Annotated in this window: 55 protein-coding genes and 2 tRNA genes (2 of these 57 only partly in view); 47 read left to right on the top strand and 10 right to left on the bottom strand. The window is 68.5% G+C overall.

From position 1 onward, the window contains the following. The 14 genes from mraY to ACIPV2_RS07320 form a co-directional block, all read left to right on the top strand. On the top strand, window positions 1-59 hold the 3' end of the coding sequence (gene mraY, locus ACIPV2_RS07385; RefSeq protein ID WP_101186887.1) for a phospho-N-acetylmuramoyl-pentapeptide-transferase. Its footprint begins 1,042 nt before the window's first position; the window shows 59 of its 1,101 coding nt (coding positions 1,043-1,101); its start codon lies beyond the left edge, outside the window; the stop codon is at window positions 57-59. After that, window positions 56-1,558, top strand: coding sequence for a UDP-N-acetylmuramoyl-L-alanine--D-glutamate ligase (murD, locus tag ACIPV2_RS07380; protein WP_400839766.1), 1,503 nt, complete (start codon window positions 56-58; stop codon window positions 1,556-1,558). The genes mraY and murD overlap by 4 nt, the downstream gene beginning before the upstream one ends. Window positions 1,559-1,571: 13 nt before the next feature. After that, the gene (gene ftsW / locus ACIPV2_RS07375) at window positions 1,572-2,798 is read left to right on the top strand and encodes a putative lipid II flippase FtsW (RefSeq protein ID WP_400839764.1); all 1,227 of its coding nucleotides are present in this window, start codon (window positions 1,572-1,574) and stop codon (window positions 2,796-2,798) included. Then, entirely contained in the window at window positions 2,795-3,868 is a 1,074-nt protein-coding gene (locus ACIPV2_RS07370; protein ID WP_400839762.1) for a UDP-N-acetylglucosamine--N-acetylmuramyl-(pentapeptide) pyrophosphoryl-undecaprenol N-acetylglucosamine transferase, read from the top strand. Before ftsW ends, ACIPV2_RS07370 begins: the two co-directional genes overlap by 4 nt. A gap of 12 nt (window positions 3,869-3,880) precedes the next feature. Beyond that, window positions 3,881-5,281 carry a UDP-N-acetylmuramate--L-alanine ligase gene (gene murC / locus ACIPV2_RS07365; protein WP_400839760.1) on the top strand — a complete coding sequence of 467 codons (1,401 nt, stop codon included), beginning with the start codon at window positions 3,881-3,883 and terminating at the stop codon, window positions 5,279-5,281. Window position 5,282: 1 nt separating this feature from the next. After that, complete coding sequence (locus tag ACIPV2_RS07360) at window positions 5,283-6,314, top strand: FtsQ-type POTRA domain-containing protein (RefSeq protein WP_400839758.1); 1,032 nt, start codon at window positions 5,283-5,285, stop codon at window positions 6,312-6,314. A gap of 153 nt (window positions 6,315-6,467) precedes the next feature. Next, window positions 6,468-7,610 carry a cell division protein FtsZ gene (gene ftsZ, locus ACIPV2_RS07355; protein WP_101186881.1) on the top strand — a complete coding sequence of 381 codons (1,143 nt, stop codon included), beginning with the start codon at window positions 6,468-6,470 and terminating at the stop codon, window positions 7,608-7,610. After that, window positions 7,607-8,284, top strand: a complete 678-nt coding sequence (locus tag ACIPV2_RS07350; RefSeq protein ID WP_400839756.1) for a YggS family pyridoxal phosphate-dependent enzyme — start codon at window positions 7,607-7,609, stop codon at window positions 8,282-8,284. The genes ftsZ and ACIPV2_RS07350 overlap by 4 nt, the downstream gene beginning before the upstream one ends. 43 nt (window positions 8,285-8,327) lie before the next feature. Then, window positions 8,328-8,801 (top strand): cell division protein SepF, encoded by a 474-nt coding sequence (locus tag ACIPV2_RS07345; RefSeq protein ID WP_101186879.1) that lies wholly within the window; start codon window positions 8,328-8,330, stop codon window positions 8,799-8,801. 3 nt (window positions 8,802-8,804) lie between these two features. Beyond that, a complete protein-coding gene (locus ACIPV2_RS07340) occupies window positions 8,805-9,104 on the top strand; it encodes a YggT family protein (RefSeq protein WP_101186878.1) in 300 nt (99 codons plus the stop codon). 143 nt (window positions 9,105-9,247) lie between these two features. Next, window positions 9,248-9,811, top strand: a complete 564-nt coding sequence (locus ACIPV2_RS07335) for a DivIVA domain-containing protein (RefSeq protein ID WP_101186877.1) — start codon at window positions 9,248-9,250, stop codon at window positions 9,809-9,811. Window positions 9,812-9,854: 43 nt separating this feature from the next. Beyond that, on the top strand, window positions 9,855-10,397 hold the full coding sequence (gene lspA, locus ACIPV2_RS07330; protein ID WP_400839753.1) for a signal peptidase II: 543 nt from the start codon (window positions 9,855-9,857) through the stop codon (window positions 10,395-10,397). A 2-nt stretch (window positions 10,398-10,399) separates the two neighbouring features. After that, window positions 10,400-11,332, top strand: coding sequence for an RluA family pseudouridine synthase (locus ACIPV2_RS07325; protein ID WP_400839751.1), 933 nt, complete (start codon window positions 10,400-10,402; stop codon window positions 11,330-11,332). Window positions 11,333-11,379: 47 nt separating this feature from the next. Further along, window positions 11,380-11,955, top strand: coding sequence for a GNAT family N-acetyltransferase (locus tag ACIPV2_RS07320; protein WP_400839749.1), 576 nt, complete (start codon window positions 11,380-11,382; stop codon window positions 11,953-11,955). On the opposite strand, the gene ACIPV2_RS07315 is transcribed toward ACIPV2_RS07320, so the two are convergent. Beyond that, a complete protein-coding gene (locus ACIPV2_RS07315; RefSeq protein ID WP_400839747.1) occupies window positions 11,945-12,427 on the bottom strand; it encodes an NUDIX hydrolase in 483 nt (160 codons plus the stop codon). The two genes, ACIPV2_RS07320 and ACIPV2_RS07315, sit on opposite strands and share 11 nt — an antisense overlap. A gap of 140 nt (window positions 12,428-12,567) precedes the next feature. Here ACIPV2_RS07315 and dnaE point away from each other — a divergent pair, with 140 nt between their 5' ends. From dnaE to ACIPV2_RS07290, 5 genes are all read left to right on the top strand, one after another. After that, window positions 12,568-16,086, top strand: a complete 3,519-nt coding sequence (dnaE, locus tag ACIPV2_RS07310) for a DNA polymerase III subunit alpha (RefSeq protein WP_400839745.1) — start codon at window positions 12,568-12,570, stop codon at window positions 16,084-16,086. Window positions 16,087-16,179: 93 nt separating this feature from the next. After that, on the top strand, window positions 16,180-17,691 hold the full coding sequence (locus tag ACIPV2_RS07305; protein WP_400839743.1) for a hypothetical protein: 1,512 nt from the start codon (window positions 16,180-16,182) through the stop codon (window positions 17,689-17,691). 4 nt (window positions 17,692-17,695) lie between these two features. Continuing rightward, window positions 17,696-19,009 carry a histidinol dehydrogenase gene (hisD, locus tag ACIPV2_RS07300; RefSeq protein ID WP_400839741.1) on the top strand — a complete coding sequence of 438 codons (1,314 nt, stop codon included), beginning with the start codon at window positions 17,696-17,698 and terminating at the stop codon, window positions 19,007-19,009. A gap of 30 nt (window positions 19,010-19,039) precedes the next feature. Beyond that, complete coding sequence (nrdR, locus tag ACIPV2_RS07295; protein WP_271637351.1) at window positions 19,040-19,516, top strand: transcriptional regulator NrdR; 477 nt, start codon at window positions 19,040-19,042, stop codon at window positions 19,514-19,516. A 12-nt stretch (window positions 19,517-19,528) separates the two neighbouring features. Beyond that, window positions 19,529-20,548 (top strand): quinone-dependent dihydroorotate dehydrogenase, encoded by a 1,020-nt coding sequence (locus ACIPV2_RS07290; RefSeq protein ID WP_400839957.1) that lies wholly within the window; start codon window positions 19,529-19,531, stop codon window positions 20,546-20,548. Window positions 20,549-20,640: 92 nt separating this feature from the next. Here the strand turns inward: ACIPV2_RS07290 and ACIPV2_RS07285 are convergent, their stop codons facing one another. Continuing rightward, window positions 20,641-21,201, bottom strand: coding sequence for a DUF3043 domain-containing protein (locus tag ACIPV2_RS07285; protein WP_400839738.1), 561 nt, complete (start codon window positions 21,199-21,201; stop codon window positions 20,641-20,643). A gap of 44 nt (window positions 21,202-21,245) precedes the next feature. Between ACIPV2_RS07285 and ACIPV2_RS07280 the strand changes: the two genes are divergently transcribed. The 5 genes from ACIPV2_RS07280 to ACIPV2_RS07260 all read left to right on the top strand — a co-directional run bounded on the left by ACIPV2_RS07280 (window position 21,246) and on the right by ACIPV2_RS07260 (window position 26,273). Next, window positions 21,246-22,661, top strand: coding sequence for a dipeptidase (locus ACIPV2_RS07280; protein WP_400839736.1), 1,416 nt, complete (start codon window positions 21,246-21,248; stop codon window positions 22,659-22,661). 106 nt (window positions 22,662-22,767) lie between these two features. Next, window positions 22,768-23,136 carry an iron-sulfur cluster insertion protein ErpA gene (erpA, locus tag ACIPV2_RS07275; RefSeq protein WP_400839734.1) on the top strand — a complete coding sequence of 123 codons (369 nt, stop codon included), beginning with the start codon at window positions 22,768-22,770 and terminating at the stop codon, window positions 23,134-23,136. A gap of 88 nt (window positions 23,137-23,224) precedes the next feature. Beyond that, on the top strand, window positions 23,225-24,118 hold the full coding sequence (coxB, locus tag ACIPV2_RS07270) for a cytochrome c oxidase subunit II (RefSeq protein WP_400839732.1): 894 nt from the start codon (window positions 23,225-23,227) through the stop codon (window positions 24,116-24,118). Window positions 24,119-24,122: 4 nt separating this feature from the next. Beyond that, the gene (gene ctaD / locus ACIPV2_RS07265; RefSeq protein ID WP_101186863.1) at window positions 24,123-25,847 is read left to right on the top strand and encodes a cytochrome c oxidase subunit I; all 1,725 of its coding nucleotides are present in this window, start codon (window positions 24,123-24,125) and stop codon (window positions 25,845-25,847) included. A gap of 3 nt (window positions 25,848-25,850) precedes the next feature. Then, window positions 25,851-26,273, top strand: a complete 423-nt coding sequence (locus ACIPV2_RS07260) for a cytochrome c oxidase subunit 4 (protein WP_400839730.1) — start codon at window positions 25,851-25,853, stop codon at window positions 26,271-26,273. A 100-nt stretch (window positions 26,274-26,373) separates the two neighbouring features. Here the strand turns inward: ACIPV2_RS07260 and ACIPV2_RS07255 are convergent, their stop codons facing one another. The 5 genes from ACIPV2_RS07255 to ACIPV2_RS07235 form a co-directional block, all read right to left on the bottom strand. Next, complete coding sequence (locus ACIPV2_RS07255) at window positions 26,374-26,793, bottom strand: rhodanese-like domain-containing protein (RefSeq protein WP_400839728.1); 420 nt, start codon at window positions 26,791-26,793, stop codon at window positions 26,374-26,376. A 163-nt stretch (window positions 26,794-26,956) separates the two neighbouring features. Further along, the gene (locus ACIPV2_RS07250; protein WP_400839726.1) at window positions 26,957-28,765 is read right to left on the bottom strand and encodes a cytochrome bc complex cytochrome b subunit; all 1,809 of its coding nucleotides are present in this window, start codon (window positions 28,763-28,765) and stop codon (window positions 26,957-26,959) included. Next, the gene (locus tag ACIPV2_RS07245) at window positions 28,762-29,841 is read right to left on the bottom strand and encodes a ubiquinol-cytochrome c reductase iron-sulfur subunit (protein ID WP_101186859.1); all 1,080 of its coding nucleotides are present in this window, start codon (window positions 29,839-29,841) and stop codon (window positions 28,762-28,764) included. The genes ACIPV2_RS07250 and ACIPV2_RS07245 overlap by 4 nt, the downstream gene beginning before the upstream one ends. 36 nt (window positions 29,842-29,877) lie before the next feature. After that, window positions 29,878-30,711 carry a cytochrome c gene (locus tag ACIPV2_RS07240; RefSeq protein WP_101186858.1) on the bottom strand — a complete coding sequence of 278 codons (834 nt, stop codon included), beginning with the start codon at window positions 30,709-30,711 and terminating at the stop codon, window positions 29,878-29,880. A gap of 20 nt (window positions 30,712-30,731) precedes the next feature. Next, window positions 30,732-31,289 carry a heme-copper oxidase subunit III gene (locus ACIPV2_RS07235; protein ID WP_400839955.1) on the bottom strand — a complete coding sequence of 186 codons (558 nt, stop codon included), beginning with the start codon at window positions 31,287-31,289 and terminating at the stop codon, window positions 30,732-30,734. 286 nt (window positions 31,290-31,575) lie between these two features. Between ACIPV2_RS07235 and trpD the strand changes: the two genes are divergently transcribed. Then, window positions 31,576-32,640, top strand: a complete 1,065-nt coding sequence (trpD, locus tag ACIPV2_RS07230) for an anthranilate phosphoribosyltransferase (RefSeq protein ID WP_400839723.1) — start codon at window positions 31,576-31,578, stop codon at window positions 32,638-32,640. A gap of 17 nt (window positions 32,641-32,657) precedes the next feature. Then, a complete protein-coding gene (locus ACIPV2_RS07225; protein ID WP_400839721.1) occupies window positions 32,658-33,647 on the top strand; it encodes a PHP domain-containing protein in 990 nt (329 codons plus the stop codon). Here ACIPV2_RS07225 and ACIPV2_RS07220 read toward each other — a convergent pair whose 3' ends face one another. Then, entirely contained in the window at window positions 33,648-34,580 is a 933-nt protein-coding gene (locus tag ACIPV2_RS07220; protein ID WP_400839719.1) for a 5'-3' exonuclease H3TH domain-containing protein, read from the bottom strand. Between the two features lie 187 nt (window positions 34,581-34,767). On the opposite strand from ACIPV2_RS07220, the gene rpsA reads away from it, so the two are divergent. The 3 genes from rpsA to uvrB all read left to right on the top strand — a co-directional run bounded on the left by rpsA (window position 34,768) and on the right by uvrB (window position 39,043). Next, entirely contained in the window at window positions 34,768-36,222 is a 1,455-nt protein-coding gene (gene rpsA / locus ACIPV2_RS07215) for a 30S ribosomal protein S1 (RefSeq protein ID WP_101186853.1), read from the top strand. 93 nt (window positions 36,223-36,315) lie between these two features. After that, window positions 36,316-36,918 (top strand): dephospho-CoA kinase, encoded by a 603-nt coding sequence (gene coaE, locus ACIPV2_RS07210; RefSeq protein WP_400839717.1) that lies wholly within the window; start codon window positions 36,316-36,318, stop codon window positions 36,916-36,918. 58 nt (window positions 36,919-36,976) lie between these two features. Then, on the top strand, window positions 36,977-39,043 hold the full coding sequence (uvrB, locus tag ACIPV2_RS07205; RefSeq protein ID WP_400839715.1) for an excinuclease ABC subunit UvrB: 2,067 nt from the start codon (window positions 36,977-36,979) through the stop codon (window positions 39,041-39,043). A 30-nt stretch (window positions 39,044-39,073) separates the two neighbouring features. Here the strand turns inward: uvrB and ACIPV2_RS07200 are convergent, their stop codons facing one another. Continuing rightward, window positions 39,074-39,316: a hypothetical protein gene (locus ACIPV2_RS07200; RefSeq protein WP_400839713.1), complete on the bottom strand. Its 243-nt coding sequence runs from the start codon at window positions 39,314-39,316 to the stop codon at window positions 39,074-39,076. A 42-nt stretch (window positions 39,317-39,358) separates the two neighbouring features. On the opposite strand from ACIPV2_RS07200, the gene ACIPV2_RS07195 reads away from it, so the two are divergent. From ACIPV2_RS07195 to ACIPV2_RS07120, 16 genes are all read left to right on the top strand, one after another. Then, window positions 39,359-39,802 (top strand): MarR family winged helix-turn-helix transcriptional regulator, encoded by a 444-nt coding sequence (locus tag ACIPV2_RS07195; protein WP_400839711.1) that lies wholly within the window; start codon window positions 39,359-39,361, stop codon window positions 39,800-39,802. A 54-nt stretch (window positions 39,803-39,856) separates the two neighbouring features. After that, window positions 39,857-40,594 carry a DUF4129 domain-containing protein gene (locus ACIPV2_RS07190; RefSeq protein ID WP_400839709.1) on the top strand — a complete coding sequence of 246 codons (738 nt, stop codon included), beginning with the start codon at window positions 39,857-39,859 and terminating at the stop codon, window positions 40,592-40,594. Continuing rightward, window positions 40,591-41,142: a hypothetical protein gene (locus ACIPV2_RS07185; RefSeq protein WP_400839707.1), complete on the top strand. Its 552-nt coding sequence runs from the start codon at window positions 40,591-40,593 to the stop codon at window positions 41,140-41,142. Before ACIPV2_RS07190 ends, ACIPV2_RS07185 begins: the two co-directional genes overlap by 4 nt. Next, window positions 41,139-42,104, top strand: a complete 966-nt coding sequence (locus ACIPV2_RS07180; protein ID WP_400839705.1) for an AAA family ATPase — start codon at window positions 41,139-41,141, stop codon at window positions 42,102-42,104. Before ACIPV2_RS07185 ends, ACIPV2_RS07180 begins: the two co-directional genes overlap by 4 nt. 61 nt (window positions 42,105-42,165) lie before the next feature. After that, window positions 42,166-43,386 (top strand): DUF58 domain-containing protein, encoded by a 1,221-nt coding sequence (locus tag ACIPV2_RS07175; protein ID WP_400839703.1) that lies wholly within the window; start codon window positions 42,166-42,168, stop codon window positions 43,384-43,386. Then, window positions 43,383-43,964: a hypothetical protein gene (locus tag ACIPV2_RS07170; RefSeq protein ID WP_400839701.1), complete on the top strand. Its 582-nt coding sequence runs from the start codon at window positions 43,383-43,385 to the stop codon at window positions 43,962-43,964. The genes ACIPV2_RS07175 and ACIPV2_RS07170 overlap by 4 nt, the downstream gene beginning before the upstream one ends. Before the next feature lie 3 nt (window positions 43,965-43,967). Then, window positions 43,968-46,856: an excinuclease ABC subunit UvrA gene (gene uvrA, locus ACIPV2_RS07165; protein WP_101186843.1), complete on the top strand. Its 2,889-nt coding sequence runs from the start codon at window positions 43,968-43,970 to the stop codon at window positions 46,854-46,856. Continuing rightward, window positions 46,856-48,742, top strand: a complete 1,887-nt coding sequence (gene uvrC / locus ACIPV2_RS07160; RefSeq protein ID WP_400839699.1) for an excinuclease ABC subunit UvrC — start codon at window positions 46,856-46,858, stop codon at window positions 48,740-48,742. The genes uvrA and uvrC overlap by 1 nt, the downstream gene beginning before the upstream one ends. A 24-nt stretch (window positions 48,743-48,766) precedes the next feature. Then, on the top strand, window positions 48,767-49,639 hold the full coding sequence (gene rapZ / locus ACIPV2_RS07155; protein WP_400839697.1) for an RNase adapter RapZ: 873 nt from the start codon (window positions 48,767-48,769) through the stop codon (window positions 49,637-49,639). 114 nt (window positions 49,640-49,753) lie between these two features. Next, window positions 49,754-50,746 carry a DNA-binding protein WhiA gene (gene whiA / locus ACIPV2_RS07150; protein ID WP_101186840.1) on the top strand — a complete coding sequence of 331 codons (993 nt, stop codon included), beginning with the start codon at window positions 49,754-49,756 and terminating at the stop codon, window positions 50,744-50,746. A 159-nt stretch (window positions 50,747-50,905) separates the two neighbouring features. Further along, window positions 50,906-51,532, top strand: coding sequence for a superoxide dismutase (locus ACIPV2_RS07145; protein WP_400839694.1), 627 nt, complete (start codon window positions 50,906-50,908; stop codon window positions 51,530-51,532). A 100-nt stretch (window positions 51,533-51,632) separates the two neighbouring features. Continuing rightward, a complete protein-coding gene (gene gap / locus ACIPV2_RS07140) occupies window positions 51,633-52,643 on the top strand; it encodes a type I glyceraldehyde-3-phosphate dehydrogenase (protein WP_400839692.1) in 1,011 nt (336 codons plus the stop codon). Between the two features lie 3 nt (window positions 52,644-52,646). Further along, entirely contained in the window at window positions 52,647-53,861 is a 1,215-nt protein-coding gene (locus ACIPV2_RS07135; protein WP_400839690.1) for a phosphoglycerate kinase, read from the top strand. Then, window positions 53,852-54,664, top strand: coding sequence for a triose-phosphate isomerase (gene tpiA / locus ACIPV2_RS07130; RefSeq protein WP_400839688.1), 813 nt, complete (start codon window positions 53,852-53,854; stop codon window positions 54,662-54,664). Before ACIPV2_RS07135 ends, tpiA begins: the two co-directional genes overlap by 10 nt. An 80-nt stretch (window positions 54,665-54,744) precedes the next feature. After that, a complete protein-coding gene (gene secG, locus ACIPV2_RS07125; protein ID WP_101186835.1) occupies window positions 54,745-54,993 on the top strand; it encodes a preprotein translocase subunit SecG in 249 nt (82 codons plus the stop codon). Then, window positions 54,993-55,349, top strand: a complete 357-nt coding sequence (locus tag ACIPV2_RS07120) for an RNA polymerase-binding protein RbpA (protein WP_101186834.1) — start codon at window positions 54,993-54,995, stop codon at window positions 55,347-55,349. The genes secG and ACIPV2_RS07120 overlap by 1 nt, the downstream gene beginning before the upstream one ends. Before the next feature lie 118 nt (window positions 55,350-55,467). On the opposite strand, the gene ACIPV2_RS07115 is transcribed toward ACIPV2_RS07120, so the two are convergent. Continuing rightward, a tRNA-Gly gene (locus ACIPV2_RS07115) sits at window positions 55,468-55,538 on the bottom strand. A gap of 130 nt (window positions 55,539-55,668) precedes the next feature. On the opposite strand from ACIPV2_RS07115, the gene ACIPV2_RS07110 reads away from it, so the two are divergent. Both ACIPV2_RS07110 and tig read left to right on the top strand, forming a co-directional pair. Continuing rightward, window positions 55,669-55,745, top strand: a tRNA-Pro gene (locus ACIPV2_RS07110). Between the two features lie 58 nt (window positions 55,746-55,803). After that, window positions 55,804-56,881 carry the 5' portion of a trigger factor gene (gene tig / locus ACIPV2_RS07105; protein WP_400839685.1) on the top strand. Its footprint extends 419 nt past the window's final position, so only the first 1,078 of its 1,497 coding nucleotides appear in the window; it begins with the start codon at window positions 55,804-55,806; its stop codon lies beyond the right edge, outside the window.

Below are 56,881 nucleotides of genomic sequence, written 5' to 3'. Positions count from 1 at the left end.
GACTGCTCGCGGTGTCGGCCGTCGGCCTCTTCTACGTCGACTGGCTGATCCAGGCATGACCGCGCCACTCGACTCGCTCACCAGCTGGCACGCCGACTGGTCCGGGCTGCGCGTCGCTGTGCTCGGGCTGTCGGTGACGGGCTTCTCGGCCGCCGACACGCTCACCGAGCTCGGCGCCGACGTCCTCGTGCTCACCGAGAGCGCGTCGGAGGAGTACGCCCGCCTGGTCCCCGTGATCGGCGCACGCCTCGAACTCGGCTCGCTGTCGGAGGTGCCGAGCGCGCTCAGCGATTTCGCCCCCGATGTCGTCGTCGCCTCTCCCGGCTTCGCCCCCTCGCATCCCGTGATCCGCTGGACTCAGCAGAACGGCATCGCGCTCTGGGGCGACGTAGAGCTGGCCTGGCGCGTTCGCGACAAGGTCACGCGCGCCGACGGAACGCCGGCCGAGTGGATGCTCATCACCGGCACCAACGGCAAGACCACGACCACGCAGCTCACCGCGACGCTGCTGCAGGCCGGCGGTCTGCGCGCCGCGCCGTGCGGCAACATCGGCATCCCGGTGCTCGACGCCGTGCGCGATCCAGGCGGCTTCGACGTGCTCGTGGTCGAGCTGTCGAGCCACCAGCTCTGGTACATCGGGCAGTCCGCGGTGGCCGGGCAGCTCGTGCCGCACGCCTCCGTCTGTCTCAACCTCGCCGACGACCACCTCGTCTGGCACGGCAGCGCCGATGCGTACCGCCAGGCGAAGTCCTTCGTCTACCGGCACACGAAGGTCGCGTGCATCTACAACAAGGCCGATGCGGCGACCCTGCGCATGGTCGAGGAGGCCGACGTCACCGAGGGCGCCAGAGCGATCGGCTTCGACCTCGGCACACCCGGCCCCAGCGACCTGGGCGTCGTCGACGGCATCCTCGTCGATCGCGCCTTCCATGACGACCGTCGCAACAGCGCGCTCGAGCTCACGACCGTGGCCGAGCTGCGCACCGCCGGGCTCGACGCGCCGCACATCGTGCAGAACGTCCTCGCCGCGGCGGCCCTGGCGCGGTCCCTCGACATCGCCCCCGCGGCGATCCATGAGGCCCTGCAGGGCTTCGCCCTGGACGCCCACCGCATCCAGATGATCGCCGAGCATCGCGGCATCCGCTGGATCGACGACTCGAAGGCGACCAATCCGCACGCGGCGGCGTCATCCCTGCGTGCGCACCCCGGCGCCGTGTGGATCGTCGGCGGTGATCTCAAGGGCGTCGATCTCGCAGGAATCGTCGCCGATGTCGGCCGCACGGCTGCCGCGGCGATCGTCATCGGCGTGGAACGCGCGCCGGTCCTCGCGGCATTCGAGCGACACGCATCGCAGGTGCCCGTCTTCGAGGTCGTCCCCGGCGAGACTGGGGATGTCATGGATCGCGTCGTGGAACTGGCGGCGGGGATCATCGACGGCGAGGGGACGGTGCTGCTGGCCCCTGCCGCGGCATCCTTCGACCAGTTCTCGAGCTACGCGGACCGAGGAGAGCGCTTCGCACACGCGGTGCGCGCATGGATCGACAGATCCGGATCGTAGACGGAGAGGGCGGATGACGCAGACGACCAGCCCTCCGGGCGCAGGCGACCGCGGTCTCGCCGCCCGTGTCTCGCTCGGCAGGCTGTTCACGCCGCCGACCACCGAGTTCGTGCTCATCGCATCGACGGCGCTCGTGCTCACCGTCTTCGGATGGGTCATGGTGCTCTCGGCCACCAGTGCGCGACCCGATCCCTGGGAAGGCGCGCTCAAGCAGGGGATCTTCGCCGTGCTCGGCATCCCGCTGATGCTGCTCATCAGCAGGATGCCCGTCACGTTCCTCGGACGCATCGCCTGGCCGGCCCTGATCGGGGCCACCGCGCTGCAGCTGCTCGTGTTCGTCCCTGGCCTTCGCGTGTCGTCATACGGCAACACGAACTGGGTGAACATCGCGGGGTTCCAGCTGCAGCCCTCCGAGTTCCTGAAGCTCGCCCTCGCCCTGTGGATCGCGTTCGTCCTGCTGCGCAAGCGCGCACGCCTGGGCATCTGGCACCACGTGTTCATCCCGGTCGTCCCGGTCTCGATCATGGCCATCGGCACCGTGATCGGCGGTGACGACCTCGGCACCGCGATGGTCCTCGTGCTGATCGTGCTGGGCGCCCTGTTCTTCGCCGGGGTCAAGCTCCGGCTGTTCATCCTCCCTCTCATCGGCGGCATCGTGGCGGTGCTCGGCTACGCCCTCACGAGCGATAACCGGATGAAGCGCATCCTCTCGGCGTTCAACCCCGAGTCCTGCGACCCGACGAGGGAGTGCTACCAGGCGGTGCACGGCATGTGGGGGATGGCCAACGGCGGCATCTTCGGCGTGGGTCTGGGCAATTCGCAGGAGAAGTACGGCTGGCTGCCCGCCGCGGAGAACGACTACATCTTCGCCATCGTCGGCGAGGAGCTCGGCCTGATCGGCTGCGTTCTGGTGCTCGCTCTGTTCGCGGTGTTCGCGGTCGGAGTCTTCCGCATCGTGCGTCGCTCCACCGATCCTTTCGCGCGGGTCGCCGCCGGCGGGATCGGGGTGTGGATCCTGGGGCAGGCGCTCATCAACATCGGAGTCGTGCTGCGAGTGTTCCCGGTGATGGGCGTGCCCCTGCCGTTCATGTCGCAGGGCGGCAGCGCGCTGATCTCGGTGCTCGCTGCATGCGGCGTGCTTCTCGCCTTCGCACGCACGCTGCCGGCCACGAGCGGCACTGATCCCGCTCAGCCGACTCGCGGACGGGTGGCGACGGCGCAGGGTATGGTCGCGAGGTGAATTCCTACCTCCTCGCCGGCGGCGGCACCGCCGGCCACGTCAATCCGCTGCTCGCCGTCGCCGACCTGCTCCGCGAGCGGGCGGACGGCGACGTGCTGGTGCTCGGCACGAAGGAGGGACTGGAGGCGCGTCTCGTCCCGGAACGTGGCTACGAGCTGCTCATCGTCGACAAGGTGCCTTTCCCGCGCCGCCCTGACGGTGCGGCGGTGGTCTTCCCGGCCCGCTTCCAGCGCGCGGTGTCGCAGGTGCGGCAGCACATCCGCCGCCACCGCATCGACGTGGTCGTCGGCTTCGGCGGCTACGCTTCCGCCCCCGCCTACGTCGCGGCCCGGCGTGAGCGCGTCCCCTTCGTGGTGCACGAGGCGAACGCCAGACCGGGCCTGGCGAATGTGCTCGGTGCCCGCACCGCGGCCGCCGTCGGCGTCGCCTTCGCGGGCACGCCGCTCAAGCGCGGCGAGGTCGTCGGGATGCCCCTGCGCCGCGAGATCGTGGATCTGGATCGCGAGGCGACGCGCGCCGAGGCGGCGGCGCACTTCGGCCTCGACGCCGACCGCCCCGTCCTGCTGGTCTTCGGCGGATCGCTGGGGGCGCTGCGACTCAACGAGGCGATCGCCGGCTCATGGGCGGATGTGCTCGCGGCAGGCTGGCAGCTGCTGCACGCCACCGGTGAGCGCAGCGACCTCGCCGACCCGAACGTGGCGGGCTACGCCATGCGCCGCTACATCGACCGCATGGATCTCGCCTTCGCGCTGGCCGACCTGATCGTCTCGCGCTCGGGCTCGGCCACCGTCAGCGAGGTCAGCGCGCTGGGCATCCCGGCCGTCTACGTGCCGTACTCCGTCGGCAACGGCGAGCAGCGTCTTAACGCGGCATCCGCCGTCGAGGCGGGAGCAGCGGTGCTTCTCGACGACGCGAGCTTCGACGGCGATGTCGTGCGCGAGAAGATCATCCCGCTGCTCGGCGACCGTGCGCGCATCGATGCGATGGCGGCGGCAGCCGAGCGCATCGGCTCTCGCACGGGCACCGAGGACCTCATCGCGCTGATCGATCGCGCACTCGCCGAAAAGTAGACTGGAAGCGACATGATCAGACCCGACCTCTCCCTTCCGATCCCCGAGACCATCACCTCCGCGCACTTCATCGGCATCGGCGGATCCGGTATGAGCGGCCTCGCGAAGATGTTCCTCGATGCGGGCATCCGCGTCTCCGGCAGCGACCGTGCTGACAGCGCCAGCCTGCGCGCACTCGCGGCCGCCGGCGCGACCGTGCACGTCGGGCACGACGCCGCTCATCTCGGCGATGCCGACACGGTGATCCACACCGGAGCGATCTGGCCCGAGAACCCCGAGTTCGTCACCGCCAAGCACCGGGGCCTGCACGTGATCCACCGCTCGCAGGCGCTGCACTGGCTGATCGGCGGCCGCCGCCTCGTCTCCGTCGCGGGAGCACACGGCAAGACCAGCTCGACCGGCATGCTCGTGACGGCCCTCCAGGCGCTGGGGGCCGATCCCAGCTTCGTCAACGGCGGCGTGATCGAGCAGCTCGGCGTGTCGAGCGGAACCGGAGCCGACGCGCTGTTCGTGATCGAGGCCGATGAGTCCGACGGCACCTTCCTGCTGTACGACACGTCGATCGCGCTGATCACGAACGTCGATCCCGATCACCTGGACTTCTTCGGGTCTGAGCAGGCGTTCTACGACGCCTTCGTCCGCTTCGGCGATGCGGCCAGCGAGGCCGTGGTGATCTCGAGCGACGATCCGGGAGCGCAGCGGGTGCGGGCCGGTCTCAGTCACCGCACGGTCATCACGTTCGGGCGCGCGGCCGACGCCGACCTGCGCATCGACGACATCGTCACGACCGGGGGAGCGTCGGCGACCCTGATCCACGGCGGAGAATCGGCGCGGATGCAGTTGGCCGTCCCCGGTGCGCACAACGCGATCAACGCGGGCGGCATCGTCGCCGTGCTCCTCACGCTCGGCTACGGTCTGACCGCGGCCGTGCGTGCGGTGGAGGGCTTCGCCGGAACCGTGCGCCGGCTCGAGCTGCACGGCGAGGCCCGCGGAGTGCACGTGTACGACGACTACTCGCACCATCCGACCGAGGTGCGCGCGGCGCTCGAGGCGATGCGCGGGGTCGCCGGTTCCGGGCGCCTGATCGCGATCCAGCAGCCGCACACCTACTCGCGCACGCAGCACATGTTCCGGGAGTTCGCCGCGGTGCTGGAGGAGCTCGCCGATCACACCGTGATGCTGGACGTCTACGGCGCGCGGGAGGATCCCGTGCCAGGGGTCACCGGAGAGCTGGTCAGCGGCGCATTCGCGGATCAGGCGAACGTGCACTACGTGCCGGACTGGCAGGAGGCGGCTGACTACACGGCCCGCATCGCCCGCGAGGGCGACTGCGTCGTGACGCTGGGCTGCGGAAACGTCTACCAGATCATCCCGCAGGTGCTCGACTCGCTGCGCCGCCCCGTCGAGGACTGAGATGCGGCGCCCGGCACCGCTTCCCGCATCGCCCGAGGAGCCGACTCCGGACGTCGGCTCGGACGGCACGTCGCCCGAACCCCGTCGTCGCCCGCTGCTGCGCTTCGGCGCGACGGGGGAGCGGGATATCGCGGGGCGTGGGGCTGGAGCACCGGATGCCGACGCCGCGGATGCCGAGAGTCCGGATGCTGCAGGTTCGACTGCCGCGGGTCCTGGCGTGGACGGATACTCCGTCACCGCCGTGATCCCGGAGGAGGACCGGGACGCGGCGCGCACCGCGGTGCGCAGCAGCGAGGTGTGGCGCGCCGCGCGCGCCCGCCGGAAGGCGCTGCGCGCGGAGATCCGGCGCTTCACCCACCGCTCCCGCCGGCGACGTCTTGCCGTGTGGGGATCGACCGGCGCCCTCGTCGCGCTCGTTCTCGGCAGCGTGATCGCCGCGTACAGTCCGCTGTTCGCCGTGGAGAAGATCACCGTCGCCGGCGCGACGAGCATCGACCCCGCCGCCGTGCAGGAGTCGCTGTCGGACCAGATCGGAGCTCCGCTCGCCCTCGTCGACGCCGCCCGCGTCAAGTCCGCGCTGGCGGAGTTCCCGATCATCGAGTCCTACGCTCTGGAGGTCCGGCCACCGCGCGAGCTGCTGGTGCGCGTCGTGGAGCGCACGCCGGTGGGCGCGATCCGCGACGGCGACGCCTACTCGGTGGTCGACGCGGCGGGCGTGGTGCTCTCGTCGAGCGCGGAGCGGCCGGAGCGAGCGCCGGAACTCGACATCACCGGCGGTCTCGCCTCCGCTGCCTTCCACAGTGCGGGCCTGGTCATGAGGTCGCTTCCCGCCGACCTGCGCGCCACCGTGACGCAGGTGCGCGCGACATCCGGCGACGACGTGACGCTCACCCTCGCCGACGGCAAGACCGTGGTGTGGGGAAGCGAGAAGGACTCGGCGCGCAAAGCCGCCGTGCTGGTGCGCCTGATCGCCGCCGCGCCCCAGTCCAGCACCTTCGACGTGTCGTCTCCCACCGTTCCCGTCGTCGGCTGAGAGCAGATCGCGGCGACACGCCGTGTCGGTGCACGCGCACGTCGATGTTGCGCATACCGTCGTTGACGAGAACGCAATACCGGGAAACAGTTTAACCCTCTCGTTGAGGTTTAAGGTTTATCCCTCGTCAGGCTCGAATAACGGAGGCCGGCCATGAGCCAGAACCAGAACTACCTCGCCGTGATCAAGGTCGTCGGCGTCGGCGGTGGCGGCGTCAACGCCGTCAACCGCATGATCGAGCTCGGACTCCGCGGAGTCGAGTTCATCGCCGTCAACACCGACGCCCAGGCGCTGCTGATGAGCGACGCCGACGTCAAGCTCGACGTGGGACGTGAGCTCACTCGCGGCCTCGGCGCAGGAGCGGACCCCGAGGTGGGGCGTCGTGCTGCTGAAGACCACGCCGAGGAGATCGAGCAGGCCCTCACGGGTGCTGACATGGTGTTCGTCACCGCCGGAGAGGGCGGCGGCACCGGCACGGGCGGCGCGCCCGTCGTCGCACGGATCGCGAAGTCCATCGGCGCGCTCACCATCGGCGTCGTGACCAAGCCGTTCTCGTTCGAGGGCCGTCGCCGTCAGAGCCAGGCCGAGGCCGGCGTCGCCAAGCTGAAGGAAGAGGTCGACACCCTCATCGTGGTGCCGAACGACCGACTTCTCGAGATCAGCGATCGCGGCATCTCGATGATCGAGGCCTTCGCCACCGCAGACCAGGTTCTGCTCGCCGGTGTGCAGGGCATCACCGACCTCATCACGACCCCCGGACTCATCAACCTCGACTTCGCCGACGTGAAGTCGGTGATGCAGGGCGCGGGCTCCGCGCTCATGGGCATCGGATCCGCGCGCGGCGCCGACCGTGCCATCAAGGCCGCCGAGCTGGCGGTCGAGTCGCCGCTGCTCGAGGCATCCATCGAGGGCGCCCATGGCGTACTGCTGTCGATCCAGGGTGGGTCGAACCTCGGCATCTTCGAGATCCACGATGCGGCCGACCTCGTCAAGGAGGCCGCGCACCCGGAGGCGAACATCATCTTCGGAACGGTCATCGACGACACTCTCGGCGACGAGGTGCGCGTGACGGTGATCGCGGCCGGCTTCGACGGCGGCGAGCCCGCGCCGCGGCTGGAGCCGATGGTCGTCGAGCGCCCGGCCGCGAACCCGCTGCCCGAGGTGCGCCTGGACGAGAAGGTCGCCGAGGAGCGTCCGGAGCCGGTCAAGCCGGCTGTGGCGCCCGCCCCGGTGGCATCCAGCATCGAGCCGGCGTTCTCGGACGACGACATCGACATCCCCGAGTTCCTCAAGTGACGCTCAGCGCGCGGCTGTCGGCGATAGACGAGCGCATCGCCGACGCCGCGCGCCGGGCAGGCCGGGATCCGGGTGAGATCACCCGGATCGTGGTGACGAAGTTCCACCCCGCCTCCCTGGTGCGCGAGCTGCACGAGCTCGGCGTGACTGACGTCGGCGAGAACCGCCAGCAGGAGATGACAGCGAAGCGCGCCGCCCTCGAGAAACTGGACGTGCGCTGGCACTTCATCGGCCAGGCGCAGACGAACAAAGCCGCTTCGATCCGCCGTGATGCGGACGTGGTGCACTCCGTCGACCGGGCGAAGCTCGCCGACGCGCTGCATCGAGCAGATGCCGACGGTCACCCGCTGGATGTGCTTGTGCAGGTCAACCTCACCGAGGACGCCGCTCGAGGCGGCAGCGCGGTGAGCGAAGCCGAAAGCCTTGCGGAGCATGTGCTGGCGCTGCCCTCGCTGCGACTGCGCGGCGTCATGGCGGTCGCTCCGCTCGACGAGGAGCCGTCTCGCGCCTTCGCCCGACTGCGCGACGTCGCCGATCGCATCCGCGCGCTCGCCCCCGAAGCCGCCTGGATCTCAGCCGGGATGACCGGAGATTTCGAAGCGGCGATCGATGCCGGTGCGACACACCTGCGGATCGGTTCCGCAATCACAGGACCGCGCCCCGACCGGGGTTAGCCTTTCAACCAGACCAGCCCGAACGTTCGAACCGGAGGACACGATGGGTAACCCGCTGAAGAAGACCATGGTGTATCTCGGCCTCGCCGACGAGGAAGAGGTCTACGAGGAGGAAGCCGTGCAGACGCCGGCCCGAGCTTCACGTGAGAAGCACGAGGTGGCCGAGCGCGACGAGACCGCACCCGCGCCTGTCACGCCGTTGCGTCGCCCCACGGCTGTGCGTCAGCCGGCCGCAGGCACGGTCAACGAGATCCTCACCGTTCACCCCAAGCAGTACCGCGACGCGCAGATCATCGCGGAGAACTTCCGCGAGGGCGTGCCGGTGATCATCAACCTGTCGCAGATGAGCGACGCCGACGCGCGCCGTCTCATCGACTTCGCCAGCGGGCTCTCGCTCGGCCTGTACGGACGCATCGAGCGAGTCACGAGCAAGGTCTTCCTGCTCTCGCCCGAGAACATCGCCGTGTCAGGACAGGGTGGCCTCGCGCAGGCGGAGTCCGCCTCGTTCGACTCCTGATCCGTGGGAGCGATCCTCAGCATCGTCGGCGGCATCGCCGAGCTGGTGCTGACGCTGTACGTGCTCGTGCTGATCGCGAGACTGGTGCTCGAGTACATCCCGCTGTTCAACCGGTCCTGGCGTCCGAAAGGCGCCGGCCTGGTCGCCGCGGAGATCGTCTTCACCGTGACCGATCCGCCGATCCGCTTCTTCCGCAGGCTGGTCCCGCCGCTGCGCATCGGCTCGATCGCGCTCGATTTCGGCTTCATGCTGACCATGCTCAGCGTGTTCATCGTCATGGCGCTGATCCGCGCGCTGACCTGAGCACCCGAGCGCGCGCGCATCGCGCCGCTCAGGCTGGGGGGCTATGCTTGGCTCCCAGACGCGCGCCCCGGGTACGCGTCGACTGAACCACATCGCCGGCTCTCAGCGACTGGCAACCGAACTCATCGAAAGAGGAGCCACCCATGGCACTTACCCCGGATGACGTCGTCCACAAGGAGTTCCAGCACGTCCGATTCAAGGACGGCTTCGACCCCGAAGAGGTCGACGACTACCTCGACGAGATCGTCGTTGAATGGCGCAAGACCATCGAGGAGAACAACGAGCTGAAGGCGAAGCTCGCGGCGTTCGAGTCCGGCGAGAACGCCTCGGCTCCCGTGGCCGCGCCGACGCCGGCTCCCGCTCCTGCCGCCGAAGGCTCGCCCGTCGGAACCTCCGCCGGCATCATCGAGCTCGCGCAGCGTCTGCACGACGAGCACGTCGCCGAGGGTGAAGCCAAGCGCAAGCAGCTCATCGAAGAGGCCGAGACCGAGGTCGCGCGCATCCGCACCGAGGCCGAGGCGAAGCAGCGCGAGGAGTCGGCACGACTCGAGCGCGAGCGCAACCTGCTCGAGGGTCGGATCACCGAGCTCCGCGAGTTCGAGCGCGACTACCGCGGCAAGCTGCGCGCCATGATCGAGGGTCAGCTCCGCGACCTCGACCAGAAGTCCTCGACGGACTCGACGCCCGTCTCCGCCATCGGCCTGTAGGTCACTCTTGGCGGGACGTCCCCTTCGTCGGTCGGCGGCCGGCATGATCGTCGCTTCTCTCGCGGCGATCGTGCTGGCCGCCGATCAGTTCGTGAAGCACCTCACCATCGAGAATCTCCCCCCGCACGAGGCCGTTCCGGTGCTGGGCGAGTTCCTGCAGCTGTACTACATCCGCAACTCCGGTGCCGCCTTCTCGATCGGTGAGGAGGTCACGTGGATCTTCACGATCGCCATGGCCGTCGTCGCCGGCGTCATCGTGTGGAAGGCGACGAGCGTGAAGTCGCGACTGTGGGCCACCGTCCTCGGTCTGCTGCTCGGCGGCGTGCTCGGGAATCTCACGGACCGGCTGCTGCGTGAACCAGGTTTCGCCGTCGGTCATGTCGTCGACATGATCTCGATGCCCTGGATGATCCCCGCCATCTTCAACGTCGCCGACATCTTCATCGTCTCCGGCATGATCTCCGTTGCCGTGCTCGTCGTCTTCGGGCTGCGTCTCGACGGCACGCGGGAGCGGGATCACGCGAGCGTCGCCGAAGACGCCCCAGCCGACGGGCACGAGGGCGCCGCTGCGTCCACGGGAGCCTGATCGTGCAGTCCCGCAGCCTTCCCGTCCCCGACGGGCTCGACGGCCAGCGTGTGGATGCGGCGCTGGCGAAGATGCTGGGCTTCTCACGCACCTTCGCGGCCGAGGTCGCCGAAGCGGGCGGCGTCACACTCGACGGCGCCACGCTCGGAAAATCTGATCGCCTGCGCGCCGGCGGCTGGCTCGACGTGAGCTGGTCGCCGAAGGAGGAGCCGAGGATCGAGCCGATCCCGGTGCCCGAACTGGGCATCGTCTACGACGACGACGACATCGTGGTGGTCGACAAGCCGACCGGGGTGGCCGCCCATCCATCCCTCGGCTGGGAAGGGCCGACGGTCGTCGGCGCCCTCGCCGCCGCGGGCTTCCGTGTCGCGACCAGCGGAGCGCCCGAGCGGCAGGGTGTCGTCCATCGCCTGGATGTGGGCACCAGCGGCCTCATGGTCGTGGCGAAGGCCGAGAGCGCGTACACCGCTCTCAAGCGCGCCTTCAAGGAGCGCACGGTGGAGAAGATCTATCACGCGGTCGTGCAGGGGCATCCTGATCCGCTGGCGGGCACCATCGATGCGCCGATCGGCCGCCATCCGAACCACAGCTGGAAGTTCGCCGTCGTCTCCGACGGCAAGCCGTCGGTCACCCATTACGAGACGCTCGAGGCGTTCCCCGGTGCCTCCCTGCTCGAGATCCATCTCGAGACGGGCCGCACGCATCAGATCCGCGTGCACATGGCCGCGCACCGGCATCCCTGCGTCGGCGATCCGCTCTACGGCGCCGACCCGACGCTGTCGGCGAGACTCGGCCTCGCCAGGCAGTGGCTGCACGCGCATCAGCTCGGCTTCACCCATCCCGGAACCGGTCAGTGGGTGCAGTTCGAGTCACCGTACCCCGCGGACTTCCGCCACGCGCTCGAGGTGCTGGATCCGGGACGCGAGACGGACTGAGATCCGTCGCCGGCGCCGATGTCGGCGCCGTGCGTCATACTGCGCGGGTGAGCATCCTGGTGAGACCTGCGACGCGCTTCGACGACGTCGCCACGCTGGTCGGGCCGAAGAACCCGGCATCCAATGTCTGCTTCTGCCTCAGCTACCGCATCGGGAACAAGGAGAACGTGGCGCTGCGGGGCGAGGCTCGGGCGAACCGCGTGCGCGAGCTCTGCGACCTCGATCCGCCGCCCGGAGTGATCGCCTACCTGGATGAGGACCCCGTCGGCTGGGCAGCGGTGCATCCGCGACGCGACACGAGCTTCGCGCGCAACAGGCTGATCCCGCACATGGACTACCGCGACGTGTGGTCGCTGTGGTGCTTCCGCGTGCGGCCCGGCTATCGCAAGCAGGGCATCATGCACGCCCTCGCAGCCGGCGCCGTCGAGCACGCGCGCGAGTGCGGCGCCCCGGCGATCGAGGGGTATCCGGTCGACAACCGCGGAGAGAAGGTGAACCAGACCATGATGTACGTCGGTACCCGCGCTCTGTTCGAGAGTGCGGGATTCCACAAGGCCGCCGACACCGGCTCCGTGCTCGACGGGTTCCCGCGTGTGCTGATGCGACTCGAGCTCAGCGCCTGACGCGCCCGCCGCGGAAGGTCGCCGGGTCGTCCTCAGCCATGGCCAGGGCGATCCTCCGGACATGCGCATCGTCGACGTCGCCCATCGCCGCCAGGTCGTAGAAGCCCACCTCGGTCAGCTCCCCGTCGGCGGGATGCGGGTCGCCCGACACCCAGGTGCAGCGGAAGACGAGGTCGAGGTAGTCGACCTGGTCGCCGTTGTCGTAGGTCACCCGGGGCATCTGCTGCACGAGCGCGAGGCGGTCCACCGACACGACGACGCCCGCCTCCTCCATGCACTCGCGGGCCGCGGCATCCGCCGGCTCCTCGCCCGGCTCGACGATTCCCGAGATGGCCTGCCATGAGCCGTTGTCAGCGCGCTTGCCGAGCAGCACCTTCTCATCGCGGAAGACGACCGCCGTGGCGCCGACCAGCGACAGGGGTGCGGTGCCGATGTGCTCACGCAGAGCCAGGACGAACTCAGGAGTGGCCATGGGCACCAGGGTATCCGGGGCGGTGCGAGAATCTCGTGAACCGTCCCGCCGGTCGATTCCGCCCCGTGATTCTGCAGCGGATTCCCGCGGCGGTCCCGGCGCCGGCATCCGGTGTCGGGGCCGCCTCGTAGACTCGAATCATGGCCTCCGATTCCTTCGTGCACCTGCATGTCCACAGCGAGTACTCCATGCTGGACGGCGCGGCGAAGATCAACTCGATGACGCAGGCGGCGGCCGATTACGGGATGCCGGCGATCGCCGTCACCGACCACGGCAACACCTTCGCGGCCTTCGAGTTCTACAACGCCGCGAACGCCGCGGGAGTCAAGCCGATCATCGGACTCGAGGCGTACGTGACGCCGGGAACGCACCGCAGCGACAAGTCGCGGGTGGCGTGGGGCACGGCGGATCAGAAGAGCGACGACGTCTCCGGATCCGGCGCGTACACCCACACCACGCTGTGGAGCGAGACCACCGCCGGCATGCACAACCTGTTCCGGCTGAGCTCGCTCTCGAGCATCGAGGGCTACTACTTCAAGCCCCGCATGGACCGCGAGCTGCTGCAGACCTACGGCAAGGGCCTCATCGCGACCACCGGATGCCCGTCGGGCGAGATCCAGACCCGCCTGCGGCTCGGGCAGTACGACGCGGCACGGGCGGCCGCCGCCGAGTTCCAGGACATCTTCGGCAAGGAGAACTACTTCGCCGAGATCATGGATCACGGCCTGTCCATCGAGCGACGCGTGATCAGCGATCTGCTGCGGCTGTCGAAAGACCTGAACATCCCGCTGGTCGCGACGAACGACTCGCACTACACGCACCAGCACGAGGCCGATGCGCACGAGGCGCTGCTGTGCGTGCAGTCCGGCTCGACGATGGACGACCCGAACCGGTTCAAGTTCGACGGGGACGGCTACTACATCAAGACGGCGCAGGAGATGCGCCAGATGTTCCGCGACCACCCCGAGGCGTGCGACAACACGCTGCTGATCGCGGAGCGCTGCCAGGTCGAGTTCGACACCAAGGCGAACTACATGCCGCGGTTCCCGGTGCCGGACGGCGAGACCGAGGACAGCTGGCTGGTCAAGGAGGTCGAGAAGGGCCTGCACTACCGGTACCCGAACGGCATCCCCGACAGGGTCCGCAAGCAGGCCGAGTACGAAACCGGCATCATCCTGCAGATGGGCTTCCCGGGGTACTTCCTCGTCGTCGCCGACTTCATCAACTGGGCCAAGGATCATGGCATCCGCGTCGGACCCGGCCGCGGTTCCGGAGCCGGATCGATGGTCGCGTACGCGATGAAGATCACGGATCTCGACCCGCTCGAGCACGGACTCATCTTCGAGCGCTTCCTCAACCCCGACCGCGTCTCGATGCCCGACTTCGATGTCGACTTCGACGACCGTCGCCGCGGCGAGGTGATCGAGTACGTGACGCAGAAGTACGGGTCGGAGCGAGTCGCCCAGATCGTCACCTACGGCACGATCAAGTCCAAGCAGGCGCTGAAGGACGCGGGCCGCGTGCTCGGCTACCCGTTCAGCATGGGCGACCGCCTCACCAAGGCCATGCCGCCCGCCGTGATGGGCAAGGACATGCCACTCAGCGGCATGTACGACAGCGCTCACCCGCGCTACAAGGAGGCGAGCGAGTTCCGGGCGCTGATCGACACCGACACGGATGCGAAGCGCGTCTTCGACCGCGCGCTGGGGCTGGAGGGGTTGAAGCGGCAGTGGGGCGTGCACGCGGCAGGCGTGATCATGTCTTCGCACCCGCTGATCGACATCATCCCGATCATGAAGCGCGAGCAGGACGGCCAGATCGTCACGCAGTTCGACTACCCGTCCTGCGAATCGCTCGGCCTGATCAAGATGGACTTCCTCGGGCTGCGCAACCTCACGATCATCTCGGACGCCCTCGACAACATCCGGCTGAACAGGGGAGAGGAGCTCGACCTCGAGCACCTCGGTCTCGAGGACCGCGCTGTCTACGACCTGCTCGCCCGCGGTGACACGCTCGGCGTCTTCCAGCTCGACAGCCCGCCGCTGCGATCGCTGATGCGGCTGATGAAGCCCGACAACTTCGCCGACATCTCGGCGCTCATCGCGCTGTACCGACCAGGCCCGATGGGTGCGAACTCGCACACCAACTACGCCCTGCGCAAGAACGGCCTGCAGGAGATCACGCCCATCCACCCCGAGCTGGAGGAGCCGCTGGCTGACATCCTGCAGGAGTCCTACGGTCTGATCATCTACCAGGAGCAGGTCATGGCCATCGCGCAGAAGGTCGCCGGGTTCAGCCTCGGCCAGGCCGACATCCTGCGTCGCGCGATGGGAAAGAAGAAGAAGTCCGAACTCGACAAGCAGTACGAGGGCTTCTCGGACGGGATGAAGGAGCGCGGCTTCGGCGAGGGCGCCGTGAAGGCGCTGTGGGACATCCTGCTGCCGTTCTCGGACTACGCCTTCAACAAAGCGCACTCGGCCGCGTACGGTCTGGTGTCGTACTGGACCGCGTATCTCAAGGCCCAGTACCCGGCTGAGTACATGGCGGCTCTGCTCACGAGCGTGGGCGACTCCAAGGACAAGATGGCGCTCTACCTCAATGAGTGCCGGCGCATGGGCATCCGGGTGCTGCCGCCGGACGTGTCGGAGTCGATCAATTTCTTCGCGGCCGTGGGCGAGGACATCCGCTTCGGCCTCGGCGCGGTGCGCAACGTCGGCAGCAACGTCGTCGACGGGATCGTCGCCTCGCGCAAGGACGGCTCGTTCACCTCCTTCCACGACTTCCTCGGCAAGGTGCCGCTGCACGTGTCGAACAAGCGAACGGTCGAGTCGCTGATCAAGGCCGGTGCGTTCGACTCGATGGGCGACACCCGCCGTGCGCTGATGGAGATCCATGAAGACGCGGTGGAGGCCGCCGTCGACCGCAAGCGGAACGAGGCGCAGGGCGCGATCGGCTTCGACTTCGACAGCCTCTACGACGACATGGAGGAGGCGGCTCCCGCGAAGGTGCCCGACCGCCCCGAGTGGATCAAGAAGGACAAGCTGGCGTTCGAGCGCGAAATGCTCGGCCTGTACGTCTCCGACCATCCGCTCGCCGGCCTCGAGGTGCCGCTCGCCAAGCACGCCTCGATCTCGATCAACGATCTGCTCACCTCGGAGGATCTGCAGGACGGCGACCAGGTCACCGTCGCCGGGCTCGTGACCAGCGTGCAGCACCGGGTGGCGAAGGCCAGCGGCAACCCGTACGGCATGATCACCGTCGAGGACTTCAACGGCGAGGTGACGATCATGTTCATGGGCAAGACGTACACCGAGTTCCAGCACACCCTGCAGCAGGACGCCATCCTCGCCGTGCGGGGGCGCGTCTCCCGCCGTGATGACGGACTCAACCTGCATGCGCAGTCGGCGTTCGCCCCCGACGTCGGATCGTTCGACGCCGCGGGCCCTCTCGCGCTGCTGGTCGCCGAGCAGCGAGCGACCGAACGCGTCATGAACGACCTGGCCGACGTGCTGCGCCGGCATGCCGGCGAGACGGAGGTGCTGCTGCGCGTGCACCGCGGCAGCGCCGCGAAGGTGTTCGAGGTGCCGATGCCTGTGAAGGTGTCCGCCGACCTGTTCGGCGACCTCAAGTCGCTGCTGGGTCCCGCCTGCCTGGGCTGAGCGCGCAGCGCCGACACGGCGCATCGAACTCCCGGGTGCGGTGAGTAGGATCATGACTCGCGTGGCCACCCACCACGAACGAAAGGACCCTCGATGAGCTTCGACAGGCCCAGCAGCGACCACGACGACGCCTCGGCAGACGAGGCCCGCCTGCGCGCCGATGCCCGCACGGAGGCCGGCATGGACCCCGACGACATCGATCCGGACGACGACGGCGTGCTCTACGAAGACCAGGTCCAGCCGGAGTACGGCATCCTCGGTTTCACACTCCGCGAGCTCATCATCATCGGTGCCTGGTTGGTGGGCTTCGTCGTCTCGTTCTTCCCGATCGGCCCGATCGGCGACACCGTCTGGACATCAGGAATCCACTGGATCCTGATGATGGGAGCGCCGACCGTCGCCGTCTTCCTCATCGTGCTGCGCCGGCTCTCGCCGGACGGGATCAGGCGTGTGGGGTCGCTCGGGATCGATCAGTTCGCCTCGGTCACGGCTGCGGTCGCCGCCGTCTCCTGGGCCCAGGTGCTGTGGCAGCAGATCGCCGCCACCATCGAGACCGGTGTTCTGCTCATCGGCTGGGTCGCCGTGGTGGGCCAGCTGGCCACGCTCGTGCTCGTCGCAGCCACGGTGTTCGCGCCCCTGCTGCCGCGGCTGCGCGAGGACTTCCACGGTCGCCTCGAGACACTCGCGCACCGCAATGCGAATCCCGTCCGCCCGGTCATCTCACGTCCGCGCGCGGAGCGTGAGTTCGCCCCGCCGCCCGCGGATTCGGCCGCCGCAGCGGCACCGGTCGAGCACGTCGACCCCGCAGCACAGCCCGCAGCGGGCGAGCCGCGCGTGGAGACCGCACTGACGATGGTCATTCCGGGCGCGACTCCGGTTCCGGATGCCCGCGACCGGGCATCCGCATCCGACCACGGCTCCGCTCCGGATGCCTGGGACGCGGAATCGGCGTCGACCGAGGCCGCGACGATCCAGCCGAGTGCGGCCCCGGCCGAGCCCGGATTCGCCGAGTCCGATGTGGTCTCGCCCGAGCCCGACTTCACCTCGCCCGAGCCCGAGGCGGTCTCGCCGGAGCCCGAGGTGGTCTCGCCGGAGCCGGAAGAGGCGGCGGCCGCGCCCGAGCCTGCCGCGCACGAGCCTGAGCCCCTCCCGACCTCCGAGCCGGCCGCAGTAGAGCCGGAGCCCGTCGCCGACGACCGCGACGACGACACCGAGGTGCTGTACAACACCGCAGCCGTCGAAGCGCTGCAGAGCATCTTCGCCGACGAAGCTCGCGACCCGGGCCGGCCCGTCGAGCACAACACCGCACCCGACGGCATGGCGGGCACCGCGGAAACCGAACCCGACGATGCCGACGAGCAGTCCCTGCGGCGCGGCCGCGGTGAGCAGGCTGTCGAGTCCGACCACTTCGGTCAGCCCGAGCCGTTCTGGGTCCTCGCGCCGACAGAGCGCGATGTGCTCGACGAGCGCGGACGGCCGCTGTTCCGCATCGGGCCGACCGCGTGGGCGCTGGCCCTCGAGGACCGGGGCGGAGCGTTCGTCGTGCGACACGAGGACGGCCGGATCGGCTACCTCCACGACATCTCCGACATCACGAAAGGCTGAGTGCGTGCGCACCATCGATCTCCGAGGGCAGACGCTGTCTCCCTCCGCCATGCTCGCGGTCGTGCCCCGCGCCACCCAGGCGCGCGCCGAGGCGCTCGAGGCCGCCGCAGCGATCGTCGAAGCCGTGCGCACCTCCGGCGAGGCCGCCCTACGCGAGCAGGCCGAGCGCTTCGACGGCGTGAGCGATCACGCCATCCGCGTCCCCGCTGAGCACGTTGCCGAAGCCGCAGCCTCCGTCGACCCCGACGTCCGCTCCGCTCTCGAGGCAGCCATCGAACGCGTCCGCCAGGGTTCCGCAGCGCAGGTTCCTGCTTCGCAGACCACCGAGATCGGACCCGGCGCGAAGATCACTCAGCGGTGGCAGCCCGTCATACGTGCGGGCGTCTACATCCCCGGCGGCAAGGCGCCCCTGGCATCCAGCGTCGTGATGAACGTCGTGCCCGCACAGGTAGCCGGCGTCACCTCGATCGCCCTCGCATCCCCGCCGCAGGCGGCGCACGGCGGACGGGTGCACCCCACGATCCTCGCGGCCGCCGACCTCCTTGGCGTCGACGAGATCTACGCGATCGGCGGTGCCGGCGCGATCGGCGCGCTCGCCCACGGCGTCGCCGACCTCGGCCTCGATCCGGTCGATGTCGTATCGGGCCCGGGCAACAACTACGTCGCCTCCGCGAAGCGGATCGTAGCCGGCGTCGTCGGCACCGATTCCGAGGCCGGCGCGACCGAGATCCTCATCGTCGCTGATGCGGCGGCTGACGCCGCGCTCATCGCCGCAGACCTGATCAGCCAGGCGGAGCACGACGAGCAGGCATCCGCCGTGCTGGTGACCGACTCCGTCGAGCTCGCCGAACACGTCGCCTCCGCGGTGGCCGAGCTGGCGGCCACCACCACGCACGCCGCGCGCGTCGCCGAGGCCCTCGCGGGACCGCAGTCGGCCATCGTGCTCGTGGACGACCGCGCGATGGCGGAGGCGTTCAGCAACGCCTACGCGCCGGAGCACCTCGAACTGCACCTCGCGGATGCGGCCGCCGCAGCTGAGCGCTTCACCAGCGCCGGCGCGGTGTTCGTCGGCGACCAGACGCCTGTCAGCCTCGGCGATTACATGGCCGGCAGCAATCACGTGCTGCCCACCGGCGGACAGGCGCGCTACGCGGCCGGACTCGGGGCCTACACGTTCCTGCGTCCGCAGCAGGTCATCGAATACGACCACGCTGCCCTCGCCGAGGTCAGGGCCGGAGTGGTCGCACTCGCGAACGCCGAGATCCTGCCCGCGCACGGAGACGCCGTCGAGGCGCGCTTCGCCGACACGTCCCGGTGAGCCGAGGCCGAGCGAGTAGGCTGACCGATCATGCACTGCCCCTTCTGCCGGCATCCCGACTCCCGCGTCATCGACTCCCGCACCAGCGACGACGGCCTGTCGATCCGTCGCCGACGCCAGTGCCCGGAGTGCGGTGGACGATTCTCGACGACCGAGACCGCGAGCCTCATGGTCATCAAGCGCTCCGGCGTCATGGAGGCGTTCAGCCGCGACAAGGTGATCTCGGGGGTGCGCAAGGCGTGTCAGGGTCGGCCGGTCACCGAGGCGAACCTCGCGCTCCTCGCCCAGAAGGTCGAGGAGGCCGTGCGGCAGACCGGTGTCTCGCAGCTCGACACCAATGAGATCGGTCTCGCAATCCTCGGCCCGCTGCGCGAGCTCGACGAGGTCGCTTATCTGCGTTTCGCCAGTGTCTATCAGGCGTTCGACTCGCTCGACGACTTCGAGCGCGCGATCGGCGACCTGCGCGCCGACCACGCGACGGCGGAAGCGGAATCAGACGACCGGTAACCTTGGGCAGTGATGTACTCACTGCTCTTCCGCCACGTCCTCGCGCGCTTCGACCCCGAGTTCGCGCACCACGCCGCGATGGCGGTCATCCGCGTGCTCGGCCTCCCGCCGTTCTCGTGGGCGGCGCGCGCGCTGACGGCGCCGGGTCCGCAGCAGCAGGTGCGCGCGCTCGGCCTGGTCTTCCCCTCGCCCTTCGGCGTCGCCGCCGGCTTCGACAAGAACGCCGTCGGCGTGCGGGGTCTGGATGCTCTGGGCTTCGGGCACATCGAGATCGGCACGGTCACCGCGATCGCGCAGGAGGGCAACCCGAAGCCGCGCCTGTTCCGTCTCATCGACGACCGGGCGGTCATCAACCGCATGGGCTTCAACAACGAGGGGGCGGATGCCGCTGCCCGCCGGCTCACCGCGCTGCGCCGGCGTGCTCCTCGCGCCGTGATCGGCGTGAACATCGGCAAGAGCCGCGTGGTCGCCGTCGAGGACGCAGTCGGCGACTACGTCACCTCCGCCACGCGGCTCGCGCCGCTCGCCGACTACCTGGCCGTGAACGTCTCATCGCCGAACACCCCCGGTCTTCGAGGACTGCAGGCAGTGGAGACGCTCGCGCCGCTGCTGCGCGCCGTGAAGCAGGCTGCCGGCGAGACCCCGCTGCTCGTGAAGATCGCCCCCGACCTGCCGGATGACGAGATCTCGGCCATCGCCCGCATGGCGGTCGAGGAGGGGCTCGCCGGGATCATCGCCCACAACACCACCATCTCGCGTGAGGGGCTGGTCACAGACCCCGCGGTCGTCGAGGCGGCGGGCGCCGGCGGACTCTCCGGCGCGCCGCTGAAGCAGCGCTCGCTCGAGGTGCTCGCGGTCGTCAGGGCTGCGGTGCCCGATGACTTCTGCGTGATCGCCGTCGGCGGAGTGGAGACGGCAGACGACGTGCAGCGGCGACTGGATGCCGGTGCCACCCTCGTGCAGGGCTACACCGCGTTCCTGTACCGCGGACCGCTGTGGGCCAGGCAGATCAACAGAGGCCTGCGCCGCTGAGCGGCACAGGCCTCGGGACGACGGCTGAATCCTGAGCTTGTCGAACTGGGTCCCTGAGCTTGTCGAACTGGGTCCCTGAGCTTGTCGAAGGGTCAGTCGGGGTACTGACCGCGGCTGACCTGGGGCTTCGGCAGACGCATGAAGCGCATCTGCAGCGACCGCATCGCCGCATACCAGCCGAGCCCGCGTTCGCGACGCTCGAGGCCAAACTTCGCCGCGACCTTCTTCTTCACCCGCATGCTCAGCAGCACCATGTCGCCGACCGCGAGCAGCATGTAGCCCCACAGTCCGACCATCGCCCACAGCTGAATCGCGGGGATGTCGACCAGGCTGAGCACGATCACCAGCAGCATCGCGGCCATCAGCCACTCTGAGATGTGCCATCCGGCGTCCACGTAGTCGCGCACCCAGCGGCGCTGCGGGCCACGGTCGCGGGCGGGGAGGTACTTGTCCTCGCCGTTCTCCATGCCGATGCGCGCCCGCTGCCGGCGCGCCTGCAGGTCGGCCTTCGCCGCAGCGCGGGCCTCCTTGGTGTTCGCGACCAGGGGGCGGCGGTTGGCCGCTTCGCGCTCGGCGCGGGTGGGGGTGGCGCGACCCTTGCCCACGGCGGGCGTCTCGGGGGCGTCGTCGGCGGCGGGAGTGGGGTTGGGCACGTTCGACCTCAGTTCGGAATCGGGTTCGCCTTAAGATTACTCGCATGACATCCCCTGCATCGCCCGCCTCATCCGCCGCGGAGACCGCGCTCCTCGAGGCGGTGGCCCTCGGCATCCCCTCCGCTCTGGCCGATCTGGGCGCGCTGGTGCGCATCCCCGGCATCGCCTGGCCGGCGTTCGACCAGACCCAGCTGGAGCGTTCGGCGGAGGCCGTCGCCGAGCTCGCACGGGCCACCGGCGTCTTCGACGACGTGCGCGTGCTTCGAGCCCACGTCGACGACACCGACGAACTCGGTCAGCCCGCGGTGCTCGCGACGCGCGCGGCGCGCAACGGGCGCCCGACGATCCTGCTCTACGCGCATCACGATGTGCAGCCTCCCGGTGCCGACGAGCTGTGGGAGACCCCGCCGTTCGAGCCGACCGTGCGCGACGGACGCCTGTACGGCCGGGGCGCTGCGGATGACAAGGCGGGCATCATGGCGCACATCGCAGCTCTCCGCGCCGTCGCCGAGACGCTCGGCGGCGATCTCGACCTCGGGGTCTCGCTGTTCATCGAGGGGGAGGAGGAGTACGGCTCCCGCTCCTTCGCCCGCTTCCTGCGCGACAACGCCGACGCCCTGCGCGCCGACGCGATCGTCGTGGCGGACTCGGGCAACCTCGACTCCCGTACGCCGGGGCTCACGGTGTCGCTGCGCGGCAACGCCCGTTTCACGCTCACCGTGCGCACTCTCGAGCACGCCTCCCACTCCGGCATGTTCGGGGGAGCGGTTCCGGATGCCATGATGGCCGCCGTCACGCTCCTCGCCACGCTGTGGGATGCCGACGGCGCGGTCGCCGTGGACGGCATGACCAGCAGAGACGGGCAGACTCCGGAGTACACGGAGGAGACCCTTCGGGACGAAGCCGGCCTCCTCGGCGGTGTCAGCCCGATCGGACGCGACGACATCTACGGTCGGATCTGGAACAAGCCGTCCATCACCATCACCGGCATGGACGTGACCAGCGTCGCCGCGGCATCCAACACCCTCCTGCCCGAGGTGAGCCTCGTCATCAGCGCCCGCGTCGCGCCGGGCCAGAGCGCGACCGATGCCTACGCGGCGCTCGAACGGCACCTGCGCGAGCATGCCCCGTTCGGCGCAGAGCTGACCTTCTCGGACATCGACCTCGGGGACGGCTTCCTCGTCGACACGTCGGGCTGGGCCGTCGAGCTCACGCGTGCGGCGATGGGCGACGGCTACGGCGTCGACGCCGTCGACCTCGGCGTGGGCGGATCCATCCCCTTCGTCGCCGACCTCGTGCGGGAGTTCCCCGGCGCCCAGATCCTCGTGACAGGTGTCGAGGATCCGCACTCCCGTGCGCACAGCCCCAACGAGTCCCTGCACCTCGAGACCTTCCGCAATGCCGTGCGCACCGAAGCGCTGCTGCTCGCCAGGATGAACGAGCGCACAGCCGGCTCTTGAACCGGCGGGCTGCCCGCGGGTGCCGGATGATCGGCCCTGCGGGCATCGGCGGCGGTAGAATCGTGCACGAGCAGCGAGACCGCGCTGCCCGTTGCAAGGAGTTGACATGAGCGACACCACCCTGACCTCACAGCCCACCGACGCCCCCGCCCACGGCGTCGCACTGACCGATGCCGCAGCCCTCAAGGTGAAGAGCCTGCTCGAGCAGGAGGGCCGCGACGACCTGCGCCTGCGCGTGGCCGTGCAGCCCGGCGGATGCTCGGGTCTGATCTACCAGCTGTACTTCGACGAGCGCTACCTCGAGGGCGACGAGACCGTCGACTTCGACGGGGTCGAGGTCATCATCGACAACATGAGCGTCCCGTACCTGGACGGCGCGTCGATCGACTTCAAGGACACCATCTCGGAGCAGGGCTTCACGATCGACAACCCCAACGCCGCCGGCAGCTGCGCCTGCGGCGACAGCTTCCACTGAGGCGTGCCACCTGCGTGGTTGGCATGAATCGCGTGTGAGGTTGCCCTAGACTTGAATCTGCTCCTGTCCGAGATCTGAAAGGTGCATCGTGCCCTCGAAACGCCGCCTTCGTTGGGCCGCGCTCCCGCTGGGAGCAGCGGCAGCTGTGGCCCTGGCGGGATGTACTCCCACCGAACTCAATGGATTCCTTCCGGGCTTCGTCGAAGACGGCACCCCTGCCACCAACCAGACCGAGACGGTCTCCGGTCTCTGGGTCACCTCCTGGGTGGTTCTGCTGGCCGTCGGCGTGATCACCTGGGCCCTGATGGGCTGGGCTCTCGTCATGTACCGCCGTCGCACCGGTCAGACCGGTCTTCCGGTGCAGCTGCGCTACAACATGCCGATCGAGATCCTGTACACGGTGATCCCGCTGATCCTCGTGCTCGGGATGTTCTTCTTCACCGCACGCGATCAGGCCGACATCGAGACGCAGTGGGATGAGCCCGACGTCGAGATCACGGCGATCGCCAAGCAGTGGGCCTGGGACTTCCAGTACGGCGCCGAAGACGACGATGACGCCGTGTGGACCATGGGAGTGCAGGCCGACCCGGACGAGCTGGGCGACATCGAGCGCGAGAAGCTTCCGACGCTCGTGCTGCCCGTCGACAAGAAGGTCACGATCGACCTCCAGTCGCGTGATGTGATCCACTCCTTCTGGATCATCGACTTCCTGTACAAGAAGGACATGTACATCGGCAAGGACAACTCGTGGTCCTTCATCCCCACGCGCGTCGGCGAGTACGACGGCAAGTGCGCCGAGCTCTGCGGTGAGTACCACTCGATGATGCTCTTCAACGTGAAGGTCGTCGAGCAGGACGAGTACGACGCGTACCTCGAGACTCTGCGAGAGCAGGGCAACACGGGCGACATCACCGACGCCTACGACCGACTCAGCAATCTCCCCGGGAACGGCGAAAGCACGCATCCCGAGGAAGAGGAGTAAAGCCATGACCACCACAGCTGAACCCACGACAGCGCCGGGCGCCCGCCCGACCACGCTGCCGCCGCGTCAGGCATCCCTGCTCACCTCCTCCCGCGTGGAGCAGAAGGGCAACATCATCGTCAAGTGGATGACCTCCACCGACCACAAGACGATCGGGTACATGTACCTGATCGCGTCGGTGCTGTTCTTCCTCCTCGGCGGCGTGATGGCGCTGATCATCCGTGCCGAGCTCTTCTCGCCCGGCATGCAGATCGTGCCCACCAAGGAGCAGTACAACCAGCTGTTCACGATGCACGGCACGATCATGCTGCTGATGTTCGCGACGCCGCTGTTCGCCGGCTTCGCCAACGCGATCCTGCCCCTGCAGCTCGGCGCGCCCGATGTCGCGTTCCCGCGGCTGAACGCGTTCGCCTTCTGGCTGTTCACGTTCGGCTCGGTGATGGCGATCGCCGGCTTCCTCACCCCGCAGGGCGCGGCGTCGTTCGGATGGTTCGCCTACCAGCCGCTCGCCAACTCGTCGTTCTCGCCCGGTGTGGGCGGAAACCTCTGGATGCTCGGCCTCGGCATGTCCGGTTTCGGCACCATCCTCGGCGCTGTGAACTTCATCACGACGATCATCACGATGCGTGCGCCTGGCATGACCATGTGGCGCATGCCGATCTTCTCGTGGAACACGCTGATCACCAGCCTGCTGATCCTGATGGCGTTCCCCGTGCTCGCCGCAGCGATCCTCGCCGCTGCCGCCGACCGCGTGCTCGGCTCGCACATCTACGACGTCGCGAACGGCGGCGTGCTGCTGTGGCAGCACCTGTTCTGGTTCTTCGGACACCCCGAGGTCTACATCATCGCGCTGCCGTTCTTCGGCATCGTCTCCGAGATCTTCCCGGTCTTCAGCCGCAAGCCGATCTTCGGATACAAGACTCTGGTGTACGCGACCATCGCGATCGCCTCGCTCTCTGTCGCCGTGTGGGCTCACCACATGTACGTGACCGGCGGTGTGCTGCTGCCGTTCTTCGCCCTGATGACGATGCTCATCGCGGTCCCGACGGGTGTGAAGATCTTCAACTGGATCGGCACCATGTGGCGCGGCTCGATCACCTTCGAGACCCCGATGGTCTTCGCCCTCGGCTTCCTCGTCTCGTTCGTGTTCGGCGGTCTGACAGGTGTGATCCTCGCGGCCCCGCCGCTGGACTTCCACCTGAGCGACTCGTACTTCGTCGTCGCCCACTTCCACTATGTGGTGTTCGGCACCGTGGTGTTCGCGATGTTCGCGGGCTTCTACTTCTGGTGGCCGAAGTGGACCGGTCGCATGCTCAACGAGCGCCTGGGCTACATCCACTTCTGGATGCTGTTCATCGGCTTCCACATGACGTTCCTCGTGCAGCACTGGCTGGGCGTCGACGGCATGCCCCGCCGCTACGCGGACTACTCCGCATACGACAACTGGGAGTGGGGCAACCAGGTCTCCACGATCGGTGCCATCATCCTCGGCGCCTCGATGCTGCCCTTCTTCCTCAACGTGTGGATCACCGCTCGCAAGGCTCCGAAGGTCACCGTCGACGACCCGTGGGGCTACGGCGCATCGCTCGAGTGGGCGACCTCCTGCCCGCCCCCGCGTCACAACTTCACGTCGATCCCGCGCATCCGCAGTGAGCGTCCGGCGTTCGACCTGAACCACCCCGAGGCCGCAGAGCACCCGGTGGGCGTCGCAGCAGGAGAGGTCAAGTAGGTCATGCGCAGCAATGTCGTCCTCTGGTGGATCATCGCGGTCTTCTTCACCCTCGCGTCCGCCATCTACACCGTCTGGAACCTCGTCGATCCCTTCCACGGGTACGTGGAATGGGTCGGCACGGTGGCCCTGCTCTTCGTGGCATTCATGGGAGCCATGATCGCCATCTACCTGCAGCGCACCTACAAGGCGCAGGGTGGCGAACTGCCCGAAGACGTCCTGACTGCGGACATCGATGACGGTGACCCCGAGCTCGGTGAGTTCTCGCCCTGGTCGTGGTGGCCGCTGGTTCTCGCCGGCTCCGCCGCCGTGTTCCTGCTCGGCCTCGCGGTCGGTCACTTCCTCCTGCCGGTCGGCGTGGCGATCTTCCTCGTCGCGATCGTCGGCTGGGTGTACGAGTACTACCGCGGACACTTCGCGCGCTGACGCGTCGACAGACCTGAAGGCCCCCTGGATACGTCCAGGGGGCCTTCGTCGTCTGGCGACGCGATGGTGAAAGACCGCGGGCCCGGTGGTGTCCCTCGCGTCAGGACCGGGTGCGGATGCGGGGCACGCCCGTCAGCGGGTCGACGGTGCGGCGGTGGATGCCGTCGTGATCCTCGACCGGATATCCCTCGCGCACCCAGTACTCGAATCCTCCGATCATCTCGCGTACGGAGTAGCCGAGCGCGGCGAACTCCAGAGCACCCTTGGCGCCGGCATTGCAGCCCGGGCTCCAGCAGTACACGAAGACGGAGGCATCTGAGGGGATCTCGACCGGCGCGCGCTCGGCGATCTCGCTGTAGTGCATGTGCACGGCCCCTGGCACGCGGCCCTGAGCCCACGCCTCGTCCGAGCGCACGTCGACGACGACGAGCTCTGACCCCGCCTTCTGCGCGGCGTACACGTCGCTGGCATCCGTCTCGTACTGCAGTTTGGCGGCGAAGAACTCGTGTCGGTCGATCATGGTGTCAGGGTACTCCGCGTCACGCGGCTCACCGGCGTCTATGACCGAACCGAACGGGGTTCCGTCCTCTCGCCGTCGACAGGCGACCTTGCCGGTGACGGCCACGCAGACGACTGAGGGCCCGTCCGAATCGGACGGGCCCTCAGTCGTGGGGGAGTGCGGCTTACTCGCCGTCCTCCGACTTCTTCTTGCGCGGCTTGGCCGGCTCCTTGGCGATCACCGAGCTCGGGGTGTTCGGCGTCTCACCGACGTGCGGGTCGGCCGCGGCGATCTGGTCGTCCGAGGTGACACCTGCACGCTCGTGAGCACCGGCGACCTCGGCCGCCTCGATCTCCGCGTCGTGCGCGAGCGTGTGCTGCTGGTGCGCATCGGCGGCCGCGATCTCGGCCTGGGTGAGGGGCTGCAGGCGGTCCTCGTAGAACCAGCGCGAGATCGAGCTGCGCAGGTTCTCGTGCCACGGGATGCGACCCTTCGCATTCGGACGCACGACGAGAGGCTCATAGCTGGTGTAGTCGATGAGCTTCCAGCGGTCGTACACGTCGACCGGCTGGTGCACCTCGATGAACTCGCCACCGGGGAGGCGGACGATACGGCCCGACTCGTAGCCGTGCAGCACGATCTCGCGATCCTTCTTCTGCAGCGCGATGCAGATGCGCTTGGTCACGAAGTAGCCGAGGATCGGTCCGACGAACAGCAGCGCCTGCAGGGCGTGGATGACGCCCTCCATCGTGAGCATGAAGTGCGTGGCCATGAGGTCGGACGAAGCCGCCGCCCACAGCACCGCGTAGAAGATCATGCCGGCGACGCCGATCGCGGTGCGGGTCGGGGCGTTGCGGGGACGGTCGGCGATGTGGTGCTCGCGCTTGTCGCCCGTGATCCACGCTTCGAGGAAGGGGTAGATCGCCACGACGACGATGAACAGACCGAGGATCAGCACCGGGATCACGATGCCGAGCGACAGCGTGAAGTTGCCGAGCATCACATCGAGGTGCGGCGGAGCCAGACGCAGGGCGCCGTCGGCGAAGCCGATGTACCAGTCGGGCTGCGTACCGGCCGAGATCGGGGACGGGTCATAGGGGCCGTAGTCCCAGAACGGAAGGATCTGGAAGAACGAGGCGATCAGCACGATCACGCCGAAGACGATGAAGAAGAAGCCGCCCATCTTCGACATGTACACCGGCATCATCGGGTAGCCGACGACGTTGTCGTTCGTGCGGCCGGGGCCGGCGAACTGGGTGTGCTTGTTGATCACCATCAGCATCAGGTGCAGCACGATGAAAGCGATCACCAGCAGCGGCAGCAGCAGGATGTGCATCGTGTACAGACGACCGACGATGTCATCGCCCGGGAACTCGCCTCCGAAGATGAGGAACGAGGTCCAGGTGCCGATCAGCGGCAGACCCTTGATCATGCCGTCGATGATGCGCAGACCGTTGCCCGAGAGCAGGTCGTCGGGGAGCGAGTAGCCCGTGAAGCCCTCGGCGAGAGCGAGGATGAACAGCACGAAGCCGATCACCCAGTTGAGCTCGCGGGGCTTGCGGAACGCGCCGGTGAAGAACACGCGCAGCATGTGGATGCCGATGCCCGCGATGAACACGAGCGCGGCCCAGTGGTGGATCTGGCGGACCAGCAGGCCGCCGCGGATGTCCCAGGAGATGCGCAGCGCCGACTCGAACGCCGCGGTCATCTCCACGCCACGCAGCGGCGCGTAGGCGCCGGCGTAGTGCGTGGGTGCCATCGAGGCCTGGAAGAAGAACGTCAGGAACGTGCCGGACAGGAACACGGCGACGAACGCCCAGAGCGCGATCTCACCCAGCATGAACGACCAGTGGTCGGGGAAGATCTTGCGACCGAGCTCCTTGACGAGACCGGACAGGCTGGTGCGCTCGTCGAGGTAGTTCGCCGTCGCGCCGATGAAGCGTCCGCCCAGGGGCTTCTGCTTGGTGTCCTCTTTAAGAGTTGCGGTGCTCAATGACGCTCCCAGAAGCTCGGGCCGACGGGTTCGGTGAAGTCGCGCTGCGCGATGAGATAGCCCTCATCGTCGACGGCGATGGGCAGCTGCGGCAGCGGGCGCGCTGCCGGGCCGAAGATGACCTTGGCGTGGTCCGTGACGTCGAACTGCGACTGGTGACACGGGCACAGCAGGTGGTGGGTCTGCTGCTCGTACAGGGCCACCGGGCAGCCGACGTGCGTGCAGACCTTCGAGTACGCGACGATGCCGTCATACGACCAGTCCTTGCGCTCCTCGGTCTCGGTGAGCTGCTCGGGGCGCAGACGCATCAGCAGGACGATGGCCTTCGCCTTCTCCTCCATGTAGCCCTCGCTGTGCCCCAGTTCGGCGAGGGGCTCGGGGATCACGTGGAATGCGGAGCCGAGGGTGACATCAGCGGCGCGGATGGGCGTGCCCTCCGGGTCGCGGGCCAGACGCATGCCCTTCTCCCACATGGTGTGCTTCAGCAGCGCCACCGGGTCGCCGGCGATGGGGTTGCCGTGCGAGTTGTTGTGCGGCGCGAGACCGCGGAACAGCGTGAGACCGGGGAGGATCGAAGCCACGACCGCGGCGATCAGCGAGTTGCGGATGATCGCGCGACGGCCGAACCCCGAGTCCTCGTTCGCGGCGGAGAACGCCTCGACGGCGCCGGCGCGGGTGAGGTCCTTGCCGCGGGTCGGGTGGCGGTGCTCGATGTACTCCTTGTCGGACATGAGCGCCTTGGCCCAGTGGATCGCACCGATGCCGAGCGCCAGCAGCGCGAAAGCGATGCCGATGCCGATGTACATGTTGTTGTGGCGGATGTCGATCGCCATGCCGCTCTCGATCGGGAACAGCATGTACGCGGCGACCGCCCAGATGCTGCCGGCGAGCGACAGGTAGAACAGGGTGTAGACCGTGCGGACCGCTGCCTTCTCGGCGCGCGGATCCTTGTCGGTCATCCGCTCACGGTGTGGCGGCAGTCCCGGGTTCTCCGCAGGATCGCTGACTGCGACGCCCAGCCCCCGCGAGGGCTGGTAGGCCCTGTCAAGAGCCTGCGTGTCGTCGTCGTATGCCATGGTGCTCCTCGTACGTAACTCTTCGATGAAAGTGCGTCAGTTGGACTTCGCCGTGATCCACACGGTGAGCGCGACGAGGGCGCCGATGCCGAAGATCCAGATGAACAGGCCCTCGGAGACCGGACCGAGCGCGCCCAGATCGAAGCCGCCGATCTGCACGGCCTCCTGCTGGTAGACGAGGGCGGCGATGATGTCCCGCTTGTCCTCGGTGCTCAGGTTCATGTCGCCGAAGACGGGCATGTTCTGCGGGCCGGTGACCATGGCCGCGTAGATGTGCAGCGGGCTGGTCGAGGTGAGAGCCGGGGCGTACTTGCCCTCGGTCAGCGCGCCACCGGCGGCGGCGACGTTGTGGCACATCGCGCAGTTGATGCGGAAGAGCTCTGCTCCGTGTGCGATGTCGACCTCGTCGCTCGCGCTGTCGGGGTTCTCCTCGCCCGTGGTCACCCACTTCTCGGGGTAGCTCGGGCCGGGGGCGACGCTCTGCACGTACGCGGCCATCGCGCGGATCTGCGCGTCGGTGAACTGCGCGGGCTTCTGCGGTGCCTGCGGTCCCTGCATCTGCAGCGGCATGCGACCGGTGGCCACCTGGAACTCGACCGAGAGCTCGCCGACGCCGACGAGGCTCGGTCCTTCGGTCGTGCCCTGCATGTCCATGCCGTGGCAGGTCGCGCAGTTGGCGCTGAACAGCTTCTGACCGTCCTCGACGGTCAGCTCAGCTGCCGCGCTGGTCTGCGCGTCGGCGGTGGATGCCATCGCAGCCGAAGCGCCGGCGTAGACGCCGCCGGTGAGCAGCAGGCCGGCGCCGATCAGGGCGGCAGCGGCGAGGGGACTGCGGCGACCGCGGGAGCGGTGCTTCTTCTCTCGTGCCATTTCGGAAAATCGCTCCGCTCTTATTTCAGGAAGTAGATGACGGCGAACAGGGCGACCCAGACGACGTCGACGAAGTGCCAGTAGTAGGACACGACGATCGAGGAGGTCGCCTCCTTGTGGCCGAAGTTCTTCACCGCGTATGCGCGGCCGATGACCAGCACGAAGGCGATGAGGCCGCCGGTGACGTGCAGGGCGTGGAACCCGGTGGTCAGGTAGAAGGCCGATGCGTAGGAGTCAGCCTGGATGGGCATCCCCTCGGCGACGAGCTGGGCGTACTCCCACACCTGGCCGCTGACGAAGATCGCGCCGAGGATGAAGGTGAGCCAGAACCACTCGACCATGCCCCAGCCGAACAGCCGGCGACGGCCGAAGGCGTTCACCCTGCCCTTGTCGATGCGGTAGGGCTGCAGGTCCTCAGCGGCGAACACGCCCATCTGGCAGGTGAACGACGACGCCACCAGGATGACGGTGTTCACGAAGGCGTACACCACGTTGAGCAGCTCGGTGCGATCGGCCCAGAGCTCGGGGGAGGTGCTGCGCAGCGTGAAGTAGATCGCGAAGAGTCCCGCGAAGAACATGACTTCGCTGCCGAGCCACACGATGGTGCCGACAGCGACCGGATTGGGGCGCTTGATGGTTCTTGCCGCCGGGGCATACGTCGCTGAGGTGGTCACCTGACCATTATGGCCGATTCTGAGCGGGGATTCTCCCACCGACGTGGCCTGTCTCGCTGTCCTGCGACTAAGGAAGACCTAAGAAGTGCCTGCGAATGTGCTGCCTTCCACGCTGAGCGCTGGGAAGGGTGCCCGGACAAGCCCGTCATCTCGAATCGGCATCATCCGCCGCGCGATTAGGATCGCAGTCATGGTTGACACCCTCACCTGGCCCGATCTTCTCTCCACCCTGCTGGACCGTCGTGATCTCAGCGTGTGGGAGTCGACCTGGGCGATGCGCCAGGTCATGCGCGGGAAGGTGACGGATGCCCAGCTGGCGGGCTTCCTCGTGGCGCTGCGCGCCAAGGGCGAGACCATCGACGAGATCGTCGGGTTCCGCGACGCCATCCTGGAGGCGGCCGTCCCGCTGCCCGTCTCATCGGACGTGCTCGACATCGTGGGCACGGGCGGCGACCGCATCGGCACCGTGAACATCTCGACCACCGCGGCCGTCATCATCGGGGCATCCGGCATCCCCGTCGTCAAGCACGGCAACCGAGCCGCCAGCTCGTCCTCCGGGTCCTCCGACGTCCTCGCCGCGCTCGGCCTCGACATCTCCCTCGACCCGCAGCGCGTCGCTGCGGCTCTCGACCGAACGGGCATCACGTTCGCGTGGGCCGCCGCCTTCCACCCCGGCTTCAAGCACGCCGGAGTCGCCAGATCCGAGCTGGCGGTGCCGACCGTCTTCAACATGCTCGGCCCGCTCTGCAATCCGGCGCGCGCCGAGGCGAACGCTGTCGGCGTCGCCCAGCTCGACCGCGTGCCTCTGATCACCGGAGTCTTCCGCACCCGGGGTGCGACCGCGCTCGTCTTCCGCGGCGACGACGGACTCGACGAGCTCACCACCACGGGACACAGCCGCATCTGGGAGGTGACGCGCGGAGACATCCACGAGCACGATCTCGACCCGCGCGACCTGGGCATCCCGCTCGCCGACCTCGATGACCTCGTCGGCGGCTCCCCGGAGCACAACGCCTCCGTTCTGCGGCGCACGCTCGGAGGCGAGAGAGGAGCCGTGCGCGACATCGTGCTGCTGAACGCCGCCGCCGGCATCGTCGCGTACGAGCTCTCGCACGATTCCACCCTGACGCAGGTTCCTATGGTCGAGCGGCTCCGCGACGCGTACGCCCGCGCCGCCGCGGTGATCGACGACGGACGCGCCGCCGCCAAGCTCGACCAGTGGGTCGAGGTCACGCGGGAGCCGCTGCCCGCCTGAGCGGAGCTGATTCACCCATGGATGCCGCCGAAGCCCTCCTCGAGATCGCCTCGCTGCTGGAACGCGAGCGGGCGTCCCGCTACCGCGCGAAGGCGTTCCGTCAGGCGGCCGCCGTCGTGGCGACGCTGCCAGCGGACGTGCTCGACGACCCCACCAGGCTCAAGGCGCAGAAGGGCATCGGCGATTCCACCTTCGCCGTCATCCGGCAGGCGCAGGAGGGTCGGGTGCCGGACTACCTCGTCGAGCTCCGCGGGGAGGTGGAGCCTGAGCGCCGCTCCGCGCTGCGCGCGCGACTGAAGGGCGATCTGCACAGCCACACCGACTGGTCCGACGGGACGACTCCGATCGAGACGATGGTGGCCGCCGCACGCGCACTCGGCCATGAGTATCTGGCCATCACCGACCATTCGCCCAGGCTGAAGGTGGCCCGGGGTCTGTCGGAGGAGCGACTGCGCGAGCAGATCCCGCTGGTGCGGGCGCAGTCGGGAGAGGGGCTCACGGTGCTCGCCGGCATCGAGGTGGACATCCTCGAGGACGGCGCTCTCGACCAGACGCCCGAGATGCTCGACGAGCTCGACATCGTCGTCGCGTCGGTGCACTCGAAGCTGCGAATGGATTCCGCGCCCATGACGAGGCGGATGCTCGCCGCCGTCGCCGATCCGCGCGTCAACGTGCTCGGGCACTGCACCGGTCGGCTCGTCGAAGGGTCGCGCGGCACCCGCCCGCAGTCGCAGTTCGATGCCAGGGCGGTGTTCGCGGCGTGCGCCGAGAACGGCGTCGCGGTGGAGATCAACTCGCGACCCGAGCGACAGGACCCGCCCGACGATCTGATCGCGATCGCCCTCGACGAGGGCTGCCTGTTCTCGATCGACTCCGACGCCCACGCACCGGGGCAGCTGTCGCTGCTCGACTACGGAGCCGAGCGCGCCGAGGCGGCAGGGGTGCCGGCGGAGCGCATCGTCACCACGTGGGGACTCGATCGCCTGCGCGCCTGGGCGCGAGGCTGATCAGTCCGCCTCCGCCGCGGATGCCAGAGCGCTGAGCGCCCGCGACATCGAGGTGCCCAGGTTCCACTTCTCGGCGAGGGCTTCGGCGGCATCCCGTGCCGCGTCGTCCAGCGCTCCCAGCGCGTGCCCGGGGACGGAGATGTCGAGGTCGGTCGCGACCTTCACCACGGTCGGGGCCACATCGAGGTAGTCGGAGGCTTCCGAGAACCGTGTCGCGGCCGTCGCCGTGAGCTCTCCAGCTGCCGCGGCCTCACGGATGCCGGCGAGATCGCCATACGAGCGCAGCAGGGTCGCCGCGGTCTTCTCGCCGACGCCCTTCACTCCGGGCAGGCCGTCGGACGCATCGCCGCGCATCGTGGCGAAGTCGGCGTACTGCGAGGGGAGCACGCCGTACTTGGCGACGACCGTCTCATCGGTCACGACCTCCAGGTTGCTCATGCCGCGCGCTGTGTAGATGACGCGCACGTCCCGGCTGTCGTCGACGAGCTGGAAGAGGTCGCGGTCGCCGGTGACGATGTCGACGGGCAGAGTCGCACGAGTGGCGAGGGTGCCGATGACGTCGTCCGCCTCGTGCTCGGCGACTCCGACGATCGGGATGCCCAGAACGCCGAGCGCCTCGCGGATCAGCGGGATCTGCTGCTCCAGGGCATCCGGAACCTCCTCGACGTCGGGAGTCGAGGCCACTTCCTCGACCACGCGATGCGCCTTGTAGCTCGGGATCAGATCGACGCGCCACTGCGGACGCCAGTCGTCGTCCCAGCACGCGACGAGCTGCGACGGCTGATACAGGGTGACGAGCTTCGCGATGATGTCGAGCAGCCCGCGGGCGGCGTTCACCGACGATCCGTCCGGGGCCTTCACCTTGTCCGGCACCCCGAAGAAGGCCCGGAAGTACAGGCTGGCGGTATCGAGCAGCATCAGTCGTTCGGTCACCGCTTCAGCTTAGAAGGAGAGGGGGAGCGGGCCGCCGACGGATCTGATAATCTGAAGTGTCATTCGTGGCAGGCCTGTGCCTGCCCTCGTGGCATCGCATTCCACATCCAACCGCTTCGAGGATTCATCCCGACGTGCGCGTCGGCCCTCTGAGCCCGATCATCCATTCACAAGGACTACCCACTACATGACTAGCGCAACGACCGCCCCGGCCACCAAGCAGGTCGCGATCAACGACATCGGCTCTGCTGAGGACTTCCTGGCCGCGGTCGAGAAGACCCTGAAGTTCTTCAACGACGGCGACATCATCGAGGGGACGATCGTCAAGATCGACCGCGATGAGGTTCTGCTCGACGTGGGCTACAAGACCGAGGGTGTCATCCCCTCGCGCGAGCTCTCCATCAAGCACGACGTCGACCCCAACGAGGTCGTCGCCGTCGGCGACCAGGTCGAGGCCCTCGTTCTCCAGAAGGAGGACAAGGAAGGCCGTCTGATCCTCTCCAAGAAGCGCGCCCAGTACGAGCGCGCCTGGGGCGACGTCGAGAAGATCAAGGAGAACGACGGGGTCGTCACCGGCACCGTCATCGAGGTCGTCAAGGGTGGCCTCATCGTCGACATCGGCCTGCGTGGCTTCCTGCCCGCGTCGCTCATCGAGCTGCGCCGTGTCCGCGACCTCACCCCCTACCTCGGTCAGGAGCTCGAGGCGAAGATCCTCGAGCTCGACAAGAACCGCAACAACGTGGTGCTCAGCCGCCGCGCCCTGCTCGAGCAGACCCAGTCGGAGTCGCGCACCACGTTCCTGAACAACCTGCACAAGGGTCAGGTCCGCAAGGGCGTCGTCTCGTCGATCGTCAACTTCGGTGCGTTCGTCGACCTGGGTGGCGTGGACGGTCTCGTGCACGTCTCCGAGCTGTCGTGGAAGCACATCGAGCACGCATCCGAGGTCGTCGAGGTCGGCCAGGAGGTCACCGTCGAGATCCTCGAGGTGGACCTGGACCGCGAGCGCGTCTCGCTGTCGCTGAAGGCGACCCAGGAGGACCCGTGGCAGGTCTTCGCCCGCACCCACGCGATCGGCCAGATCGCACCGGGCAAGGTCACCAAGCTCGTTCCGTTCGGTGCGTTCGTGCGCGTCGCAGACGGCATCGAGGGCCTCGTGCACATCTCCGAGCTCTCCAGCAAGCACGTCGAGCTGGCTGAGCAGGTCGTCTCCGTCGGCGAAGAGGTCTTCGTCAAGGTCATCGACATCGACCTCGAGCGTCGCCGCATCTCGCTGTCGCTGAAGCAGGCCAACGAGTCGGTCGACCCCAACGGCACCGAGTTCGACCCGGCTCTGTACGGCATGCTCGCCGAGTACGACGAGAACGGCGAGTACAAGTACCCGGAGGGCTTCGACGCCGAGACCGGCGCCTGGAAGGAAGGCTTCGACGCTCAGCGCGAGGCCTGGGAGCAGGAGTACGCCGCTGCGCAGACCCGCTGGGAGGCGCACAAGGCTCAGGTCGTCAAGGCCGCCGAGGCCGAGGCTGCTGCGGGCGACGACTTCGGCGCTCAGTCGTTCTCGACCGACTCGACCGGTGCCGGCACGCTGGCCGACGACGAGGCTCTCGCCGCTCTGCGCGAGAAGCTCTCGGGCGGCAACAGCTGATCACCGATCACGTCAGGAACGGGCCGTCACCTTCGGGTGGCGGCCCGTTCCGCGTATCCGGCAGGTGCGCACGCGGCGTGACAGGATGGGCGGATGCCACTCATCGCGCTCACCGGAGGCATCGCCTCGGGCAAGTCGACCATCGCCGCACGTCTCGCCGAGCACGGCGCCACGGTGATCGATGCCGACGCGATCGTCCGCGAGGTGCAGCGGCCGGGCAGCCCGGTGCTCGACGCCATCGCGGCAGCCTTCGGTGCGGACGTGATCGCCTCCGACGGATCGCTGGATCGCGCGGCACTGGGTGCGCGGGTGTTCGGTGACGACGGGGCGCTGCAGCGACTGAACGCGATCGTGCATCCCGCGGTGCGTGCCGAGTCTCAGCGGCGCTTCGACGCCGCCTTCGCCGCCGATCGCGCGGCGGTGGTCGTGTACGACGTGCCGCTGCTGGTCGAGGCGCGGGTCGACGACCCGTGGGACCTCATCGTCGTGGCGGATGCCCCGGCCGACGCGCGCGTGCAGCGCATGATGCAGCTGCGTGGCATGACGGAGGAGGATGCCAGGCGCCGCATCGGCGCGCAGGTCTCGGATGAGGAGCGTCGTGCGATCGCCGACGTGGTCATCGACACGTCGGGGACCATAGAGCGCACTCTGGAGCAGGTCGACGGGCTGTGGCGTTCGCTGACGGCGTCGACCTGATCCCGTGCTGAGCCCGGTCCCCGAGCCCGGTGTCGGAGGCTGCTCGTAGGCTGGTGGGATGCAACCCACGCGCAGCGTTCGCCCCTTCGAGGTCGTCAGCGAGTACATGCCGGCCGGCGACCAGCCGCAGGCCATCGCCGACCTCGCTGCACGCATCAACGCCGGTGAGACCGATGTCGTGCTGCTCGGTGCGACGGGCACCGGAAAGTCGGCGACGACCGCCTGGCTGATCGAGCAGGTGCAGCGGCCGACCCTGGTCATGGCGCACAACAAGACGCTGGCCGCGCAGCTGGCGAACGAGTTCCGCGAGCTCATGCCGAACAACGCGATCGAGTACTTCGTCTCGTACTACGACTACTACCAGCCCGAGGCCTACGTGCCGCAGACCGACACCTTCATCGAGAAGGACTCCTCGGTCAACGCCGAGGTCGAGCGGCTGCGTCACTCGACGACGAACTCGCTGCTCAGCCGACGTGACGTCGTGGTCGTCTCGACCGTGTCGTGCATCTACGGCCTCGGCGCCCCGGAGGAGTATCTGCGCGCCATGGTCGCGCTGCAGGTGGGGGAGCGCTACGACCGCGACGCGCTGATCCGCCAGTTCATCGCGATGCAGTACAACCGCAATGACGTCGACTTCTCGCGCGGCAACTTCCGGGTGCGCGGCGACACGATCGAGATCATCCCCGTATACGAAGAGCACGCGATCCGGATCGAGCTGTTCGGCGACGAGATCGAAGCGCTGTACTCGCTGCATCCCCTCACCGGCGAGGTCATCGCCAAGCTCGACTCCGTGCCCATCTTCCCCGCGTCGCACTACGTCGCGGGCACCGATGTCGTGCAGCGGGCGATCGGCACCATCGAGCACGAGCTCGAGCAGCGGCTGGCCGAGTTCGAGCGTCAGGGCAAGCTGCTCGAGGCGCAGCGGCTGCGCATGCGCACCACCTTCGACATCGAGATGCTGCAGCAGCTCGGCTTCTGCTCGGGCATCGAGAACTACTCGCGGCACATGGACGGGCGTGCCCCCGGCGATCCGCCGCACACCCTGCTTGACTTCTTCCCCGACGACTTCCTGCTCGTCATCGACGAGTCGCACGTCACGGTGCCGCAGATCGGCGCGATGTACGAGGGTGACGCGTCGCGCAAGCGCACGCTCGTCGAGCACGGCTTCCGGCTGCCCAGTGCGATGGACAACCGACCGCTGCGGTGGGACGAGTTCAAGAACCGCATCGGTCAGACGGTGTACCTCTCGGCGACCCCGGGCAAGTACGAGATGGGCATCGCCGACGGCGTGGTCGAGCAGATCATCCGTCCCACCGGCCTCGTGGACCCGCAGATCATCGTGAAGCCGTCGAAGGGTCAGATCGACGACCTCCTCGAGGAGATCCGTCTGCGCGTCGCCCGCGACGAGCGGGTGCTCGTGACGACGCTCACCAAGAAGATGGCCGAAGAGCTCACGGACTTCCTCGGCGAGCACGGCGTGCGCGTGCGATACCTGCATTCCGACGTCGACACGCTGCGCCGTGTCGAGCTGCTCAGCGAGCTGCGCGCCGGGGTCTACGACGTACTGGTCGGCATCAACCTGCTGCGTGAGGGACTCGACCTTCCCGAGGTGTCGCTGGTCGCCATCCTCGACGCCGACAAGGAGGGCTTCCTGCGCTCCGGAACGTCGCTCATCCAGACGATCGGCCGTGCGGCGCGAAACGTCTCGGGCGAGGTGCACATGTACGCCGATCGCATGACCGACTCGATGGCGAAGGCCATCGAGGAGACCGAGCGTCGTCGCGAGAAGCAGATCGCGTACAACAAGGAGAACGGGATCGATCCGCAGCCGCTGCGCAAGCGGATCGCGGATATCACCGAGGTGCTCGCCCGCGAGGCGGCCGACACCGCGGCGATGCGGTCGGCGCGCAACAAGAGCGGCAAGGGCAAGTCTCCGACGCCGATGCTTCGCACGGGCATCGCGGCGGAGGGCGCAACGCAGCTCGAGGAGACGATCGCAGATCTGTCCGACCAGATGCTGGCCGCCGCGAGCGAGCTCAAGTTCGAGCTCGCCGCCCGCCTGCGCGACGAGGTTCAGGACCTGAAGAAAGAGCTGCGGGCGATGGAGCGAGCCGGGCACGCCTGAGCACCGCACGGCACGGCACGGGGAGCGGCGTCAGGGGCAGTGCATCAGCGGCTTCGGGCCACTGCGGTCGATGCTGTGCTGGTTCATCGGCGCGCCGCACAGCGGGCATGCGCGCTCAGCCCGCTCCGCGGCGCTCGGCGGAAGCGTCGGCTCGTACGGACCGACCGAGGCGGGTCCTGCCAGGCGGATCAGATTCGTGTTGAACCAGGCGTAGAGTCCGCCCGCCTCGCGGATGCGGGTGCGCAGCGGAACATGATCGGAGTCCTTGGCCATACCATTAGTGTACTAAACATCTCTGTGCGTACAATCGGAGACATGACCACCGACGACGATCTGCTGCGGCTCGAGAACCAGCTCTGCTTCGCCATGGTCACCGCGGCGCGCAACGTCGTCGCCGTCTACCGGCCCATCCTCGAGCCGCTCGGGCTGACGCACCCGCAGTACCTCGTGATGCTCGCCCTGTGGGAGCGCTCGCCGCGCTCCCTCACCGACCTGTCCGCAGAGCTCGCCCTCGAACCGGCCAGCGCCTCGCCCCTGGTCAAGCGTCTCGAGAAGGACGGCCTCGTGGAACGGGCGCGCAGCACCGCAGACGAGCGGCGTCTGGACATCACCCTCACCGACGCCGGCCGCGCGCTGCGAACCAGAGCGGTCGACGTTCCCCGCGCCGTCATGGCCGCTGTCGGCACCGGCATAGACGAAGTCGCCTCGCTCCGGGAGGCGCTGACGCCGTTCGCGGGGCGCACGACGGCGGATCGCTGAGCGGCACTCCGCACGCCTCCGCACCGGCGGCGGCGAGCACCTAGGCTGACTGACATGACGGTCAGCGCGGAACGGGGTCGACGATCGGCGCCACCGCGGGCACCCGCTGGATCGCTGCTGCTGCAGGCGGGAGCGCTCGGACTGTTCCTCGTCGTCATCGCCGCGACGGCTCTGGCGGGACGCCCCGTGGTGACCGGAGGCATCTTCGACTTCGCTCGGCCGGAAGCGCCGAGCGCGCTGCAGACGCTGACACCTGCCCCGTCCCCGCCACCGGCCGAGCCATCGGAGCCGAATCCGGTCATCATCATCATCGGGATCGCGCTGCTCGTGTTCGTCGCAGCCGTGCTGATCATCGTGCTGATTCGTCTGGCCAGGGCGCTCATCGGCGCGCTCCGCCAGCGGCTGCGCGCGCTGCCGGATCCGGCGGAGACAGCAGTCGAGGCGGCGATCGAACCCGCCCAGGAGGAGACAGTGGACGCACCGACCGTGCTGCGCGGCATCGCCGCCGCCCTGTCGGTCGTGACCGAGCGACGGGATCCGGGCGACGCGATCATCGCGGCATGGCTCGGTCTCGAGGAGACGGCGTCCGATGCCGGCGCCGGCCGCGGCCCGGCCGAGACTCCCGCCGAGTTCACTCTGCGGATCCTCCTCGCCCGCCCCGGAATCGATGATCCGGCACGGAACCTGCTGAACCTGTACGAGCAGGTTCGATTCGGGGGACACCAGCCGACGGAGGCCATGCGCGACGACGCAGCCCGCACCCTCGCCGAGATCGAGCGTGGGTGGCGATGAGAGCAGCTCGACGGGCGGTGCTCCCCATGGTGATCGGCGGCCTCGCAGCCGGCGTGCTCCATGTGCTCGGAGTGCAGAGCGTCTTCGCGTGGGGATGGGCGATCGCCGCAGCGACGGTCACGCTGCTGATCGGCATCCGGATGCCGGACGATCCCCGCTTCGATGCGCCAGGGCGAGCGCCGGATCCGCGCTACGTCGGATCGGAGGTCTCCCGACTGGCCTGGGCGATCAACCCGCGGACCGACACGGTGAACGAGGCGGTCACTCGCCGAGTGCGGGCGACGCTCGCTCGTCGCCTCGGACGGCTGGGCGTCGACGCGGAAGACGATGCGCAGACCGCCGCCATCGACCGGCATCTCGGCCCCGGGCTGTGGCAGCGCCTGAACGGGCGGCGCACGACGGTGGGTGACATCCGCGCGGGGCTGGAGGCCGCCGAGCGGGTCGAGCAGCTCGCCATGCTGCGCCCGCAGCGGATCGCGCACTCCGCACTCGCGGATCAGCCGGCACTCGCGGATCCGTCACCATCACAGGGAAAGAGGACCCGATGAACTTCGACGACATCGCCGAGACCGGCCGACGCATCCGCGCTGCGGTCGGCACGGTCGTGGTGGGCATGGAAGGGCCGCTCGAGTTCGCTCTCGCCACGATCCTCGCGGGCGGGCACGTGCTCTTCGAAGACGTGCCCGGGCTCGGCAAGACCGTCGCGGCGCGCAGCCTGGCATCGGCTCTCGGGCTCTCGTTCCGGCGCCTGCAGTGCACGCCCGACTTGCTGCCGGGCGATGTCACGGGGTCATACGTCTATGCTCCCGACACGGGGGAGTTCGTGTTCCGCCGCGGGCCGATCTTCACGGGGCTGCTGCTCGCCGACGAGATCAACCGCACCACGCCGAAGACGCAATCCGCGATGCTCGAGGCGATGGCGGAGCGTCAGGTGACGGTGGAGGGCAACAGCTTCTCGCTGGGCACGCCCTTCCACGTGATCGCCACGGCCAACCCCATCGAGTACGAGGGAACCTACGCACTGCCGGAGGCCCAGCTGGACCGATTCATGGTGCGTCTCGCGGTCGGGTATCCCGATCCGGAGGGTGAGGCCGAGATCCTCCTCTCCCGTGTGCGTCGCCGCCAGGAGGCGGCCGACGTCCCGGCCGTGCTCGAGCCCGGCGGGCTCGCGGAGGTGCAGCAGGCCGTCGAGCGGATCCACGTCGACCCCGACATCGCGGCGTACTGCGTCGCGCTCGCCGCTGCGACGCGTCGCGCGCAGCACGTCGCAGTCGGCGCCTCGCCGCGCGGTTCGCAGGCGCTGCTTCTCATCGGTCGTGCTCTGGCCGCGCTCGACGGGCGGGACTTCGTGCGCCCCGACGACATCAAGCGGGTCGCGGTGCCCGTGCTCGCGCACCGGCTGACCCTGACGCCGCAGGCCTGGGCTCAGGGCGTGGATCCCGCAGACGTCGTGCGTTCGGTCGTCGCCGGCGTCGCCGTGCCGCCCAGCATCTCTGCGGCCAGGACCTGAGCGGATGACGGTCTCGGCCACTTCTTCATCACGGCTCAGCCCGGCGGTGCTGGTAGGCGCCGTGGGCGCAGTGACGGCGGCGGTAGCGGGTCTTCTGTTCGGCCGGGTCGACGTGATCGCCGTCGGTCTGCCGCTGGCGCTGTGGGTCGCGCACGCCTTCAGCGTCGACGCATCCGCCGTGGACGTGGAGATCGACAAGCGCACCTCTGGTGAGCCTGGCTGGGTGCACGATGACATCCGGGTCGGCCGCGCAGCGGAGATCGTCGAGGTGTCTGTCGTCCAGTCCGATCGGCGCCGGCGACGCGTGTTCGTCGCCGGAGGTGCGCGGCTCCGGGCATCCAGCCGTGCGCTGCATTCCGGTCCGCTGCGGTCGGTGGAGGCGGCGGCGCGTGCGCTCGCGGCCGACGGTGGCCGGCTCGGCCCGCCCTCGGCGAGCGTCGCGGTCGTGCATGCGGTGCCGGCCGTCGCTCCGCGGCTGACGCGGATGCCGGTCGCTCCCCGCCTCACCGGCCTGCACGGGTCTCACGAGGGAGTGAAGCCAGGTCAGGGCGGCGACTTCCGCGACATCCATCCGTTCGCGCCGGGCGACGAACTGCGCCGCGTCGACTGGAAGGCGACCGCGCGAGCCGCCCGCCGTCCCGGGGAGCTGCTGATCCGCCGGACGAACGCGCTCAGCGACGCGTCCGCCGTGATCGTGATGGACACGGCCGATGACTTCGGATCAGTGGTCTCGACCTGGGGCACGACGGACCTCCGGCGCAGCGGGGTCACCTCGCTCGACCACGCCCGGAGCGCCGCGAGAGCCATCGCGGAGGCGACCGTCGCGCAGGGCGATCGCATCGCGTTCCACACTCTCGCCATCGACGGACGGACCGTTCGCAGCGGTGGAGGCAGCAGACATCTGGCGCGGGTGCTCAGCGCGATCGCCTCGAGCGGTCGGGCAGGCGACGACTCGAGGTTCCGCCGCACTCCTCCCGTGCCGCACGGGTCGATCATCCACGTGCTCTCCGTGTTCTTCGACGGAGCGGCCGCTGAGATCGCGCTGCGCTGGCGTGCCGTCGGACACCGCGTCGTCGCCGTGGACGTGCTTCCCGAACTCGATCTGCATCGACTCAACCTGCAGCGCGAGCTCGCGCTGCAGGTGCTGCTCGCCGAGCGTCAGGACATGCTGCGCCGACTGGAGGAGTCGGGTGTGGAGGTCGTCCGGTGGGACGCCGAGCACAGCACGGGATGGGCAGCACTGTCCAGGGTGCGCATGCGCGCCGGCGGAGCGTCGCGATGAGAAGGGACGAGACGCTGAGAATCGGCGCCAGCGTGTCGGGCGCCGTGCTGCGCGTGCTGACCGCTCTCGTGGTGGCGGCGGCCGCGATGGCGATCGGGGCACCGCCGGTGTGGCTCGGCATCGCCGCCGCGCTGGCGTTGTTCGGGGCGCTGCTGCCGAGCCAGGGCGGCACCTGGCTGGCGGCGGGCGTCCTGCTCATCGTGCTGCTCCTGGACAGCCCGGACGGAGCGCGGGCCACGATCGTCGTCGCGGCAGTGCATGCGCTGCACGTCCTCGGGTCGCTGTCGCTGGTCGTGCCTGCGACGGCGCGTGTATCGCTCCGCGCGCTGCGGCCCACCGCGCTCCGCTTCGCGGCGATGCAGACGGCGGGGCAGATCACGCTGCACGCGGGCCTGCTCATCCCGTCGGCCGGCGCACTTCCTGTCGCCGTGATCGCGGGCGCGGTCGCCGCGCTGACACTGGCGCTCTGGATGCTGGGGATGCTCGTTCGGAGCCGCCTCACCGCCTTCGCCCCTGGCGCCGGGCGTTCGCCCTCGGCTGACGCGGAGCCCAGTGTCGGTGGCCGCTCCTACACTTGAACGGTGCCCATCGTTCCTGTCGCCTCCTCCGCAAAACTGAGTGTCCGCGGTGCCCGCGTTCACAACCTGAAGAACGTCGACATCGACATCCCCCGTGACTCGCTGGTGGTCTTCACCGGACTGTCGGGGTCGGGCAAGTCGAGCCTCGCGTTCGACACGATCTTCGCCGAGGGGCAGCGACGCTACGTCGAATCGCTCAGCGCTTACGCGCGACAGTTCCTCGGTCAGGTGGACCGCCCCGATGTCGACTTCATCGAGGGGCTGAGCCCTGCGGTCTCGATCGATCAGAAGTCGACCAACCGCAACCCGCGATCCACGGTGGGCACCATCACCGAGATCCACGACTACATGCGTCTGCTCTGGGCGCGCATCGGCATCCCGCACTGTCCTGAATGCGGCGAGCGGATCCAGCGTCAGACGGTGCAGCAGATCGCCGACCAGCTCGTCGAGCTGCCCGAGCGCACGCGCTACCAGATCGTCGCGCCGGTCGTCTCGCAGAAGAAGGGCGAGTTCGTCGACCTCTTCAAGGAGCTCGGCGCGAAGGGCTACTCCCGTGCGATCGTCGACGGCGAGCTGGTGCAGCTGGCCGAGCCGCCGACGCTGAAGAAGAGCTACAAGCACGACATCGCCGTCGTGGTCGACCGGCTCGTGGCGTCCGATGACATCCTCGGCCGGGTCACCGACTCCGTCGAGACGGCGCTGGGACTTGCCGGCGGCATCATGCAGGTCAACTTCGTGGACGAGGAGGGTGACGCCGCCTGGCAGTCCTTCTCCGAGAAGCTCGCCTGCCCGAACGGCCACCCGATCGCGCTCACCGAGATCGAGCCGCGCACGTTCTCGTTCAACGCGCCGTTCGGCGCGTGCCCGGCCTGCGCGGGCCTCGGAACGCGGATGTCGGTCGACGTCGACCTCATGCTGGGCGACGAGGACCTCTCGATCCGCGAGGGCGTCATCCTGCCGTGGACCACCCAGGGCAAGGGGCTGTTCCAGTACTACGAGCGCCTGCTCGAGGGCCTCGCGCGCGACCTCGACTTCTCCCTCGACACCCCCTGGAGCGAGCTGCACTCCGATGTTCGCGAGGCGGTGCTGCGGGGCGACAACTACAAGGTCAGCGTCAAGTGGAAGAACCGCTACGGGCGCGAGATGCGCTACACGTCGGGCTTTGAGGGCGTCGTGCCGTACATCGAGCGGCAGTACCTGCAGGCCGAGTCCGACACGCAGCGCAGCCGCTGGGGCGAGTACCTGCGGGAGGTGCCGTGCCCGGTGTGCGACGGCGCGCGACTCAAGCCCGAGGTCCTCGCGGTCAAGGTCCACGGTCACTCGATCGCCGAGGTGTCGAACCTCAGCCTGGCGGACGCCAGCACCTTCATGCACGAGCTCGCGCTCACCGAGCGGGAGGCGAAGATCGCCGCTCAGGTGCTGCGTGAGATCCGGCTGCGCCTGGAGTTCCTGCTGCAGGTCGGACTGTCGTATCTGAACCTCGGACGCTCGGCCGGCTCGCTCTCCGGAGGAGAAGCGCAGCGCATCCGGCTGGCGACCCAGATCGGCTCCGGCCTCACCGGTGTGCTCTACGTGCTGGACGAGCCGTCCATCGGCCTGCACCAGCGCGACAACCGCCGGCTCATCGAGACGCTGGTGCGGCTGCGCGACCTCGGCAACACCCTGATCGTGGTCGAGCACGACGAGGAGACCATCGAAGCCGCCGACTGGGTCGTCGACATCGGACCCGGCGCGGGCGTGGGCGGAGGCGAGGTCGTGCACTCCGGGCCCTATTCGGCGCTGCTGGCCGAGACGGGGTCGATGACCGGTGACTACCTCGCCGGTCGCCGTGAGATCGCCGTGCCCGCCAAGCGCCGCAGGATCGACAGGAAGCGGATGCTGAGCGTCGTCGGCGCGAAGGCCAACAACCTCAGGAACGTCACCGCCGACTTCCCGCTCGGGGTGCTCACCGCGGTCACCGGCGTGAGCGGCTCGGGCAAGTCGTCCCTGGTCAACGACATCCTCTACCAGGTGCTCGCCGGCCGCCTCAACGGCGCCAGGACCGTCCCGGGCAAGCACACCAGGGTGACCGGTCTCGACAACCTCGACAAGGTCGTGCACGTCGATCAGGCGCCGATCGGGCGCACGCCCCGCTCGAACCCCGCCACCTACACGGGTGTCTTCGACCGCATCCGCACCCTCTTCAGCGAGACGCCCGAGGCGAAGGTCCGCGGCTACCAGCCGGGCCGCTTCAGCTTCAACGTGAAGGGCGGTCGCTGCGACGCATGCTCGGGTGACGGCACGATCAAGATCGAGATGAACTTCCTGCCGGACGTGTACGTCGACTGCGAGGTCTGCCACGGCAAGCGGTACAACCGCGACACGCTGGCGGTGCACTACAAGGGCAAGAACATCGCCGAGGTGCTCGAGATGCCGATCGCCGAGGCGGCGGAGTTCTTCGAGCCGATCCAGGCGATCCACCGGTACATGAAGACGCTCGTCGATGTCGGCCTCGGCTACGTGCGGCTGGGCCAGGCTGCGACGACGCTCTCGGGTGGCGAGGCGCAGCGCGTCAAGCTCGCCACCGAGCTCCAGCGGCGCAGCAACGGACGCAGCATCTACGTGCTCGACGAGCCGACCACGGGTCTGCACTTCGAGGATGTGCGCAAGCTGCTCGAGGTGCTGAACGGATTGGTCGACAAGGGCAACACGGTCATCGTCATCGAGCACAACCTCGACGTCATCAAGTCGGCTGACTGGGTGATCGATCTCGGTCCCGAGGGCGGCTCGGGCGGCGGGCAGATCCTCGCCACCGGCACCCCCGAGCAGATCGCCGACGTGGCGGAGAGTCACACGGGCGCGTTCCTCGCCGAGGTCCTCGGGCAGGAGCGCGGCTCGCGCAAGGCCGGCTGATGGCGGACGTCCTCCCGTACAAGCCGCGCGCGGGGGAGATCCCGACAGACCCCGGGGTCTATCGCTTCCGCGACGCCGACGGCAGGGTGCTGTACGTCGGCAAGGCGAAGAACCTCCGCCAGCGCCTGTCGAACTACTTCGCCCCGCTGCGCACGCTGCACGAGCGCACTCGACGGATGGTCACGACCGCGGCATCCGTCGAGTGGACCGTCGTCGCGACCGATGTCGACTCGCTGCAGCTCGAGTACATGTGGATCAAGGAGTTCGATCCGCCTTTCAACGTGCGCTACCGCGACGACAAGTCCTATCCGTTCATGGCGATCACCCTCGGAGACGAGGCGCCGCGGGTCATGGTCACGCGCAATCGGCGCATCCCCGGTGCGCGCTACTTCGGGCCGTATCCCAAGGTCTGGGCCGTGCACGAGACCATCGACCTGATGGTGAAGGCCTTCCCGATCCGCACGTGCAGCGACTCCAGCTACCGACGGGCCATGCAGACGGGGCGGCCCTGCTTCCCCGGCCAGATCGGCAAGTGCGGCGGGCCGTGCTCGATGAAGGTCACGATCGAAGAGCATCGCGCGATGGTCGACGACTTCGTGGCCTTCATGGCGGGCGGTGACGCGCGCTTCACGCGCGATCTGACCAAGCGCATGCAGGCCGCATCCGCGGCGATGGACTACGAGGCCGCGGCGCGGTTCCGCGACAAGCTCACCGCGATCGACGCCGTGCTCGGCAAGAGCGCCCTCGTGCTTCCGTCCGACGAGGACGCGGATCTGTTCGGCGTTGCCGAGGACGAGCTGTCGGCGGCGGTGCATCATTTCGTGATCCGCGGCGGCCGCGTGCGCGGTGTGCGCTCACTCGCCGTCGACAAGGAGCTCGACATCAGCCGCGGGGAGCTCGTCGATCAGATCCTGCAGCGCGTCTACGGCGACTCGTCCGACATCCCGCGTCGCGTGCTCGTGCCGACCCTGCCCGACGATGCCGCCGAACTCGAGGAGTGGCTCCGTGAGCGCCGCGGGCGGCGGGTCGAGATCGCCGTCGCCCAGCGCGGACAACGTGCCGACCTCATGCGCACGGCCACGCTCAACGCCCAGCAGACGCTGCTGCGCCACAAGACGCGGCGAACCAGCGACTACGTGGCGCGCACGCAGGCGCTCACCGACCTGCAGGAGGCTCTCGGCATGGACGAGGCCCCGCTGCGCATCGAGTGCTTCGACATCTCGCACCTCGGCGGCACGAACGTGGTCGCCTCGATGGTGGTCTTCGAAGACGGACTGCCCCGCAAAGACCAGTACCGCTCGTTCAACATCGCCGAGACGACCGACGACACTGACTCGATGTACCAGGTGCTCATGCGCCGCCTCGCCCGGGTGGATTCCGGTCCCGAGCCCGATGGGGAAGACGAGGGCGAGGGCAGGAGGCGTCCGCGCTTCGCGTACCGGCCGCAGCTGCTGGTCGTGGACGGCGGGCAGCCACAGGTGCAGGCCGCCGCAAGGGCGCTGCGCGACAGCGGACGCACCGAGATCGCACTGTGCGGCATCGCCAAGCGCCTCGAGGAGATCTGGGTGCCCGACGACGACTTCCCGGTCATCCTGCCGCGCACCAGCGAGGCGCTGTACCTCGTGCAGCGCCTGCGCGACGAGGCGCACCGCTTCGCGATCACCCACCAGCGCAAGCGTCGCCGTCGCGACATCCAGACCGTGCTCCGGGAGATCCCGGGCCTCGGCGATGCCCGCATCAAGGCGCTGCTGACGCATTTCGGCTCCGTCGCAGCGCTGCGAGCGTCGAGTCCCGAGCAGATCAGTGAGGTGGCCGGCATCGGACCGGTGCTCGCGTCCACGATCCACGCGCACCTCGCGGGCGGACAGGCCCCCGCGACTCGCTAGGCTGGTCTCAGCGAAGGGAGCAACATGGCGACCGCACAAGAGGGCGAGTTCCTTATCGTCACGGGGATGTCGGGAGCAGGTCGCACCACCGCGGCGAACGCTCTCGAGGATCTCGGCTGGTACGTGGTCGACAACCTTCCCCCGCAGATCCTGCGTCCGCTGCTCGAGCTCACCGACATGGGGGCCGGGAACCTTCCGAAGATCGCCGCCGTCGTCGACGTCCGCGGCCGCGGACTGTTCGACGAGCTGCCGGACGTGTACCGCGTGCTGCGCTCCCGCGGCGGTGTCAAGGTGCTCTACCTCGACGCGTCCGATGACGTGCTCGTGCGCCGCTTCGAAGCCGTGCGCCGCCCGCATCCGCTACAGGGCGACGGCACCCTGCTCGACGGCATCCGCACCGAGCGCTCGCGCCTCGCCACGATCCGCGAATCGGCGGACCTGCTCATCGACACCTCCACACTGAACATCCACCAGCTCGCCACGCAGGTCTCGGAGATGTTCTCGGAGGAGGGCGCAGCCCGCCATCGCCTCACCATCCTGAGCTTCGGGTTCAAGTACGGGCTGCCCACGGACGTCGACCTTGTGGCCGACATGCGGTTCCTGCCGAATCCGTTCTGGAACGAAGAGCTGCGCGACTTCACGGGACGCGATGAGTCCGTGCGCGACTATGTGCTCGGGCTGGAGGGTTCCGAGCAGTTCCTCGACGCCTACGCCGCGGCGCTGCGCCCGGTGCTCGAGGGCTACCAGCGCGAGAACAAGAGCCACTCGACGGTGGCCATCGGGTGCACCGGCGGAAAGCACCGCTCCGTGGCCATGAGCGAGGAGCTGGCTCGGCGCCTGGCCGATGTGCCCGGCGTCGCCATCAACGTGCGCCACCGCGACCTCGGCCGGGAGTGAGATCGGGGGGTACCCGCCCCCCTGATGACAGCCGATCGGGTCGGTGCGCAGGCGCCGAGCCTTGTAGGCTAGTCCCTTGCGTCGCGATCCGGCGCCTGGATCGTGAGGAGTCCCGTGGCACTAACCACCGACGTCAAGGCCGAGCTCGTCAGCGTGCGCAACGCGCCCCCGACGGTGCGCGTCGCTGAGGTGACGACCATCCTGCGTTTCGCGGGCGGTCTGCACTCCATCGCCGGTCGGGTCGCGGTCGAGGCCGAGGTGGATGCCGAGCTGCTGGCCCGTCGTGTCAGCCGCGACCTCGCGGAGATCTATGGCGTGCGTCCGGAGATCGCGCAGGTCAAGGCCAGCGTCGCGAGCACGAGCGGTGCCGCCAGCGGTGCCCGCTGGGCGGTGCGTGTCATCGCGGCGGGGGAGACCCTGGCCCGCCAGACGGGTCTGCTCGACGCACGTCGCCGCCCCGTGCGCGGACTGCCCAACCGTCTGACCACCGGCTCACCGGAGGAGCTCGCCGGCATCTGGCGCGGCGCGTTCCTGGCATCCGGATCCCTCAGCGAACCCGGTCGGTCGGCCATGCTCGAGATCTCCTGCCCGTCGGGCGAAGCGGCGATGGCGCTCGTCGGCGCCGCGCATCGCCTGGGTGTCGCAGCGAAGGCCCGCGAAGTGCGCGGCCTGCCGCGCGTGGTCGTTCGCGAGGGCGAGGCGATCCGCGCCATCCTCACCGCCATGGGCGCCCGCCGCACGGCCATCGCCTGGGAGGAGATGCGTCAGCGCCGCGAGGTGCGCGCCGGCGTCAACCGCCTCGTCAACTTCGACGACGCCAACCTGCGCCGGTCGGCGCAGGCCGCCGTGGCCGCATGCGCTCGCGTCGAGCGCGCGCTGGAGATCCTGGGCGACGACGTGCCCGAGCACCTGCGCACCGCGGGCAGCCTCAGGCTCGCGCACCGCGATGCGAGCCTCGACGAGCTCGGACACCACGCAGACCCGCCCCTCACCAAGGACGCCGTCGCCGGCCGCATCCGACGACTCCTCGCCATGGCCGACAAGCGCGCTCAGCAGGACGGCATCCCCGGCACCGAGGCCGCAGTGCCCGCCGGTCTGGACGGCTGAGAGCCGAGCCGAGCCGAGTCGTCGGCGTCGTCATTCGGAACATCCCGCCGCCTGCTGCGTTGTCGTCAGTAGGATGAAAAACGTCTGCTCTGCGAGGCACTTCGGCATCGCAGAGGATCGGCAAGCGCCGTGGCGCGGCGCGGATTGGATGAAATCGACATGGCGACCTACACGCTCCCCGACCTTCCCTACGACTTCGCGGCACTGGAACCGCACATCAGCGGCAAGATCATGGAACTGCACCATGACAAGCACCACGCCGCATACGTCGCCGGTGCCAACGCGGCGCTGGACGGACTCGCTGAGGCCCGCGAGAGCGGCAACCTCGCCAACGTGAACAAGCTCGAGAAGGACCTCGCGTTCAACCTCGGCGGCCACGTCAACCACTCCATCTTCTGGACCAACCTCTCGCCTGAGGGCGGCGGACAGCCCGAGGGTGAGCTCAAGGCCGCTATCGACGAGTTCTTCGGCTCGTTCGAGAAGTTCCAGGCCCACTTCGCCGCCGCTGCGGCCGGCATCCAGGGGTCGGGCTGGGCGGTGCTCAGCTGGGACTCGATCGGCGCTCGCCTGATCATCCAGCAGCTGTTCGACCAGCAGGGCAACACCGCGCAGGGCACCATTCCGCTGTTCCAGCTCGACATGTGGGAGCACGCCTTCTACCTCGACTACCTCAACGTGAAGGCCGACTACATCAAGGCCGCGTGGAACATCGCGAACTGGGAGAACGTGGCGTCACGCTTCGAGATCGCGCGTGAGAAGACCTCGGGTCTGCTGGTACTGTCGTAAAAGACCGGCGTCCTGATGGGCGTCTGGCTCATCAGGACGCCGTTGTCCGCTCCTTCCGTAAGAATTACGCATTTCCCCGAGTAAGAACCAGGAGACTTTCGTGTCTGTCAAGATCGGTATCAACGGCTTCGGTCGTATCGGACGTAACTTCCTTCGTGCGGCGCTCGCACAGAACGCTGACATCGAGATCGTCGCGGTCAACGACCTCACTGACAACGCCGCGCTGGCGCACCTCCTCAAGTACGACTCGGTCGGCGGTCCCCTCGGCGTCGACGTCACGCACCAGGGTGACGTCATCACCGTCGGCGGCAAGGACATCAAGGTGTTCGAGGAGCGCGACCCGGCAGCACTGCCGTGGGGCGAGCTCGGCGTCGACATCGTCATCGAGTCCACCGGTCGCTTCACCAAGGCGGCCGACGCGTCGAAGCACATCGCCGGCGGCGCCAAGAAGGTCGTCATCTCGGCACCGGGCACCGACGTCGACGGCACCTTCGTCATGGGCGTGAACGAGGACACCTACGACTCCGCCACGATGAACGTCATCTCTAACGCCTCGTGCACCACCAACTGCCTGGCGCCGCTCGCCAAGGTCTTCAACGACAAGTTCGGCATCGAGCGCGGCTTCATGATGACCGCACACGCCTACACCGCGGACCAGAATCTGCAGGACGGCCCGCACAGCGACCTGCGTCGTGCCCGCGCGGCCGCCATCAACATCGTGCCGGCGTCGACCGGTGCCGCCAAGGCCATCGGCCTCGTGCTCCCCGAGCTCAACGGCAAGCTCAGCGGCTCGTCGTACCGCGTCCCGGTTCCCACCGGCTCGATCGTCGACCTCACGATCATCGCCGAGCGCGACGGCCTGACGGTCGACGAGATCAACGCCGCGTACCGCGAGGCCGCAGCCGAGGGTCGCCTGCAGGGCATCCTGGAGTACACCGAGGACCCGATCGTCTCGAGCGACATCCAGCTGAACCCGCACTCGTCGATCTTCGACTCCGAGCTGACGAACGTCAGCGGCAACCTCGTCAAGGTCTCGAGCTGGTACGACAACGAGTGGGGCTACTCCAACCGCCTCGTCGACCTCACCGAGTACGTCGCCGAGCGTCTCTGAACCATGGCGCTGCGCACTCTCGAGTCACTGGGGTCCCTGTCGGGCAAGCGGGTCATCGTCCGCTGCGATCTGAACGTCCCGCTGAAGGACGGCGTCATCACCGATGACGGTCGCGTCAGGGCATCGCTGCCCACTCTCAAGGCCCTCACCGATGCCGGCGCGCGCGTGGTCGTGTGCTCGCACCTGGGGCGTCCTGACGGCGCTCCGGACCCCCAGTACAGCCTCGAGCCGGTCGCGCAGCGGCTGTCGGAGCTGCTTCACGCGCCCGTCGCCTTCGCGACGGACACCGTGGGCGACTCCGCACGGGAGATCGTCGCAGGTCTCGAGGACGGCGGGATCGCCGTCCTCGAGAACCTGCGCTTCAACCCCGGTGAGACCTCGAAGGACGACGCGACCCGCGCGGCGTTCGCCGGTCAGCTCGCCGAGCTCGGCGACGCCCTCGTCTCCGACGGCTTCGGCGTCGTGCACCGCAAGCAGGCCAGCGTCTACGACCTGGCCGAGCTGCTCCCCTCGGCCGCCGGACTGCTGATCGCCGCCGAGCTCGAGGTGCTCGACCGGCTCACCGAGAACCCCGAGCGCCCGTACACGGTGGTGCTCGGCGGATCGAAGGTGAGCGACAAGCTCGGCGTGATCTCGCACCTGCTGCCACGCGTCGACCGTCTGCTCGTCGGCGGCGGGATGCTCTTCACCTTCCTGGCGGCTGAGGGTCACGCTGTGGCGTCCAGCCTGCTCGAGAAGGATCAGCTCGACACCGTCCGCGGCTACATCGCCGAGGCGAAGGAACGCGGCGTCGAACTGGTGCTGCCGACCGACGTCGTGGTCGCCTCCGGGTTCGCCGCCGACGCCGATCACGAGACCGTCCCGGCGGATGCCATCGAGCAGAGCTCGTTCGGAGCATCCGGAATCGGCCTCGACATCGGGCCCGACACCGCAGCGGCCTTCGCGGACGCCGTGCGATCGTCGGCCACCGTGTTCTGGAACGGCCCGATGGGCGTGTTCGAGTTCCCGGCCTTCTCTGCCGGAACCAGAGCGGTCGCCCAGGCGCTGACCGAGGTCGAAGGTCTCGGCGTCGTCGGCGGTGGCGACTCCGCCGCAGCCGTGCGACAGCTCGGATTCTCGGATGACCAGTTCGGCCACATCTCGACGGGCGGAGGCGCCAGCCTCGAGTTCCTCGAGGGCAAGAAGCTACCGGGCCTCACGGTCCTCGGATGGGAGTGAACCCTGTGACCAGCGCGCAGAACCGCCGCACACCGCTCATCGCGGGCAACTGGAAGATGAACCTCGATCACCTTCAGGCCGTCGCCACGGTGCAGAAGCTGCACTGGACGCTGAAGGACGCCGGGCATGAGGGCGACTCCGTCGAGGTGGCGGTCTTCCCCCCGTTCACCGACATCCGCAGCGTGCAGACGCTCATCGACGCCGACAAGATCCCCTTCGCGCTCGGCGCGCAGGACCTGTCGGCGCATGACTCCGGCGCGTACACCGGTGAGGTGTCCGGTGCGTTCCTGTCGAAGCTGAACGTGGGCTACGTGATCATCGGGCACTCCGAGCGACGCGAGTACCACCGCGAAGACGACGCGGTCGTGAACGCCAAGGTGAAGGCCGCGCTGAAGCACGGCCTCGTCCCCGTCATCTGCGTCGGAGAGACCGCCGAGGACCTCGAGAAGTTCGGCGCCAGCTCCGTGCCCGCCGGTCAGCTCGAGAAGGCTCTCGAGGGCATTCCGGCATCCGCGGACATCGTCGTGGCCTACGAGCCCGTCTGGGCCATCGGCTCGGGGCAGGCGGCCACTCCGGCTCAGGCGCAGGATGTCTGCGCGGCGCTGCGCGGGGTGCTGGCCAGGGTGCTCGACGAGGACGCGGCCGCTCGCACGCGCGTGCTGTATGGCGGATCCGTCAAGTCAGGGAACATCGCCAGCTTCATGCGCGAGCCGGATGTCGACGGCGCGCTGGTGGGCGGCGCGAGCCTCGTCGTCGACGAGTTCGCAGCGATCGTCCGCTTCCAGAAGCACGTCGGCGTGTGAGTCGGGACGGGGCGCGCGAGCGCCTCGTCCTATAATTGACCGCTAGACGGGCATTCCGGCCCCGGCGAAAGGCTTTCCTCGTGCAGGTTCTCGAGTTCGTTCTGCAGGTGCTCACTGGCATCACCAGTGTGCTGCTGACGCTCCTCATTCTTCTTCACAAGGGCCGCGGTGGCGGCCTCTCCGACATGTTCGGCGGCGGCATGTCCGCAGCAGTGGGCTCTTCCGGCCTCGCCGAGCGCAACCTCAACCGATTCACGATCGTGCTCGCCCTGATCTGGTTCATCTCGATCGTCGCGCTCGGTCTCATCACGAAGTTCCAGGTGATCTGATGGCAACCGGAGGAAATGCGATCCGCGGCACACGTGTCGGCTCGGGTCCGATGGGCGAGCAGGACCACGGCTACCACGCCGACCGCATCCCCGTGTCGTACTGGGACGGCCTCGGCAACGAGACCGTCCGCTACTTCGCGGCGGGGCTCCCCGACGAGGAGATCCCGGACACCATCGATCACCCGCAGAGCGGCCTGCCTGCAGGGCGCGACCGGGAGAACCCGCCGGCCCTGGCCAAGCCCGAGCCCTACAAGACGCACCTCGCGTACGTGAAGGAGCGCCGCACCGACGAAGAGGCCGAGCAGCTTCTCGAGGACGCGCTCACGCAGCTGCGCGAGCGTCGCGGCGGCAACTGAGATTCGACCTGAAGAACCCCCGGAGTCATCGACTCCGGGGGTTCTTCGTGTTGGTGGTCAGAGGAGGCCCCGCCGACATGAGAAAAGCTCCCACCGATCGGTGGGAGCTTTTCAGGAGAGGGGATGACGGGAATCGAACCCGCGTCATTAGTTTGGAAGACTAAGGCTTTACCATTAAGCTACATCCCCGGAATTCCGGCGGTGTCTCGCCCTCTCAGGCGCCTCGCCGAGCGGAGCGCCTCGTAAAGCATAGCGGACGGAGCGAGGTGTTCCGTCCGTTAGACTCGTCAGGGCCGTTCCCGTGTGCGCGGGTTCAAGCCGGGGCGTAGCTCAGCTTGGTAGAGCGCCCGCTTTGGGAGCGGGAGGTCGCAGGTTCAAATCCTGTCGCCCCGACCACGGTCGAAGACTTCACGACCGCGTCGTCAACGCGGAAACCACAAGGAGACACATCAGCATGGCCAACAGCACCGTCGAGAAGCTGTCCCCGACCCGGGTCAAGCTCACCATCACGGTCACCCCTGAGGACCTCAAGCCGAGCATCGCGCACGCCTATGAGCACATCGCTCAGGACGTCCAGATCCCGGGCTTCCGAAAGGGCAAGGTCCCCGCTCCGATCATCGACCAGCGCGTCGGCCGCGGCGCCGTCATCGAGCACGCCGTGAACGAGGCTCTCGACGGATTCTTCCGCGAGGCCGCCGCCGAGCACAACGTGCGCATCGTCGGACGTCCGGCCGCCGACATCACGCAGTGGCCGAACGAGAAGGACTTCTCGGGTGACCTGCTCGTCGACATCGAGGTCGACGTGCGCCCCGAGATCGAGCTCCCCGAGCTCTCGGAGATCACCCTCACGGTCGACGCCGTCGAGGCTGACGAGGCCGCGATCGACGCCGAGCTCGACAGCCTGCGCGCGCGCTTCGGCACCCTGATCCCCGTCGACCGTCCGGCTGCCACCGGCGACTTCGTCGAGCTCGACCTCGTCGCCACCATCGACGGCACCGAGATCGACCGCGCCGAGGGCGTGTCGTACGAGATCGGCTCGGGCGAGCTGCTCGAGGGCATCGACGAGGCGCTCGACTCGCTCACCGCCGGCGAGGAGACGACGTTCCGCTCGGCTCTCGTGGGCGGCGACCACGCCGGCGAGGAGGCGGAGGTGTCCGTCACTCTCAAGGCCGTCAAGGAGCGCGAGCTTCCCGAGGCTGACGACGACTTCGCGCAGATGGCGTCGGAGTTCGACACCGTCGCCGAGCTGCGTGACAGCCTCGCCGAGCGCGTCGCACAGCAGGGTGTCTTCACCCAGGGTGCCGCCGCTCGCGACCAGCTCATCGAGAAGCTGCTCGAGCAGGTCGAGATCCCCGTTCCGGCTCAGCTCATCGAGGACGAGGTGCACGCGCACCTCGAGAACGAGAACCGCCTCGAGGACGACGAACACCGTGCAGAGGTGGCCGAGGCCAGCGAGAAGCAGTTCCGCACGCAGGTCCTGCTCGACACGATCGCCGAGAACGCGAACGTTCAGGTCTCGCAGGAGGAGCTCA

Source organism: Microbacterium sp. NPDC089987, from assembly GCF_044748505.1.
Lineage (GTDB): Bacteria > Actinomycetota > Actinomycetes > Actinomycetales > Microbacteriaceae > Microbacterium.
The sequence above is the reverse complement of the archived record's forward strand: the minus strand, read 5'-3'. Positions and strand labels throughout refer to the sequence as shown.

Bases quoted from the DNA above. Each gene is read 5' to 3' on its own strand.
- murD (WP_400839766.1), top strand. From the start codon at position 56: ATGACCGCGCCACTCGACTCGCTCACCAGCTGGCACGCCGACTGGTCC.
- ftsW (WP_400839764.1), top strand. From the start codon at position 1,572: ATGACGCAGACGACCAGCCCTCCGGGCGCAGGCGACCGCGGTCTCGCC.
- murC (WP_400839760.1), top strand. From the start codon at position 3,881: ATGATCAGACCCGACCTCTCCCTTCCGATCCCCGAGACCATCACCTCC.
- ACIPV2_RS07360 (WP_400839758.1), top strand. From the start codon at position 5,283: ATGCGGCGCCCGGCACCGCTTCCCGCATCGCCCGAGGAGCCGACTCCG.
- ftsZ (WP_101186881.1), top strand. From the start codon at position 6,468: ATGAGCCAGAACCAGAACTACCTCGCCGTGATCAAGGTCGTCGGCGTC.
- ACIPV2_RS07345 (WP_101186879.1), top strand. From the start codon at position 8,328: ATGGGTAACCCGCTGAAGAAGACCATGGTGTATCTCGGCCTCGCCGAC.
- ACIPV2_RS07335 (WP_101186877.1), top strand. From the start codon at position 9,248: ATGGCACTTACCCCGGATGACGTCGTCCACAAGGAGTTCCAGCACGTC.
- lspA (WP_400839753.1), top strand. From the start codon at position 9,855: ATGATCGTCGCTTCTCTCGCGGCGATCGTGCTGGCCGCCGATCAGTTC.
- ACIPV2_RS07315 (WP_400839747.1), bottom strand. From the start codon at position 12,427: ATGGCCACTCCTGAGTTCGTCCTGGCTCTGCGTGAGCACATCGGCACC.
- dnaE (WP_400839745.1), top strand. From the start codon at position 12,568: ATGGCCTCCGATTCCTTCGTGCACCTGCATGTCCACAGCGAGTACTCC.
- ACIPV2_RS07305 (WP_400839743.1), top strand. From the start codon at position 16,180: ATGAGCTTCGACAGGCCCAGCAGCGACCACGACGACGCCTCGGCAGAC.
- nrdR (WP_271637351.1), top strand. From the start codon at position 19,040: ATGCACTGCCCCTTCTGCCGGCATCCCGACTCCCGCGTCATCGACTCC.
- ACIPV2_RS07290 (WP_400839957.1), top strand. From the start codon at position 19,529: ATGTACTCACTGCTCTTCCGCCACGTCCTCGCGCGCTTCGACCCCGAG.
- ACIPV2_RS07280 (WP_400839736.1), top strand. From the start codon at position 21,246: ATGACATCCCCTGCATCGCCCGCCTCATCCGCCGCGGAGACCGCGCTC.
- erpA (WP_400839734.1), top strand. From the start codon at position 22,768: ATGAGCGACACCACCCTGACCTCACAGCCCACCGACGCCCCCGCCCAC.
- ctaD (WP_101186863.1), top strand. From the start codon at position 24,123: ATGACCACCACAGCTGAACCCACGACAGCGCCGGGCGCCCGCCCGACC.
- ACIPV2_RS07260 (WP_400839730.1), top strand. From the start codon at position 25,851: ATGCGCAGCAATGTCGTCCTCTGGTGGATCATCGCGGTCTTCTTCACC.
- ACIPV2_RS07255 (WP_400839728.1), bottom strand. From the start codon at position 26,793: ATGATCGACCGACACGAGTTCTTCGCCGCCAAACTGCAGTACGAGACG.
- ACIPV2_RS07245 (WP_101186859.1), bottom strand. From the start codon at position 29,841: ATGGCATACGACGACGACACGCAGGCTCTTGACAGGGCCTACCAGCCC.
- ACIPV2_RS07240 (WP_101186858.1), bottom strand. From the start codon at position 30,711: ATGGCACGAGAGAAGAAGCACCGCTCCCGCGGTCGCCGCAGTCCCCTC.
- ACIPV2_RS07235 (WP_400839955.1), bottom strand. From the start codon at position 31,289: ATGTTCTTCGCGGGACTCTTCGCGATCTACTTCACGCTGCGCAGCACC.
- trpD (WP_400839723.1), top strand. From the start codon at position 31,576: ATGGTTGACACCCTCACCTGGCCCGATCTTCTCTCCACCCTGCTGGAC.
- ACIPV2_RS07225 (WP_400839721.1), top strand. From the start codon at position 32,658: ATGGATGCCGCCGAAGCCCTCCTCGAGATCGCCTCGCTGCTGGAACGC.
- rpsA (WP_101186853.1), top strand. From the start codon at position 34,768: ATGACTAGCGCAACGACCGCCCCGGCCACCAAGCAGGTCGCGATCAAC.
- coaE (WP_400839717.1), top strand. From the start codon at position 36,316: ATGCCACTCATCGCGCTCACCGGAGGCATCGCCTCGGGCAAGTCGACC.
- uvrB (WP_400839715.1), top strand. From the start codon at position 36,977: ATGCAACCCACGCGCAGCGTTCGCCCCTTCGAGGTCGTCAGCGAGTAC.
- ACIPV2_RS07200 (WP_400839713.1), bottom strand. From the start codon at position 39,316: ATGGCCAAGGACTCCGATCATGTTCCGCTGCGCACCCGCATCCGCGAG.
- ACIPV2_RS07195 (WP_400839711.1), top strand. From the start codon at position 39,359: ATGACCACCGACGACGATCTGCTGCGGCTCGAGAACCAGCTCTGCTTC.
- ACIPV2_RS07190 (WP_400839709.1), top strand. From the start codon at position 39,857: ATGACGGTCAGCGCGGAACGGGGTCGACGATCGGCGCCACCGCGGGCA.
- ACIPV2_RS07185 (WP_400839707.1), top strand. From the start codon at position 40,591: ATGAGAGCAGCTCGACGGGCGGTGCTCCCCATGGTGATCGGCGGCCTC.
- ACIPV2_RS07180 (WP_400839705.1), top strand. From the start codon at position 41,139: ATGAACTTCGACGACATCGCCGAGACCGGCCGACGCATCCGCGCTGCG.
- ACIPV2_RS07170 (WP_400839701.1), top strand. From the start codon at position 43,383: ATGAGAAGGGACGAGACGCTGAGAATCGGCGCCAGCGTGTCGGGCGCC.
- uvrC (WP_400839699.1), top strand. From the start codon at position 46,856: ATGGCGGACGTCCTCCCGTACAAGCCGCGCGCGGGGGAGATCCCGACA.
- rapZ (WP_400839697.1), top strand. From the start codon at position 48,767: ATGGCGACCGCACAAGAGGGCGAGTTCCTTATCGTCACGGGGATGTCG.
- ACIPV2_RS07145 (WP_400839694.1), top strand. From the start codon at position 50,906: ATGGCGACCTACACGCTCCCCGACCTTCCCTACGACTTCGCGGCACTG.
- ACIPV2_RS07135 (WP_400839690.1), top strand. From the start codon at position 52,647: ATGGCGCTGCGCACTCTCGAGTCACTGGGGTCCCTGTCGGGCAAGCGG.
- tpiA (WP_400839688.1), top strand. From the start codon at position 53,852: ATGGGAGTGAACCCTGTGACCAGCGCGCAGAACCGCCGCACACCGCTC.
- ACIPV2_RS07120 (WP_101186834.1), top strand. From the start codon at position 54,993: ATGGCAACCGGAGGAAATGCGATCCGCGGCACACGTGTCGGCTCGGGT.